Raw genomic sequence first — 57,671 nt, 5'->3', positions numbered from 1 at the left:
TACAGAATTAAATATTAGTAATGAAGAAGAATTATTAACGTTATTCGATGAAAATGGAAATGAAGTTTTATATCGAAAAATGCTAGAATTTTATCATCCAGAATTTAAAAAAGAGTATGTTATTTTAGCTGAAGAAGGTGCTCAATCTGATGATGATGACATGATTGAGCTCATTCCAATGATTAATGAACCAGATGAATCTGGTGATGGTGGTAAACTTGTTCCTATCGAAACAGATGAAGAATGGGATATGATTGAAGAAGTTGTAAATACAAATATGGAAGAATAAACAGTCTTTTGTTAATAATAAATCTCTAATCAATGTACTTTGGTTAGAGATTTTTAATATTTCAGACTTAAATTTAATTTAGAATTATGATAAAATATTTAAAGTTAAATTACTATAAGCATAAATTTTTAAATATACAGTCAGTTACTATATTTATACATTAAAATATAAAGTAAGTTTATTATTTTATTTTAAATAATGTAATATTAGTTGACTGATTTATTTTTATGCTTATTGATATTAAAAGGGAAGTTATAGAAGTGGAATCAAATCAATCCTATTTATTAAATCTTCATGAACAGTTAGATAATAATATTGAAGAGCTAAGATTTTATGCAGAAGAACACGCTGTTCCTATAGTAGATAAATTAACTTTAGACATGATAAAACAATTAATTAGAATTCATCATTCGAAAAATATTTTGGAAATTGGAACTGCTATTGGATATAGTTCGATGCAATTTGCTTCTGTTTCACCAGATATTTCTATTACTACTATTGAACGTAATGAGAATATGATAAAACAAGCAAAACTTAATTTTAAAAAATTTGAATACGAAAATCAAATTCGCCTTATAGAGGGCGATGCGCTATCACAGTACGATAAAGTGAGCAATCATTTATATGATATGATATTTATCGATGCAGCTAAAGCGCAATCTCAAAAATTTTTTGAATACTATACACCGTTATTAAAAAAAGGTGGCTTAGTTATTACTGATAACGTTTTGTATCATGGATTTGTATCTGATATAGATATTGTACGATCAAGAAACGTTAAGCAAATGGTAAAAAAGGTACAAAAATATAATACTTGGCTTATGAAACAAAAGAACTATAAAACAAATTTTTTAAATATGGATGATGGTTTAGCCATATCTATTAAAGGAGAATGAATATGACTGAATTACTTGTCACTCCAAAATCTTTAAATCATATGAAAACATTGATAGAACTCGGTGCTGATGCATTTGTGATTGGAGAACAAAAATTTGGATTGCGATTACCTGGAGAATTTAATCGTGAAGATGTTAGAAAAGCAGTTAATTTAGCACACGAACATGATAAAAAAGTATATGTGGCAGTTAATGGTATTTTTCATAATTATCATTTAAATGCCTTAGAAAACTATATTGAATTTTTACATGAAATAAGAGTGGATAGAATAATTTTTGGTGATCCTGCTGTCGTGATGTATGTTAAAAAACAAGATAATCCGATACCATTAAATTGGGATGCAGAAACAATTGTTACGAATTATTTCCAATGTAATTATTGGGGTGGAAAAGGCGCTAAAAGAGCTGTATTAGCACGTGAATTAAATCTAGATGAAATTTTAAATATCAAAAAACATGCAAATGTTGAAATTGAAGTTCAGGTTCACGGTATGACTTGTATGTTCCAATCTAAACGTATGTTATTGGGTAATTATTACACTTTTCAAGATAGACAAATGAAAATCCAACGTAGTGAAAATGATCAAGATTTATTATTGTACGATGAAGAAAGAGAAAATAAATATCCTGTTTTTGAAGATTACAATGGTACTCATATTATGTCTCCTAATGATATCTGTTTAATTGAAGAATTAGAGCCATTCTTTGAAGCAAATATCGATTCATTTAAAATTGATGGTATCTTACAAAGTGAAGCATACATTAATACTGTTACAGCACAATATAGAGAAGCCATTGACTTATATCATGAAGATCCAGAAGCTTATGAAGATGAAAAATTTATGTTAATTGATCCAATAGAAGAAATTCAACCTGAACATCGTCCGTTTGATGAAGGGTTCTTATATAAACAAACAGTATATTAAGGGAGGCGCCAGTATGAAGACGTTAAATGAAATTGAAGTAAATGCTAAAAGAAAAATAAAAAAACCTGAATTATTAGCGCCTGCTGGAAACTTAGAGAAGTTAAAGATTGCGGTTCACTATGGTGCTGATGCAGTATTTTTAGGTGGACAAGAATACGGGTTACGTTCTAACGCTGATAACTTTACAATGGAAGAAATTAAAGAAGGCGTTGAATTTGCAAACCGTTATGGTGCAAAAATTTATGTTACGACTAATATTATCGCTCATGATGAAAATATAGACGGTTTAGAAGATTATTTACGTCAATTAGAAGCTACAGGTGCAACAGGAATTATTGTAGCTGATCCACTTATTATTGAAACATGTAAGAAAGTAGCTCCTAAATTAGAAATTCATCTTTCAACACAACAATCTCTTTCTAATTACAAAGCTGTGGAATACTGGAAAGAAGAAGGACTTGATCGAGTAGTATTAGCTCGTGAAACAGGCGCTATGGAAATGAAAGAGATGAAAGACAATGTTGATATCGAAATAGAAGCCTTTATTCACGGTGCAATGTGCATTGCTTATTCAGGTAGATGTACTTTAAGTAATCACATGACAGCACGAGACTCTAACAGAGGTGGTTGTTGCCAAAGTTGTCGTTGGGATTATGATTTACTAGCTGTTGATGAAGAGGGAGAATTAGATTTATTTTATCAAGATGGCGACGTTGTGCCTTTTGCTATGAGTCCAAAAGATTTAAAATTAATTGAGTCTATTCCTCAAATGATGGATATTGGTATAGATTCTTTAAAAATTGAAGGACGAATGAAATCTATTCATTATATTGCTACGGTAGTATCAGTTTATCGTAAGGTTATTGATGCATATGCAGAAGATCCAGATAATTTTAAAATTAAACCAGAGTGGTTAATTGAATTAGACAAATGTGCTAATCGAGATACAGCACCTGCTTTCTTTGAAGGAACGCCTGGGTATGAAGAGCAAATGTTTGGTGTTCAACAAAATAAAAAGTCACCATATGATTTTTGTGGATTAGTTTTAGATTATGACGAAGCAACTCATATTGCTACAATACAACAAAGAAATCACTTTAAACCAGGCCAAGAAATTGAATTTTTTGGACCTGAAATTGAATCATTTAAACAGGTTATTGATGTCATTTATGATGAAGAAGGAAACCACCTTGATGCAGCACGTCATCCTCTTCAAATTGTTCAAATTAAAGTGGATCATCCTATTTATCCTAATAATATGATGAGAAAGGAAATTGGCTAATGACACAGACAACAATCATCGGAATCGCTGGCGGTTCAGGATCAGGAAAGACAACTGTTACAAATGAAATAATGAAAAACTTAGAAGGCCATAGTGTTGCTTTACTTGCTCAAGATTATTATTATAAAGATCAATCGCACTTAACATTTGAAGAACGTCTTGAAACTAACTATGATCATCCTTTTGCATTTGATAATGATTTACTGATTAGTAATTTAAAGGATTTACGTAATGGTCAAGCGGTGGAAGTTCCAACATATGATTATAAAAATCATACTAGAAGTGATGAAACAATTGCATTTGAACCTAAAGATGTTATTATCGTAGAGGGTATATTTGCTTTGGAAAATAAAACATTACGTGATATGATGGATGTTAAAATATACGTTGATACTGATGCTGATTTACGTATTTTAAGAAGACTTGTACGTGATACAAAAGAGCGAGGGCGCTCAATGGAATCAGTTATTAACCAATATTTAAATGTTGTCAGACCTATGCATAATCAATTTATAGAACCAACAAAAAAATATGCTGATATTATTATTCCAGAAGGTGGAAGTAATAAGGTAGCAATTGATATAATGACAACAAAAATACAAACGCTTGTTGGTAAGCATTAACGAATAATATGTATTTTTTCAGAATTAAATTAACTTGTTGAAAAGGAAGATGAACTTATGGAAAATCAAAAACAATATCCAATGACACAGGAAGGTTATGAAAAATTAGAACAAGAATTAGAAGAACTTAAAACAGTTAAACGTCCTGAAGTAGTAGAAAAAATCAAAGTTGCTAGATCTTTTGGTGACTTATCTGAGAACTCAGAATACGATGCTGCTAAAGATGAACAAGGTTTTATTGAGCAAGATATTCAACGTATTGAACACATGCTTAGATATGCTTTGATTATTGAAGACAACGGTGATAACAATGTTATTCAAATTGGTAAAACTGTTACGTTTGTCGAATTACCTGGCGATGAAGAAGAAAGCTATCAAATTGTTGGATCTGCAGAAGCAGATGCGTTTAAAGGAAAAATTTCGAATGAATCTCCAATGGCGAAAGCACTTATTGGTAAAAGTTTAAATGATGAAGTTCGTGTTCCACTTCCAAATGGTGGAGAAATGAAAGTTAAAATCGTTGATATTAAGTAACAAAAAATCCAAAAATCATTTTGATTTTTGGATTTTTTTATAGTTAAATATTTATAATTATTTAACTAGTAATTAGATATAAGCAAGTACATTCATTTAATTTTTAGAACTTTCACATGACAAAAATATAAATATATGCTTAAATAACAATGTAGACAAATTATATAAATATCTTGTACTGAAAGGGGGTAAGCGATTACATCGATGCATTACTCGCCTTCTTTTATTATTGTCTATTTGAAATACATATGAAACTACTATGAATACGTGGATATTTTATATTACTAATATATAGAATGAAATACGTTATTTATAATTGAAGGAGGACCATCATCTTTGGAAATAAAGATTATTAATGAACAATCAATTGCACTTTATTTTAAAGAAGAAATATCTGAAAGTAATTACAGAGATGTTGAATCCGTTACTAAACATATACACGCTAAAAGAATAGATGGTATCAAAGATGTGATACCGTCATATAGGGCAATTATGATAAGCTTTGATAATAAAAAGCTTAATTTTAATCAATTAATAGATATATTAGATTTAAAGCAGTTAAATGGTGAACATGCTAAAGATATTTCAGATAAAACGATCATACATATTCCAGTATTATATAATTCAGAAGTCGGACCTGATTTATCATATGTAGCTAAACATAACAAACTAACTACTGATGAAGTCATTGAAATCCATACTCAAAATGAATATCTCGTTTACATGTTAGGTTTTATGCCTGGCTTTCCATTTTTAGGCGGATTAGATTCTCGTTTACATACTCCACGTCGAGATGAACCTAGAGTCAACATTGACGCAGGGTCAGTAGGAATAGCAAATAATCAAACTGGTTTATATCCTTCTGATTCACCAGGTGGTTGGCAAATTATTGGAAGAACACCATTAAAAGTATTTGATATCAATGACAATGAAATGTCTTTATATCAAGCGGGGGATTATATCAAGTTTTATTCTATTGATGAAAATACATTTAACGACATCCAAAGTGAAATAGCAGAAAATCGATTTAATAAAGAAAAGTGGGTGTTAAATCATGTCGATTAGTATTATTCAACCTGGTATGTTCACAACTGTTCAAGATGAAGGAAGATTTGGTTTTCAACACCTTGGTTTTTCAAGTGCTGGAGCTATGGATTTATATAGTTATTTAATTGGTAAGTCTTTAATTGGTAATAATGGACCCAGCCTTGAATACACTATTATCGGTCCAACACTTCAATTCAATAAAGATAATACATTTATTTTGACAGGAGCACATGTAAACGCAAAATTAAATGAAGAGACAGTTGATATTAATACTGTGATTTATGCATGTAAAGGCGATATTTTGAAAGTTGGAGCAGTGACTGCAGGCTCCCGTGGTTATATTTTCTTTGGCCATCCTTTAGATATTCAACCAATAGCAGAAAGTTACTCGACACATACTAGAAGTAAAATTGGCGGTTACAAAGGAAGACCATTATCAAAAGGAGATTTGATATGCTTAAAAGAAAATCCATCTTTCAAACAAAACTTGGGTAAAACAACAGTTTATAATGCTATTCCCGAAGATAATATAATACATATTATTACTGGCCCACAAATCGAAGCATTTTCAAAGGAAAGTATAAATAAACTCGTTAATATGGAGTATAAAGTTTCTGAAAAATCTGATAGAATGGGATATCGTCTTAATGGTGAGCGTATTCCTCCTAAAACTGGAGCAGATATTATTTCAGAACCTGTTGCTTTAGGAAGCATTCAAGTCCCAAATGATGGTAATCCTATTATCTTATTAAATGATAAACAAACTATAGGTGGCTATACGAAAATTGCTACAGTTACTCAACTGGATTTAAATAAAATTGCTCAATTTAAGCCGGGAGATTTAATTCGATTTAAGTGGTCAACGATTGAAGAGGCTACAAAGGCTCAGGAACAATATCTAAATCACTTTAATCATTTAAAAACTGAAATTAACACGTCACCAACTTTTAATATGAGCGAAATGAGACCGACAGCAAAGAAATTGACTACAATCATTACAGAGGAGAGATAGTTATGGATATTAAAAAAATAGAAGAAGTCATTAAACTTGTAAAATCAAATGATGTAAAAAAATTTAAATATAAAGATAACAAAAACGAAATCGAATTAGATTTTACTGAACAAAGTAACAATCAAAATAATAGTACTCCAGTAATACAATCTGAAGGACATTCTCAAAATAAAAATATTTCAGAAAATAACCCTTCAAATGATTCAGCAAAAACAATTACTTCTCCTATGGTAGGCACATTTTTCTTACAAGATAGCAAGGAATTAACGGATCCTATAATTCAAGTAGGTGATAACATTAAATCTGGTGATGTTATCGGATATGTTGAAGCAATGAAAGTAATGAATGAAGTGACTAGTGATATAGATGGTGAGATTACCGACATTGTTATTGAACATGGTACAAACGTTGAATACGATCAAGTTCTAGTTAAAGTGAAGTAAAAGGGGGGACAGAAATATGTATCGTTGTTTAGTAGCGAATAGAGGAGAAATTGCGGTACGTATCATTCGAGCGTGTCGAGAAATGGGAATAGAAACTGTTGCAGTATACGCTAAAGGTGATGAAAAAAGTCTTCATGTAAGCTTGGCTGATCAAGCAGTTTGCATTGGAGAAGCAAATCCTTTAGATAGTTATTTAAATATAGAGCGTATTATTGGTGCAGCTGAAATCACAGGTTCTAATGCTATTCATCCTGGATACGGCTTTCTATCGGAGAGTACAACATTTGCCCAAAAAGTTGAAGAAAATGATATTCATTTTATTGGCCCTAACAAAAAAACAATGGAAATGATGGGTGATAAAATAACTGCTCGTCAAACTGTTCATTCAGCAGGAGTGCCAGTTATTCCTGGCTCAACAGATGCAGTAAATTCTGTAGAAGAAATTAAAGAATTAGCAAAAGACATAGGATATCCTTTAGTATTAAAAGCCGCAAGCGGTGGTGGCGGTAAAGGTATTCGAATTGTTAAAGAAGAAAATCAACTTGAAAAATCATTAAAAGAAGCTAAAAGTGAAGGTCAAAAATATTTTAATGATGATCGTGTGTATGTGGAAGCATTTATTCCTGTTGCAAAACACGTAGAGGTTCAAGTGATTGGTGACGGAAAAGAAAATTATGTTCATTTAGGTGAACGAGATTGTTCAGTCCAAAGAAAAAATCAAAAATTAATAGAAGAAGCACCATGTGCAGCATTATCTGAAGAACGACGTGAAAAAATATGTAATGATGCTGTCAAAGTTGCAAAAGCCTCTAATTATCGTAGTGCTGGTACTATTGAATTTTTAGTTACTGAAGATGCACATTACTTTATTGAAATGAACGCAAGAATACAAGTAGAACATACTGTTACTGAAATGCGTGCAGATAGAGATTTATTACAAGCACAATTATATTTGTTATTACATAATAAATTACCGTTTAGTCAAGAAGATATTGTATTCAATGGTCATGTAATAGAGGCACGTATCAACGCTGAAAATCCAGAAAAGAAATTCCAACCTACTCCAGGTAAAGTTAAACGTCTACACTTACCTCAAGGTTTTAATATTAGAGTAGATTCGTTATTATATGCTGGTTATCAAGTATCTCCTTACTATGATTCACTAGTTGCAAAAGTTATCGTAAAAGACTCTAATAGAACTTCTGCGATTAACAAATTAAAAGTGGCACTTGATGAAATGGTAATTGATGGTTTCACTACTACGGCTGATTTTCTATATGCAGTATTAAGTTACCCACCATATGCAAAAGGAAATGCAGAAGAAGTTGATATTAAATTCCTTGAAAAACATCAAATAGTTAAAGGAGTGAAATTATGATGAAAGTTGATTTAAACTGTGATCTAGGTGAAGCATTTGGTAACTATTCATTTGGAGGTGATAAAGATATCATTCCTTTAATTACATCTGCTAATATAGCCTGTGGTTTTCATGCGGGTGATGAAAATGTAATGAATCAAACAGTAAAATTAGCTAAAGAAAATCATGTGAGTATTGGCGCTCATCCCGGACTTCCAGATTTAAAAGGGTTTGGTCGTCGAAAGATGGATATTAGTCCTACCGAAGTATATAACCTAATAGTTTATCAGTTAGGTGCTTTAGAAGGATTTTGTAAAGTACACCAAACACGAATAAATCATGTTAAACCACACGGTGCACTGTATAATATGGGTGCTAAAAATAAAGCAATTGCAAAAGCAATTGCAAAAGCAGTATACGATTTTGATTCTACTATAGTGCTTGTAGGTTTATCTAATTCATTATTAATATCTGAAGCTCAAGCAATCGGATTGAAAACAGCTTCTGAAGTATTTGCTGATAGACGTTACGAAGATAATGGTCAATTAGTTAGTCGTAAAGAACCAGACGCAGTCATTACTGATTCTGACGAAGCATTAAAACAAGTTTTGAAAATGGTAACTGAAAACAAAGTGATAAGTCGCAATGGAAAAGAAATTGATTTGGAAACAGATACAATATGTGTTCACGGTGATGGTAAACATGCACTAGAATTTGTTGAACAAATAAGAAAAAAATTAACGAAAGAAGGCATTGATATTCAATCCTTATAAGGGGGTTTTCTAATGAAAGAAAATTTAAATCAAAAACAAGATAAAGACAATTTTAAATTTACAAAAAGTCATAGACGCTTACTTTATGGATCTGTATTTTTAATGGCTACATCAGCGATCGGTCCTGCATTTCTAACTCAAACTGCTGTGTTTACGGCAGAATTTTATGCAAGTTTCGCTTTTGCAATCTTAATATCTATATTAATTGATATTGGAGCTCAAATTAATATTTGGCGCGTATTAGTTGTAACAGGTTTACGTGGTCAAGAAGTATCAAATAAAGTGTTACCTGGATTAGGAACTTTAATTTCAATATTGATTGCTTTTGGAGGACTTGCTTTTAATATCGGGAACATAGCTGGTGCAGGTTTAGGATTGAATGCAATGTTTGGACTTGATGTTAAATGGGGAGCAGCTATTACAGCCATTTTTGCAATTTTAATATTTGTAAGTAAAAGTGGTCAAAAAATTATGGATATTGTTTCAATGATTTTAGGAGTAATAATGATATTAGTAGTAGCTTATGTCATGGTTGTATCTAACCCTCCCTATGGTGATGCACTTGTTCATACAGTTGCACCAGAACATCCTATTAAATTAATTTTACCAATCATTACTTTAGTTGGAGGAACAGTAGGTGGATACATCACATTTGCTGGTGCACATAGAATACTTGATTCTGGAATGAAAGGTAAAGAGTTTTTACCATTTGTGAATCGTTCAGCTATTGCAGGTATCTTAACTACAGGTATTATGAGAACATTATTATTCTTAGCAGTACTTGGAGTTGTAGTGACAGGTGTCACTTTAAATGCAGATAATCCGCCAGCATCAGTATTTGAACATGCTATTGGACCAATAGGAAAAAATATTTTTGGAGTTGTTATTTTCGCAGCCGCAATGTCATCAGTGATTGGTTCAGCATATACAAGTGCAACTTTCTTAAAAACATTACACAAATCATTATTTAATAAAAATAATTTGATTGTCATTGTCTTCATCGTGATTTCAACAATAATTTTCTTATTAATTGGAAAACCAATTAGTTTATTGATTATTGCAGGAGCAATAAATGGATGGATTTTACCGATTACTTTGGGTGCAATATTGATAGCGAGTAGAAAAAAATCAATTGTTGGAGATTATAAACATCCAATATGGATGTTAGTATTTGGCATTGTAGCAGTTATTGTTACAATTATAACAGGTGTATTGTCTCTACAAGATTTAGCTACTTTATGGAAAGGTTAACCATAAATAAATATGTAATTTAAAATTTAACTGTCGACAGTGTTTAACTGTATCGACAGTTTTTTTATTAAATATTTTTCAAGATGATTTAATGAAAAAAGTTAGTCGTGATGAACTAGAAATTATGTTAGAATAACATGTGCTAAGATTAAAGTTGAGGTGTAAATATGATTGGAATTATTGGAGCTATGGAAGAAGAAGTAGCGATTTTAAAACATAAATTAGTGAATTTAAATGAGATTGAAGTAGCACATGTAAAATTTTATCGTGGGCAACTAAATAATAAAGATGTTGTCTTAACACAAAGTGGAATTGGAAAAGTAAATGCTGCAATTTCGACAACACTATTAATTGAAAAATTTAAACCTACATTGATTATAAATACAGGTTCTGCTGGTGCTTTAGATGATAGTTTATCAGTTGGAGATATTTTAATTAGTAATAATGTGATGTACCATGATGCAGATGCAACTGCCTTTGGATACGACATCGGTCAAATACCTCAAATGCCAGCTCAATTTGAAGCTAACCAACAATTACTCCAATTAACTGAAAAAGTTGTAAAACAACAAAATTTAACCGCTAAAATTGGTCAAATTGTAAGTGGCGATAGTTTTATTGGCAGTAGTGAACAGCGATTAAAAATTAAACGTCAGTTTTCAAAAGCTATGGCAGTTGAAATGGAAGCAACGGCTATTGCTCAAACTTGTTATCAATTTAATTTACCTTTTATCGTTACTCGTGCTGTTTCTGATTTAGCAAATGGGGAAGCAGAGATGTCGTTTGAAGAGTTTCTTGGTAAAGCAGCTCAATCATCAAGTAAAATTGTTGAACAGTTGGTTAATGAAATATAAAAAATAAATAACTTAAAGGTGAAATGAATGGGATTAATTAAAACATATTTTATGCCTAATGATTATGTACAATCTGTATTTCAAATTGATATTGAAAAATTAGCAAATTCTGGTTTTAAAGGTATTATTACAGATTTAGATAATACATTAGTAGGTTGGGACGTTAAAACACCAACGAAAGAAATACAAGAATGGTTTAAAAAGGCAAATGATTTAGGTTTAACGATTACAATAGTATCAAATAATAATGAAAAACGTGTTTCCGGTTTTTCGAAAGACTTAGACGTTGATTTTATCTTTAAAGCTAGAAAACCTATGGGAAGAGCTTTTAAAAAAGCGATACAACACATGAATATTAAACCAGAAGAAACAATCGTTATAGGTGACCAAATGCTTACAGACGTACTTGGTGGCAATAATAACGGTCTATATACTATCATGGTAGTTCCTGTCAAAAAGACAGATGGATTTTTAACTAGACTAAATAGAATAATCGAACGTCGATTATTAAACTATTTTAAAAGAAAAGGTTATATTACATGGGAGGAAAATTGATTGGATGAAACTTTAAAATGTATCGGTTGTGGCGCTCCTTTACAATCTGAAGATAAAAACGCACCTGGGTATGTGCCAGAACATAATTTATTTAGAGATGATGTTATATGCCAACGTTGTTTTAGATTAAAAAATTATAATGAAATACAAGATGTAGGAATGGATAGTGAAGATTTTTTAAATTTATTAAATGGATTATCCGATAGACAAGGGATTATCGTTAACGTAGTTGATGTTTTTGACTTTGAAGGATCGTTTATTAATGCTTTAAAACGAATTGTAGGAAATAAGAAAATCATTTTGGCAGCGAATAAATTAGATCTTTTACCAAGACAAATTAACCAACGTCGTGTAAAAGAATGGTTAAAAAGAACAGCTAGAAAGTATGGATTAGAAGCTGAAGAGGTGGTATTAATATCAGCTCATAAAGGATGGGGTATTGATGCACTTTTAGAATCAATCAACCGTTTTAGAAATCATCAAGATGTTTATATCGTTGGTACTACAAATGTTGGTAAATCAACTTTAATCAATAAATTAATTGAGCAAAGTGTAGGTGAAAAAGATGTCGTTACAACATCAAGATTTCCAGGTACAACATTAGATATGATAGATATTCCTTTAGATGAGAAAACTTTTATGTATGACACACCTGGCATTATACAAGCGCATCAAATGACCCATTATGTTACTGAAAAAGAATTAAAAGTGATTATTCCTAAGAATGAAATTAAACAACGTGTATTTCAATTAAATGAGGGACAAACTTTATTCTTCGGTGGATTAGCTAGGATAGATTATGTTTCTGGTGGGAAACGACCACTTGTATGTTATTTTTCTAATGATTTAAATATTCATAGAACTAAAACTGAAAAGGCAAATGATTTATGGCGAAAGCAAATAGGACATTTATTAAGTCCACCTAGTAATCCAGAAAAATTTAATATAAGTGATATGAAAGCTGTACGTCTAGAAACAGGGAAAGAAAAACGTGACATTATGATTTCTGGATTGGGCTTTATTACAATCGAAGCAGGTGCAAAAGTGATTGTCCGAGTTCCTAAAAGTGTTGATGTTGTTTTAAGACAATCTATTATGTAGGGAGGATTCATAATGAAATTTGCAGTGATAGGAGATCCGATTTCACATTCATTATCACCAGTGATGCATAATACTAATTTTAAAGTTTTAGGTTTAAATGATACTTATGAAGCATTGCATATACCGGTTCAAGATTTCGATAATATTAAAGAAATAATAACTGAAAAAAATTTAAGTGGATTTAATGTTACTATTCCTCATAAAGAACGCATCATTCCATTCTTAGATGATATTGATGAACAAGCTAAAGCTGTAGGTGCAGTGAATACTGTGAAAATAGAGGGGAATAAATGGATTGGTTATAATACTGATGGTCTTGGATACGTAAAAGGATTAAAACAAGTATATCCTGACTTATCTAATGCATATATTTTAATTCTTGGAGCTGGGGGCGCAAGCAAAGGTATTGCAACTGCACTTTCACAATGTGTACAGCCTAAATTAACTATAGCGAATAGAACAATGAGTCGCTTTGATAATTGGAAATTAGATATTAATGCGATTACCCTACAACAAGCTGAACAATATCTTGATGAGTTTGATATTATTATTAATACAACATCAGCAGGATTAGATAATAATAAAGAGAGTGTAATTCGTCTCAATCAATTATCACCGAATACATTGGTAAGTGATATCATTTATATTCCCTATAAAACATCATTTTTACAACAAGCTGAAGAGAAGGGTAACCCTATTTATAATGGTCTAGATATGTTTGTATATCAAGGTGCTGAGAGCTTTAAAATATGGACTGGCAAAGATGCTGAAATTAAAGAAATGAAATTAGCAGTTTTAAATCAATTAAAAGGAGAATAATATGCTATGCTAACAGGTAAACAAAAAAGATATTTAAGAAGTTTGGCGCATAACATTGATCCAATTTTTCAAATAGGTAAAGCTGGAATTAATGATAATATGATTAGTCAAATAGATGAAACACTAGAAAATAGAGAATTAATTAAAATTCATATACTTCAAAATAATTTTGATGATAAAAACGATTTAGCCCAAACGCTAAGTCAAGCTACTAATAGTGAAGTGGTCCAAGTCATTGGATCAATGATAATCATTTATAGAGAATCTCAAGAAAATAAGGAAATTTCATTACCATAATTCTATGAAAAAAATTGTTTTATACGGCGGACAATTCAATCCTATTCATACTGCACATATGTTAGTAGCTAATGAAGTATTTCATAAAATTAAACCGGATGTTTTCTATTTTTTACCAAGTTATATGGCTCCACTTAAAGAACATAACGATTACTTAGATGCTCATTATCGCATCAAAATGATTAATATGGTAATCGAGCAGTTAGGTTTCGGAAATATTTGTTATGCAGAATTAGAAAGAAAAGGTCAAAGTTATACGTATGATACATTAAAAGCTTTAATTGACCAAAATCCTTACGATAAGTTTTATTTTGTAATAGGATCAGACCAATATGATCAACTTGATAAATGGTATAAAATAGATGAATTAAAGCAAATGATTATCTTTATAGTAGTAAATAGAGAAAAAAATATTCAAAAGGTTGATGAAAATATGATTTCCATATCTATTCCAAGAATGGATATTAGTTCATCAATGATTAGACAACGTGTAAAAGATAAAAAAACAATTGATATTTTAGTCCCTCGAAATGTTAGTAAATATATTAGAGAGGAAGGATTCTATGAACACTAAAGAAGCAAAAGAACTTATCGAAAATAAATTGCCCGAAAAGCGTTTTAAACATTCTCTTAGAGTAGCTGACACAGCAGTTAAGCTTGCTGAAATCTATGATGGAGATAAAAGTAAAGCAGAGTTAGCAGGCATTTTACATGATTATTGTAAATATGATGATTTAGGAAAAATGTATCAAGTCGTTCGCCAACATGATTTAGATAGCAATTTGTTAAGTTATGGAAGTGAAATTCTTCATGGACCTGTATGTGCAGCATTAATGAAGGCTGATTATGGCATCGAAGATGAAGAAACATTATTAGCCATTAAATATCACACTACTGGTCGTAAAGAAATGACAAAAACTGAAAAATTGGTATTTATTGCTGACTATATAGAACCTGGTAGAAAAACTCCAGGAGTTGAAGAAATTAGAGATATGGCATACAATCAAGGTAGCTTAGATAAAACAATTTATGAAATATCAAAGCGAACAGTGTTATTTTTAATTAGTAAAGATATTACTGTTTATGGTTCTACAATTGAATGTTTAAATTATTATAATTATAGTGATCAAAAGATAAAGGATGATTAAATGAATTCAGAAGAATTATTAAATATTGCTGTCACAGCGACAGAAGATAAAAAAGCAGAAGATATTGTTTCTCTTAATATGCAAGGTATTAGTGATATGACTGATTATTTTGTAGTGTGTCACGGTAACAATGAACGTCAAGTTCAATCAATTGCTAGAGCAGTAAAAGAAAAAGTGCATGAAAATAATATTGAAGTAAAGCGTATGGAAGGTTATCAAAGTGCAAGATGGGTCTTAATTGATTTAGCAGACGTAGTAGTTCATATTTTCCATAAAGATGAACGCAATTACTATAATATAGAGAAACTTTATCAAGATGCTCCAATAGAATCATATAATCAGGTAGCATATTAAAATGATGCAATACACCGAAATGAGTAAAGTTTATGATCAGCTTACTCAAGATCAACCTTATGAAGAATGGTTTAATATTGTAAAATATTATACAAGAACAATGTCTTCTAATGATTCAATAAATATTCTTGATATTGGTTGTGGCACTGGAAGTTTAACGCAATTACTTCCTTCTATTGGCACGGTTACGGGCATGGATTTAAGTACAGACATGTTATCTATTGCTGCAAATAAATCTAATCAAGTTACTTGGTTAGAAGGTGACATGACCGATTTTTCATTAAATACAACATATGATGTTGTAACAATATTTTGTGATTCCCTGAATTATTTACCTGATATTGATGATATCGTAAATACGTTTAATTGTGTATTTAATCATTTATCTGATTTAGGAATGTTTATATTCGATATTCATACGATATATAAAATGAACACAGCATTTAATAATCAATGTTATATTGATGATAATGATGATATATTTTTAGCGTGGGAAGCTATAAAGGGTGAAGAACCTTATAGTGTTTATCATGATATGAGTTTCTTTTTAAAACAGCATAATGGTAATTATCACCGTTTTAATGAATCACATTATCAAAGAACATTTGAAAAGGATTTCTATATTCGATTGTTAAAACAAACTGGATTTAATCGTATTGAAACTTTTGTAGACTTTGACATCAATAATCATAATGAAAAAGGTGACAGATTGTTTTTTGTTGCTTATAAATAAAATAAAGTAAACTCATCTTCTTATACGTTTATACATATAAGGAGATGAGTTTTTGTTTAAGTATAGAAATGAAATAATTCAATTGTTAACTAAGTGGAAGACTCATATCATCATTTTAATTGCAGTAGTGTTACTTTTTATAGTGATTCTCATGCTTATGAAAAATAATGAGCCTTCAGAATATATGACAACATCTAATGCTTACAATAGCCAATTTAATAATAATGAAAAATATAATAAAAATAAAAATGATAATAATTTATCCACTTCTTCTAAAGAAAATTCAACTATTTATGTAGATGTCAAAGGAGCGGTTAAATTACCAGATGTTTATAAAATGAAAAAGAACGATAGAGTTAAAGATGTACTAAAAAAAGCTAAAATTTCTGAAAATGCTGATATTACAAAAATCAATTTATCTGAAAAACTTACTGATCAAAAAATGATTTATATACCTAATAAAAATGAAACGAAACTAAATGCTACACTCACTAATCAAAGTAATTTAGATACTTCTGAAAGTATTAAAGTCAATCTTAACACAGCAAATGAAAGAGAATTGCTTAATGTTCCAGGTATAGGTCCAACTAAAGTGAAAGAGATTATTAAATACAGAGAGGAAAAGGGACAATTTAATAAGGTTGAAGACTTAAAACAAGTAAGAGGAATTGGAGGGAAAACTTTCGAGAAACTTAAAGATTACTTTACTACATAAATTAAATTGGAAGAATTTTTAATATAAATTATAATAGATATATATTTTTTAAGGAGTTGAACTTTATGGATAGAATAAAATGGGACGAATATTTTATGGCACAAAGCCATTTGCTTGCATTACGTTCTACATGTCAAAGACTATCAGTAGGCGCAACAATTGTAAAGGACAATAGAATAATTGCAGGAGGTTATAATGGCTCAGTAGCAGGAGAAGTTCACTGTATTGATGTAGGATGTTTAATAGAAGATGGTCATTGTATTAGAACCATTCACGCAGAAATGAATGCATTATTACAATGCGCAAAACAAGGTGTATCATCAGATAATGCAACGATATATGTCACACATTTTCCTTGTTTAAACTGTACTAAGTCTATTATTCAAGCAGGTATTAAGAAAATATACTATGCAAAAGATTATCATAATCATAAATATGCTATTAAATTATTAAATCAAGCAGGTATTGAGTATGAAAAAATACCATTTTCTGCTAATAAAATAGCTGAATTTTTAACTAAAGAATGTTAGTTGTTTTATATGCACTTTCTTTTTTAAGTGGTATATTATGGGTTCATCTTAAATTATTTTCAATTTTAATATTTGCTATTATATTAATTATTGTGTATCGAAAGAGTATTCCTTTATACCACTATTTATTAATTTTATCCTTTTTCTTTCTAGCTTTATTTCAAGTACACCATACTTTGAAAACAAATCATTTTATACTCCAAAATTTAAAAGTCCACAGTAATATAAATTCAAAAGTAACGTTTCAAAATGATATAAAACAATTCAATCAAATTATTAAAGGACAATTTCAATATAAACATAATAATTATCACTTTACTTTTAAAAGTCCACAATTGAAAGCTAAAGATTTAAAAAATCGAGAATGTAAAATTAATGGAAATATCACAAATAGTATTCATAATGAAGTCTATGTTTATATCGATCAAATAGATAATAAACATTGTACTAAAGTTAATCATATAAGTTTTATAGATAAACACCTAAATTATATTCAAAACAAGTTATACCATTCTTCGTTAAAATATCCAGAGAGAGTCTTAGCTTTAATTACTGGAGATACTAGTGCAATTGATACAGATTACTTAGATAAAGTTAAAGCGATAGGTATTTATCATTTACTTGCTGTCAGTGGATCACACGTTGCTACCATTATTTTTATCATTCAATATAGTTTGGTCAGGTTTAATATTCCAAAATTATTTATACGAGTTTTTATTATTATGATACTAATACTATTTATTTTTTATACAAATTTTGCACCGAGTGCTTTAAGAGCAGTTTTAACCGCTATTACTTTTTTTATTATCCCTAAGACTTTTAAAATTTCGTCTATAAGTGTATTATCGTTGGTCTTTTTATTTATGACAATTTGGAATATGAATTTTGCTTATGACATTGGATTTCAATTTTCTTTCATTATTTCTTTTTTTATACTATTTTCTAAGCCATTATTTAATAATCAATCAATTATAAAGAATTATATTTATATAACAATTATCGCTCAATTTTCATCCATGATTATTAGTATTTATCATTTTAATCAGTTTCAATGGATTGGTTTTATTTCTAATGTAATATTTGTCCCATTATATTCTTTCATTATTTTTCCACTTTCTATTGTTCTATTTACTTTCTATCATTTCTTTAGTGACTTGCGATGTATAAATATGGTTGCAAATCAATTATTTGAACTGCACGATAGAATAATGCAACCGTTCATTTTATTTAGAAATTACCAAATAAATATCGCTGATCAATCAAATTTAAGTCTACTCTACTGTTTCATTTTATTAACTCTACTAACTATATTTATATGTTATAAAAATTATAGAGCATTCTTAATTATAATTATCTTATTTATAATATTTATAAAATTAACTAATCAACCATTAGCGACGACGTTTACTGCTTTAAATGTTGGTCAAGGTGATAGTTTTCTTTTTCAAACAAAAAATAATGAAACTGTGATGGTAGATACTGGTGGTAAAGTAGTTCAAACGAAGATTAAAGATAATCATAATATTGCGAAATATCATATTATTCCTACTTTAAAATCTAGAGGAATATCAAAAATTGATCACTTAATTCTTACTCATCCACATAATGATCATATAGGCGAATTTCCTTATTTAGCACAAAATATAAGAATTAAAAATTTATATTTATATATAAAAAGTTATTCAGTAGATCAAATTAAAACTATACATACATTTTGTAGTATATATCATATAAAAGTTATTGATGTTTTAGAGACTAATAATATTCAGTTGAAAGAAGCTAAAATATCATTTTTAAATGCTTTTATTGATTCCAATGAAGACAAAAATGCACAAAGTATAATTTCATTAATAGAGTACAAAAATTACAAATTATTATTGATGGGCGACGCAATTGAAGAAAATGAAAATTTATTATTAAAGAAATATCATTTACCGTTAATTGATGTTCTAAAAGTTGGACACCATGGCAGTAAAACAAGTAGTTCAAAACATTTTTTAGAAATCATACAACCTAAAATTAGTATGATTTCAAGTGGAAAAAATAATACTTTTCATTTGCCTAATAACGAAACGATAGATAAATTAGAGAAAATTAATTCTCATATCTACAATACTCAAACTGATGGAGAAATTACTTTAAATCTCGATAATCAACTTATATCATCCTTTAATAGAAGTTAATGATAGAGAATAATAATTACACAATGCTATAATAAATTAATGGTATAATTTTGAAAGGGTGCAAGTTTACATGGCTAATAATATAATGGCTATATACGGAGAAGTGCCAGAACTAGTGGAGAAAAAAAGTAATGAAATCGTAGAAAGTTACTTAAATGAAAAAAAAGACGATTTTAACTATGTTAAATATAATCTTTATGATACAAGTTTTAATCAGATTATAGAAGAAGCATTAACAATGCCTTTTATTTCAGAGAAAAAAGCTATTGTTGTTAAAAATGCTTTTATTTTTACAGGTGAGAAAGTTTCAAAAGATATCCAACCGAACAACGAACAAGTAAACGAATTTTTAGAAAAATATGATGGAGAAAACTTTATCATTTTTGAAGTGTATCAAAATAAATTAGATGAAAGAAAGAAAATTACTAAGACTTTAAAAAAGACAAGCAAGCTAGCTAAAGTTGAACAGATGTCTGAACAAGAGATTAAAAATTGGATAAAAAATAAACTTCATGAAAATTTTAAAGATATTAAACAGGATGCATTAGATTTATTTATAGAATTAACTGGTATTAACTTTAATATAGTTTCGCAAGAATTAGAAAAAATTATTTTATTCTTAGGAGAGCGAACAACTATAAATAAAAAAGATGTTGAAGAGATTATTAATAGAAGTTTAGAACAAAATGTTTTTCTTTTAACTGAATATATACAAAAAGGGGAAAAATATAAAGCCATTCAACTTATTAAAGATTTAATAGTAATGAAAGAAGAACCTATTAAACTATTGGCATTAATAACAAGTAATTATCGATTATATTATCAATGTAAAATTTTAAGTCGAAAAGGATATAGCGGACAACAAATTGCTAAAACAATTAATGTGCACCCATACCGAGTTAAATTGGCTTTAAATCAAGTAAAACATTATCAATTAACTCATTTGCTAAATATTATTGATCAATGTGCAGAAACTGATTATAAGTTAAAATCCTCATATATGGATAAACAACTGATTTTAGAATTATTTATTCTTTCTTTATAAATAAAAAAAGTTCAAGCTAATCGCTTGAACTTTTTAAATGATTATTTGCTTGAAGACATTAATTGAGATTTAATGCGGTCAGCTTTATTTGAATGAATTAAGTTACTGTGTGCAGCTTTATCAACTGATTTAATTGCGAAGTTAACTAATTCAGCTTTATTATCAGCATTATTTTCAATTGCTGATTTAGCATTTTTCACTGCAGTACGCATAGCGTTTTTTTGTGAAATATTACGTGCTTCAGCAGTTTCAGTTGTTCTTACACGTTTAATAGCAGATTTAATATTTGGCATTACTGTCACCTCCTAAAAGTGATCTAAGCATATCAAATTTTATTTTGATTACAACAAGAAATATTTTATCAAAACATGAATATTTGTGCAATCATTTATTAACATTAAACCTATTTATTTACAAAAAGAACGATATTAACTATTGGAAACCTTTATACAACACTTTATAATTGTTATGTAGTTTAAGAAAAACCTTAAAATTAAAAGTAAATAAAGAATCTTCACATGATGATTCTTTTCTCTTAAATTTGCAAATAATGATTAAAAACGATATTATGTCAAAGATGTATACATATACGGGTAAATTTACGAAAGCGAGAATGATAAGTTATGGATATGCAAGAACGCTATAACCGAAGAGATAATATAAGAAACTTTTCTATAATTGCTCATATTGATCATGGTAAATCAACGTTAGCAGATAGAATTTTAGAAAATACTAAATCTGTAGAAACTAGAGAAATGCAAAATCAATTGCTTGATTCAATGGATCTTGAAAGAGAGCGCGGTATTACAATTAAATTAAATGCTGTTAGATTAAAATATGAATCTAAAGATGGACAGACTTATACGTTTCATTTAATCGATACTCCAGGGCACGTCGATTTCTCATATGAAGTTTCTCGTTCATTAGCTGCATGTGAAGGCGCTATTTTAGTAGTTGACGCTGCACAAGGCATCGAGGCTCAAACTCTTGCTAATGTTTACTTAGCACTAGATAATGATTTAGAACTCTTACCGGTAGTAAATAAAATAGATCTACCCGCTGCTGAACCAGAAAGAGTAAAACAAGAATTAGAAGATGTTATTGGCTTAGATAAAGATGAAGTTGTGTTAGCAAGTGCCAAATCAAATATTGGTATCGATGAAATCTTAGAAAAAATTGTTGAAGTTGTTCCTCCACCAGAAGGAGATCCTAGTGCACCGCTTAAAGCTCTTATTTTTGATTCAGAGTACGATCCTTATCGAGGCGTTATTTCTTCTATTCGAGTAATGGAAGGTGTTGTAAAAGCTGGAGATCGTATCAAAATGATGGCAACAGGAAAAGAGTTTGAAGTTACTGAGGTTGGGATTAATACTCCTAAACAACTACCAATTGAAGAACTTACAGTAGGCGATGTTGGATATATTATTGCAAGTATTAAAAATGTCGACGATTCACGTGTTGGGGATACTATCACTCATGTAGATAGACCAGCAGATGCTCCGTTAAAAGGGTATAAAAAGATGAATCCAATGGTTTATTGTGGATTGTTCCCAATTGATAATAAAGATTATAACGATTTAAGAGAAGCTCTTGAAAAACTTCAATTAAATGATGCATCATTAGAATTTGAACCAGAATCATCACAAGCACTGGGATTTGGATTTAGAACAGGATTCTTAGGTATGCTACATATGGAAATTATTCAAGAGAGAATTGAACGAGAATTTGGAATAGAATTAATTGCGACTGCACCTTCAGTTATATATAAATGTGAAATGAATGATGGTTCAGAAGTTACAGTTGATAATCCATCTCAAATGCCTGAACGTGATAGAATTAAAGCGATTTATGAACCATATGTAAAAGCGACAATGATGGTGCCAAATGACTATGTTGGAGCAGTTATGGAACTGTGTCAACGTAAACGTGGCCAATTTATAAATATGGATTACTTAGATGATATCCGTGTGAATATCGTTTATGAAATTCCATTATCAGAAGTTGTATTTGATTTCTTTGACCAATTAAAATCTAATACGAAAGGCTATGCTTCATTTGATTATGAATTTATTGAAAATAAAGAAAGTAATTTAGTTAAAATGGATATTTTATTAAATGGTGACAAAGTAGATGCACTTAGTTTTATCGTTCACAGAGATTTTGCATATGAACGAGGTAAAGCTCTTGTTGAAAAATTAAAAACACTTATTCCTAGACAACAATTCGAAGTTCCAGTTCAAGCTGCAATAGGTCAAAAAATTGTGGCCCGAACTAATATTAAATCTATGGGTAAAAACGTGTTATCTAAGTGTTATGGTGGAGATATCAGCCGTAAACGTAAATTACTTGAAAAACAAAAAGCTGGTAAAGCAAAAATGAAAGCTGTTGGTAACGTAGACATACCACAAGATGCTTTCTTAGCTGTTCTTAAAATGGATGATGAATAGGTTATTAATGCGAGGCTGGAACCCAGAATCATGTGTTCCAACCTCGTTTGTGTTTTAAAAACTTAAAAATGAGGGTGTAACGATGTCAATAAAAAGTGCATATATTCATATACCTTTTTGCGTTAGGATTTGTACATATTGTGATTTTAATAAGTACTTTATTAACAAACAACCAGTAGATGAGTATATTTCTGCATTAATTAAAGAAATGAAAACAAGTGAAATTAGAAATCTTGAAACAATGTACGTTGGAGGAGGTACGCCTACAGCTTTAAATCTCAAGCAACTTGAAAGACTTTTAAAAGCAATACAGTCAACTTTTTCAATTAAAGGTGAATATACATTTGAAGCAAATCCCGATGAATTAACCTTAGATAAAGTGAAATTACTACACTCATATGGTGTAAATAGAATTTCTATGGGCGTACAAACATTTAAACCAGAATTACTAAAAATTCTAGGTAGAACACATAAAACTCAAGATATATATAATGCTGTAGAGTATGCTAGAAAAGCAAATATTGAATCGATTAGTTTAGACCTAATGTATCATTTACCAACTCAAACATTAGAAGATTTTTCAGATAGTCTTAATAGAGCAATACAAATGGATATAGATCATATTTCAAGTTATGGATTAATTTTAGAACCTAAAACTCAATTTTATAATATGTATCGAAAAGGCAAATTAAAATTGCCAAACGAAGATCTAGGAGCTGAAATGTACCAATATTTAATGAATGTTTTAGGAGAAACCTCATTTAAACAATATGAAATCTCAAATTTCGCTAAGTCTCATCATGAATCAAGGCATAATAAGACTTACTGGCTAAATGAAGAATATTATGGTTTTGGAGCAGGAGCAAGTGGATATGTAAATGGGGAACGCTATTCGAATCTCAATCCTGTTAATCATTACATCAATGCTATTAATAATCATCAACGTCCTATTTTAACTTCCAATTTTCCTACTCAATCAGAAAGAATGGAAGAAGAAATGTTTTTAGGATTAAGAATGAATAAAGGTGTCGATAAAGTTAAATTTCTTTCAAAATTTGGTACCTCAATGGATAAAGTATTTGGTGAGACAATAAATAATCTGAAAAAGAAAAATTTACTTTATGAAAGAGATAACCATATTTCATTGACCAATAGGGGAAAAATCATTGGAAATGAAGTTTTTGAAGCATTTCTATTAAATTAATAAATTTTTTTGAAAAATAAGAGCTTTAACGTTGACTTACTTTGACCAATTTGTTAAATTATAATTAGCACTTGAGACAAAGGAGTGCTAATGAGGTGAAGACATGATTACAAATAGGCAATTAAGCATTTTAAATGCAATTGTTGAAGATTATGTTGATTTAGGACAACCGATAGGTTCTAAAACCTTAATTGATAGACATAACTTAAATGTAAGCCCAGCTACTATTAGAAATGAAATGAAGTATTTGGAAGAGTTGAATTTTTTAGAAAAAATACATTCATCTTCAGGGCGTGCACCTTCTGAACAAGGTTTTAGATTATACGTCAATCAATTGTTAAAACAAACATCTCATCAAAAACAAAATAAAGTTCAACGTTTAAATCAACTTTTGATTGAGAATCATTATGATATTTCTTCAGCTCTTAGTTATTTTGCTGATGAATTATCAATAAAATCTCAATATGCAACGTTGGTTGTTCGACCTAATCACAAAACAGATATTATAAATAATGTTCATTTGATTCGTGCAAATTCGTCTATAATTATAATGGTCATCATCTATAATTCTGGACATGTAGAACATTTACATTTAAGTGAATCAATGGAGTTTGACGATGAAAGGTTAACAAGGATTTCAAATTTTCTGACTGATAATTATTATAAAAGTCAATTTGATTTTAATAAGAAATTAAAACAATTTACAAATTCTATTGCGGAACAATCCTTTATAAATGAATTAACTATCATGCTAACTTCTCATCTCCATAAACAAAGTAATAGCATTTTTATGGGTGGAAAGGTTAAACTTATTGATGCACTGAACGAAACCAATGTTTCTTCTATTCAGCCAATTTTACAATATCTAGAATCAGAAAAAATTATCGAGTTACTAGAAGATATTTCCACTTCTGAAATTAATGTTAAAATTGGCCACGAAATAGATGAAGGGTTAAGTGATATTTCAATTATAACGAGCCAGTACCATTTTGATGATGCACTAAAAGGACAAATTGCGGTTATCGGACCAACTGCGATGCATTATCAAAATGTGATTCAATTACTTAATCAAATATGGTGAATCTAATTGTAATTATATTGGAGGGCATAAAATGACAGAAAAAGACGAATCAGTGAAAAATAACACTGAACATACTGAAGAAAATGAAAACGTTAAAAACGAAGCGTCGTCTTCAAATGATGTAGAAAATAATCCTTCTGAAGAAGAATTAAATAATGAATCTACATCTGAACATGATAATGAAGATAAAAATGATCAATCTAAAGACGAAGAAATTCAACAATTACAATTAAAAGCAAATGAAAATGAAGAAAAATATTTAAGATTATATGCTGAATTCGAAAATTATAAGCGTCGAATTCGAAATGAAAATGAAACAAATAAAAAATATCAAGCTCAACCCGTGCTTACTGATATTTTACCTACTATCGATAACATTGAACGTGCACTTCAAATTGAGGGTGATGACGAATCATTTAAATCTCTCAAAAAAGGCGTTCAAATGATTCATGAAAGCTTATTAAGAGCATTAAAAGACAATGGCTTAGAAGAAATTGAATCTGAAGGTCAAGAATTCGATCCAAACTTCCATCAAGCTGTTGTTCAAGATGACAATCCTGATTTCAATTCTGGTGAAATCACTCAAGAATTACAAAAAGGGTATAAATTAAAAGATAGAGTTTTAAGACCATCTATGGTCAAAGTTAATCAATAAGATTTAAATTTGAAAAATTTTTAAAATTGGAGGAATTTTATTATGAGTAAAGTAATAGGTATTGACTTAGGTACTACAAATTCTTGCGTATCTGTATTAGAAGGAGACGAACCTAAAGTAATTCAAAATCCTGAAGGTGCTAGAACAACTCCATCAGTTGTGGCATTTAAAAATGGAGAAACTCAAGTAGGTGAAGTTGCTAAACGTCAAGCAATTACAAACCCAAATACTGTACAATCAATTAAACGTCATATGGGTACAGATTATAAAGTAGATATTGACGGCAAATCATATACACCACAAGAACTTTCAGCAATGATTTTACAAAATTTAAAAAACACTGCTGAAAGTTATTTAGGAGATAAAGTGGATAAAGCAGTAATTACTGTACCTGCTTATTTCAATGATGCTGAACGTCAAGCTACTAAAGATGCTGGTAAAATTGCTGGTTTAGAAGTAGAACGTATCATTAACGAACCAACAGCTGCAGCATTAGCTTATGGTTTAGATAAAACTGAACAAGATCAAAAAGTTTTAGTATTTGACTTAGGCGGCGGTACTTTCGACGTTTCTATTCTTGAATTAGGCGATGGTGTATTCGAAGTATTATCAACTGCAGGGGATAACAAACTTGGAGGGGACGACTTTGACCAAGTAATCATCGACTATTTAGTATCAGAATTCAAAAAAGAAAATGGTGTTGACTTATCACAAGATAAAATGGCGTTACAACGTCTTAAAGACGCTGCAGAAAAAGCTAAAAAAGATTTATCTGGTGTATCTCAAACACAAATCTCATTACCATTCATTTCAGCTGGAGAAAATGGTCCATTACACTTAGAAATCAACTTAACTCGTTCTAAATTTGAAGAATTAGCTGATTCATTAATCAGAAGAACAATGGAACCAACTCGTCAAGCACTTAAAGATGCTGGCTTATCTACTTCTGAAATTGATGAAGTTATCCTAGTTGGTGGTTCAACTCGTATTCCTGCAGTACAAGAAGCAGTTAAAAAAGAAATTGGTAAAGAACCTCATAAAGGTGTAAACCCAGATGAAGTTGTTGCAATGGGTGCTGCTATCCAAGGTGGCGTAATTACTGGTGATGTTAAAGACGTTGTATTATTAGACGTAACTCCATTATCATTAGGTATCGAAATTATGGGTGGTCGTATGAATACGTTAATTGAACGTAATACAACAATTCCAACATCAAAATCTCAAGTATATTCAACAGCAGCTGACAATCAACCAGCAGTAGACATTCACGTATTACAAGGTGAACGTCCAATGGCTTCAGATAATAAAACATTAGGTAGATTCCAATTAACTGATATTCCACCAGCTCCACGTGGTGTACCTCAAATTGAAGTAACATTTGATATTGATAAAAACGGTATCGTAAACGTTACTGCAAAAGACTTAGGTACAAATAAAGAACAAAATATCACTATTCAATCAAGTTCTGCATTATCTGATGAAGAAATTGATCGTATGGTTAAAGATGCTGAAGAAAATGCTGAAGCAGATAAACAACGTCGTGAAGAAGTAGACTTAAGAAACGAAGCAGACAGCTTAGTATTCCAAGTTGAAAAAACAATTAAAGACTTAGGTGAAAATATCAGTGAAGAAGACAAATCAAATGCTGAAAGCAAAAAAGATGCGCTTAAATCAGCATTAGAAGGTCAAGATTTAGATGATATTAAAGCTAAAAAAGAAGAATTAGAACAAGTAATTCAAGAATTATCTGCTAAAGTATATCAACAAGCTCAACAAGCTCAACAACAAGCACAAGGTAGTTCACAACAATCAAATGATAGCAATGTTGAAGACGCTGAGTTCAAAGAAGTTAAAGACGACGAAGATAAAAAATAAAGCTAATCGTTTATAACGTTTACTATGTAAACATTTATAAATGTAAGCCAAAAAGTCAAAGTCAATTGAACATTGGCTTTGACTTTTTCTTTTATAGTTAAGATACTTGAGTATGTGTTTAAATTATAAAATTTAGAAAGGGAGAGATACTTGTGGCTAAAAGAGATTATTATGAAGTTCTTGGCGTAAGTAAAGATGCTTCAAAAGATGAAATAAAAAAAGCATATCGTAAATTATCAAAAAAATATCATCCGGACATCAATAAAGAAGAAGGCGCCGATGAAAAGTTTAAAGAAATTTCTGAAGCATACGAAGTTCTAAGTGATGACAATAAACGTGCAAATTATGATCAATTTGGACATAGCGGTGCCCAAGGTGGATTTGGTAGTCAAGGATTTGGTGGACAAGACTTCAGTGGCTTCGGTGGAGGCTTTGAAGATATATTTAGCTCATTCTTTGGTGGTTCACGTCAAAGAGATCCAAATGCACCTAGAAAAGGTGACGACTTACAATACACTATGACTTTAGAATTCGATGAAGCTGTTTTTGGTACTAAAAAAGAAATTTCTATTCGAAAAGATGTTACCTGTCATACATGTCATGGTGATGGTGCTAAACCAGGCACAAGTAAAAAAACATGTAGCTATTGTCATGGTTCAGGACATGTATCTGTTGAACAAAATACAATTTTAGGACGCGTAAGAACTGAGCAAACTTGTCCTAAGTGTGAGGGTAGTGGTCAAGAATTTGAAGAACCATGTCCAACTTGTCATGGTAAAGGGACTGAAAATAAAACAGTAAAATTAGAAGTAACTGTACCTGAAGGTGTAGACAATGAACAACAAATCCGTCTTGCTGGTGAAGGTGCACCTGGTGAAAATGGCGGTCCTCATGGTGATCTTTATGTAGTATTCCGTGTTAAACCTTCTGATAAATTTAGAAGAGATGGCGATGATTTATTCTATGAACTTAACATTAGCTTCCCACAAGCATCACTTGGCGATGAAATCAAAGTACCAACTCTAAACAGTAATGTTATGCTTACAATTCCTGCTGGTACTCAAACTGGTAAACAATTCCGTCTTAAAGAGAAAGGCGTTAAAAATGTTCATGGATATGGACATGGTGATTTATTTGTTAATATAAAAGTTGTCACACCAAATAAACTAACTGATAGACAAAAAGAATTAATGAGAGAATTTGCGGAAATCAGTGGTGAAAATCCGGAAGAACAACCTTCTAATTTTAAAGACAAAGCTCGTAAATTCTTTAGAGGTGAATAATCATGAACTGGACAGAATTTGCAGTCACTGTAAATCATGAAGTTGAACCTTTAGTCACTAACATATTAGAAAACTATGGTTCAAATGGAGTAGTTATAGAAGATTCAAATGATTTAATTAATCAACCTACTGATAAATTTGGTGAAATCTACGAATTAAAAAAAGAAGATTATCCTGAACAAGGTGTGAGATTAAAAGCATACTTTAACGAATTGAAATATAACACTCAATTTAAAAATAAATTAAAAAATGAAATATTAAATTTGGACCTTATAGATGATTCAGTAGTTGAGTTTTCAGCAAAGACTATTGCTGAAGTAGATTGGGCTAATGAATGGAAAAACTATTTTCATCCTTTTAGAGCTTCTGAGAGATTTACGATTGTTCCAAGTTGGGAAGATTATTCAAAAGAATCAGAAGATGAATTGTGTATAGAATTAGATCCCGGAATGGCTTTTGGTACTGGAGATCATCCAACAACAAGTATGTGTCTAAAAGCGATTGAAACTTATGTAACACCAGATTCTTCAGTTATTGATGTAGGTACAGGTTCTGGTATATTAAGTATCGCTAGTCACTTATTAGGTGTTAAAAGAATTAAAGCCTTAGATATAGACGAAATGGCTGTTGGTGTGGCTAAGGAGAATTTTAGAAAAAATCATTGCGAAAATGCTATTGAAGCAATTCCCGGTAATTTATTAAAAGAAGAAAATGAAAAATTTGATGTAGTTATCGCAAATATTTTAGCTCATATTATTGATGAAATGATTGAAGATGCTTATAATACACTAAATGAAGATGGTTATTTTATAACTTCAGGTATTATAGAAGAAAAACATGAAGATATACTGTCACATATGAAGCGTGTTGGATTTAATATTGTATCAATCAATCATGACAATGGATGGGTTTGCATTGTTGGTCAGAAAGTGAGTGAATAATTTGCAACGATACTTTATCAATCAAAACGCTGATGAGAATCAGCGTTTTTTTATTACCAATGAAGAAGATATACATCATATCAAAAATGTAATGAGAAATACGATTGGTAACAAAATTATAATTAATTTTAATGATAAAAAAGTATTTATTACTGAAATTACACATATAAGTTCTAATCAAATTGAAGTTTTACCAATAAACCAATTAGATATTGACACTGAATTACCAGTTGATGTAACGATTTGTAGTGGTTTAATAAAAGCTGATAAATATGAATGGTTGCTTCAAAAAAGTACAGAATTGGGTGCCAATCATTTTATTTCAGTGGGTATGGATCGATCTGTAGTTAAATTACAAGAGAACAAGGTACAAAAGAAAATAGATAGATGGCAAAAGATTGTAAAAGAAGCTGCTGAACAAAGTTATAGACTTGTTATTCCAGATGTTAAATTTCAGTCGAATTTAAAAGTAATTTATGATACCATAAATAATTATGACTATGTGTTAATAGCATATGAAGACGAAGCCAAGCATGGTGAAAAAAGTCGATTTAAAAATATTTTAAACAACTTTCAAACGAATGATCGTGTGTTAATCATATTTGGACCTGAAGGTGGTTTTTCCGATAAGGAAATTGATCTCTTTAGGGAGGTAAGCTTAAACATTGGTTTAGGCCCTAGAATATTAAGAGCAGAAACTGCGCCACTATATGCACTTAGTGCTATAAGTTTTGAGAAAGAATTGATGGGGTGAATTAAATGGCAACAGTAGCGTTTCATACTTTAGGTTGTAAAGTAAACCATTATGAAACTGAAGCAATATGGCAATTATTTAAAGATGCTAATTATGAAAGAGTAGATTTTGAAACTAATGCAGATGTATATGTCATTAATACTTGCACCGTGACTAATACAGGTGATAAAAAAAGTAGACAAGTCATTAGAAGAGCAATACGTCGTAATCCTGATGCAGTAGTATGTGTTACAGGTTGTTATGCACAAACATCTTCTGCTGAAATTATGGAGATTCCAGGCGTAGATGTCGTTGTTGGTACTCAAGACAGACATAAATTACTTAGTTATATTGATCAATTTAGAGAAGAACGTCAACCAATTAATGGTGTTGGAAATATTATGAAAAATCGTACATATGAAGAATTAGATGTACCTTATTTTACGGATAGAACTCGTGCATCTCTAAAAATCCAAGAAGGTTGTAATAACTTTTGTACGTTTTGTATTATTCCATGGGCACGTGGTTTAATGCGCTCTAGAGATCCTGAAAAAGTAGTTGAACAAGCAACACAATTAGTTCAATCTGGATATAAAGAAATTGTATTAACTGGTATTCATACCGGTGGATACGGTCAAGATTTAAAAAATTATAATTTAGCTCAATTACTCAGAGATCTTGAGGAAATTGATGGTTTAGAAAGAATTAGAATTTCTTCAATTGAAGCCAGTCAACTTACTGATGAAGTCATTGATGTTCTAAAAAATTCTAATAAAGTGGTTAGACATTTACATGTACCATTACAATCAGGTTCAGATACAGTATTAAAACGTATGCGCCGTAAATATACTATGGAACATTTTTCTGAAAGACTAACAAAGTTACATGATGCATTACCTGATTTAGCGGTTACAAGTGATGTTATAGTAGGTTTCCCAGGAGAAACTGCAGAAGAATTCCAAGAAACATATGATTTTATAGTTAAACATAAATTCTCAGAGTTACATGTTTTCCCGTATTCACAACGTATTGGTACACCTGCTGCACGTATGGATGATCAAATTGATGAGTCAATTAAAAATGAACGTGTACATAAACTTATTGCTTTAAGTGACCAACTTGCTAAAGAATACGCATCAAAATTTGAAAATGAAGTTTTAGAAGTGATTCCAGAAGAAGTAGGAGAAACAAAAGATACATTAGTAGGTTACGCAGATAATTATATGAAAGTTGAATTTGAGGGTAGTGAGGATTTAATCGGTGAGATTGTTAAAGTTAAAATTAATAAAGCTGATTATCCAATTAACATTGGTAGTGCAGTTAGAATCGTTAATCATGCTACTAATAAAACTGAAGAAGGCGTATTATTATAAATTTTTGAAATTATAAAGATTTATAATTGACCATAATTATTTCATATATTATACTAAATAAAGCATAGTTAATTATTTCTATGCAATTATTGACTTTAAGTTTCGTTGATATTTGGAGGGAGGGAAATACAGATGTCTAAAACAGTAGTACGTAAAAACGAATCACTAGAAGATGCATTACGTAGATTTAAACGTTCAGTATCTAAAAGTGGTACTATCCAAGAAGTACGTAAACGTGAATTTTACGAAAAACCAAGTGTAAGACGTAAGAAAAAATCAGAAGCTGCACGTAAACGTAAATTCAAATAATTAATAGCTCTGTTGACTCCCTCAACATGAATGTTAATTATATATATATTCTCTCAATTAGTTAAACTAATTGAGAGTTTTTTTATACAATTGTAATACTATAATATAGTATTTATTTCATGTATAATTTAATTGAGAGCGAGGTGAGATAATGATAAGTATAAATTTGATACATATCGAGAATACTTTTGCTTCATTGAATCATTCATGGTTGGGTGATATGTCAAATATCATTGTTAATCCTATTGTTTTATTAATTCTTACATGTATTATCTTTTTAGGTTTTTTATATCAACTTTATTCTAAAAGGATAAATATTTTAGGTATTTTAGCTTCTCTAGCGTTACTTATTCTATTTCTAGGGTTTTTAATTAATGGCGATGTCAATTTGATTTCAATTTTATTGTTTTTCATAGGTATCATCTTAGTAATAATAGAACTATTCATTGTTGGAGCAGTAATTGGAATTATAGGAATAGTGCTTATTATTGTTAGTATGATTATGTTAGGAGATAATATTTTAGTTATGCTCTTTAATGTTATTGTCGCTTTAATACTTTCTATTATAGAATGGGTGATTTTGGTGAAAGTGTTTAATCGTAAAATACCATTTTTTGATAAAGTGATATTGAATGATTCAACGAGTACAGAAGCTGGTTATAGATCTCATGATGATCGTTCTTACTTAGTGGGAAAAACTGCGTATACTACTACTGATTTAAGACCTGCTGGAATCATAACTTTAGATGACAAAAGAATTGATGCTGTTTCTGACGGTACATTTATCTTGAGAAATAAAAAAGTAAAAATTTTAGAGGTAGAAGGTAGTAGAGTAGTTGTAAGAGAAATAAAAATATAAAAGGAGTAAAGTCAATGTTAAATATTGGAATTATAATTATTGCGATTATTATAATAGTTGCTTTATTATTATTATTTTCATTTGTACCAGTCGGATTATGGATTTCCGCTATTGCTGCAGGTGTAAAAGTTAGTATTGCTACACTTGTAGGAATGCGACTTCGTAGAGTATCTCCTCGTAAAGTGATAGGTCCTCTTATTAAAGCTCATAAAGCAGGACTAAATTTAACAACAAATCAATTGGAATCTCATTATCTAGCTGGTGGTAATGTAGATAGAGTAGTGGATGCCAACATAGCAGCTCAACGTGCAGATATCAATTTACCTTTTGAAAGAGGTGCCGCAATAGACTTAGCAGGACGCGATGTCTTAGAAGCTGTTCAAATGTCTGTTAATCCCAAAGTAATCGAAACTCCCTTTATTGCCGGTGTTGCGATGAACGGTATCGAAGTTAAAGCTAAAGCTAGAATTACAGTAAGAGCTAATATTTCTAGACTTGTAGGTGGTTCTGGAGAAGAAACAATTATTGCACGAGTTGGTGAAGGTATTGTTTCCACAATTGGTTCTAGTGAACATCATACACAAGTACTAGAAAATCCTGATAATATTTCTAAAACAGTATTAAGTAAGGGATTGGATTCAGGAACAGCATTCGAAATTTTATCAATTGATATTGCAGATGTAGATATCGGTAAAAATATCGGCGCTGATTTACAAACGGAACAAGCACTCGCAGATAAAAATATTGCTCAAGCTAAAGCTGAGGAACGACGTGCTATGGCTGTTGCCTCTGAACAAGAAATGAAAGCACGTGTTCAAGAAATGCGTGCTAAGGTAGTAGAAGCTGAATCAGAAGTACCACTAGCGATGGCTGAAGCTTTACGTAAAGGTAATATTGGAGTAAAAGATTACTATAATTTAAAAAATGTAGAAGCAGATACAGGTATGAGAAACGCTATTAATAAACGTACTGAACAAAATGACGATGAATCACCAAATTAAATAGAGGGGTGATTAAATGAATATTGGAATTCTTATATTCGTTATTTCTGTGATTGTTACTGGTATTAGTGCAATGAGAGATAAAAGTCATGAACAACGAAAAAATCAAACGCCTCCACACAAAAATACACAAAGACCTACGCAAAACACACCAAGAAAAAAAGGTATTTTTGAACAGATAGAAGAAGCTTTTAATGAGATGGCATCAGAATTTGATGAAGAAGAACAAAATAAAAAAACATCATCACCAAAACCATCTTCTAAAAAAGAAACGGTTCACAGTGATAAAAATCTTAAAAAAGAAGTTAAGACTGAACATCCTCGTGGAGAATTAAAACGGTTTGAAACTAAACAATCTCATACCGAAAAAGTGCCTTCTAAAGATAGTGATTCAACTTCACGAGAGAGATCTCAAAGTGAAAAAGATATTAAAAAACAGTTAGAAGACTCGCTATCAAAAGAATTATTTAATGTGAGATCTGAAATTGACAAAGAAAAAGAAAAACAACTTTCTTTAATTGAAAAGAAAGCTAAAGAAATTATTAATGATAAGTACTTATCTGAAAAAACGAAACGTTATAAACTGAATCAATTACTCAATAGTAAATCTATTGAAAAAAATATGACACATCAAACGTTTCAATTTGACAATGACCCGATAGTTGATGGGATTATTTGGCAAGAAATACTAAATAAACCTAAAAAATTATAAGGGTTATAAATAAAAGAATAAGACAACATTTATTGTTTCATTCTGACCTTTACAAGAGACTTTCTACGTGGAAGTCTCTTTATTTATGCTCCTAATATGTTAAGATGCGCCTAAAACACATATTGTTCTTGGTACTTTTTATTATGTTATATTATCTTAGGTTAATTATTCATTCAAAACATTTAAATTTGTATACTTTATCATTGTTTAGTAAAATTTATATGAAAGATTAATTATTAATGAATATGTTTTATGTGAAAAGGAGCGCTTTTATGCCAGGAATAATTCAAATAGATAACATCAACCATTCTCAAGCTTTAATTGGTAATAATGATGAACATTTAAAATCGATTGAAGAAGCATTTGATGTTATCATACATGCTCGTGGGCAAGAAATTGCAGTAAAAGGTCAAGTATTAGAGCATGTTGAAAAAGCAGAATTAGTTCTTAAAAATTTATTAAAGGTAATTGAGTTAGGACATTCAATTACATTAAAAGATGTTGAGGCTGCCATAAAGATGGCTAAAAATGACACTATTCAATATCTATTGGATTTATATGATGAAGAGATTACTAAAGATGCCTTTGGTAAAACAATTCGTGCAAAAACAATGGGGCAACGTCTTTATATTAATGCTATGAAACGTAATGATTTAGTGTTTGGTATAGGTCCTGCTGGAACAGGTAAAACTTTCCTTGCAGTTGTTTATGCTGCAAAACAATTAAGAAAAGGAACAGTAAAAAGAATTGTTTTAACAAGACCAGCTGTAGAAGCTGGTGAATCATTAGGTTTCTTACCAGGAGACTTAAAAGAAAAAGTTGATCCATATTTAAGACCTCTTTATGATGGTTTAAATACTGTCCTAGGTAGAGAACAAACAGCACGTTTTATTGAACGAGGTACAATTGAAATTGCTCCCTTAGCGTATATGAGGGGTAGAACTCTAGATGATGCATTTGTCATTTTAGATGAAGCTCAAAATACAACACATGCACAAATGAAAATGTTTTTAACTCGTCTAGGATTTGGTTCAAAAATGGTTGTAACTGGAGACCAAACTCAAATTGACTTACCAAAAGGTGTTAAAAGTGGATTAAAAGAAGCTATTAAGAACCTTCGTGGTGTTAAAGGAATAAATATAATGGAACTAGATCAAAGTGATGTAGTACGACACCCATTAGTAAGTAAAATTATCGAACGTTATGAAGGAGACAATTAAATGTTTACGATTGATTTCAATGATCATACAAACTTAGTTAAAGATGAATGGTATCATCAAATCGAAGACTTAATTAACTTTGCTAAAGAAAAAGAAAACATTCATGAAGATGCTGAATTGTCAGTTACTTTTGTAGATAAAGATGAAATTCAAGAAATAAATAAAAATTATCGAGATAAAGATAGAGTGACTGATGTTATTTCTTTTGCACTTGAAGAAGATGAACCAGATATTATTGGTTTAGATATTCCTAGAGTGTTAGGAGATATTATTATTTGTACTGATGTAGCTAAGGAACAAGCTGAATCTTATAATCATTCATTTGAAAGAGAACTTGGTTTTTTAGCTTTACATGGTTTTTTACACTTATTAGGATATGATCATATGAATGAAGAAGATGAAAAAGAAATGTTTGGACGCCAAAAAGAAATTTTAAACGCATATGGATTGACTAGAGATTAAATTTTTAAAACGATTTAAATACACTTTTGATGGTTTAAAAACACTTCTTCAAAAAGATCACAATTATCTAATACACTTAATATTCGCATTCATAGCTATCATTTTAGGAATTATCGTAAGACTTTCAACTGTAGAATGGTTGTTTATTTTGTTAAGCATCACTTTGGTACTTACGCTTGAGGCTGTGAATACAGCTATAGAATGCGTCGTAGATTTAGTTACTTCTGACTATCACGAATTAGCTAAACAAGCTAAAGATATTGCCGCCTTTAGTGTTATGGTTGTTTCAATCTTTGCACTAATTATGGGTTTAATGATTTTTATACCTCACATCTTTTTTTAAAGGGGACAATAAAATGAGTTATCAATCACATTATTTTCAAGAAGTTAGAAAAGCTCAACAACGTGCTTATGTACCGTATAGTCATTTTAAAGTAGGTGCATATTTAAAAACAAAAGACGGTCGCCATTTTTATGGAGCAAATGTTGAAAATGCAGCTTATCCAGCAACGATTTGTGCAGAACGATCTAGTTTAGTAGCTGCAATTTCAGAAGGCTATCGACCAGGAGATTTTGAATCAATAACAGTTACCGTTGACGCTGAACATCCGTCATCACCTTGTGGAACATGTCGTCAAGTATTAAAAGAACTCTGTGATGACGACATGCCTGTGTATATGACAAATCATAAAGGTGAGATGATTAAGTCAACTGTAGCAGAACTATTACCTCACGGCTTTTCGGGAAAGGATTTAGAATAAATGACAGAACACAAATCAGGATTTGTATCTATTATAGGGAGACCGAATGTGGGAAAATCCACGTTTATGAATAGAGTCATTGGACATAAAATTGCAATTATGTCAGATAAAGCTCAAACAACAAGAAATAAAATTCAGGGAGTAATGACAAGAGAAGATGCTCAAATCATTTTCTTAGATACACCAGGTATTCATAAACCTAAGCATAAATTAGGAGATTATATGATGCGTGTAGCTAAAAATACACTATCAGAAATTGATGCTATTATGTTTATGGTAAATGTAAATGAAGATATTGGTCGTGGTGACGAATATATAATGGAAATGCTAAAAAATGTTAAAACACCAGTATTTCTAGTGTTAAATAAAATTGATTTAGTTCATCCAGATGCACTTATGCCTAAGATTGAAAAATATAAAACCTATATGGATTTTACTGAAATTGTGCCAATTTCGGCACTTGAAGGATTGAATGTGGATCACTTTATCGATGTACTTAAAGATTATTTACCTGAAGGTCCAAAATATTACCCTGATGATCAAATATCGGATCATCCAGAACAATTTGTAGTAGGCGAAATTATTAGAGAAAAAATCTTACATCTAACAAGTGAAGAAATCCCCCATGCAATAGGGGTAAATGTAGATAGAATGATTAAGGAAAGTGAAGAAAGAGTAAGAATTGAAGCAACTATTTTTGTTGAACGTGATTCTCAAAAAGGAATTGTTATAGGTAAGGGTGGGAAAAAACTTAAAGAAGTCGGTAAAAGAGCTCGACGTGATATTGAAATGCTTCTCGGATCAAAAGTTTACCTCGAATTATGGGTAAAAGTTCAGAAAGATTGGAGAAATAAAGTAAACTTTATTCGTCAAATGGGATATGTTGAAGATCAAGATTAACGTTTAAATTAATAGGAAAGCCGGTGAGATGCATTGTTAGAAAAACAAAAAGGAATTATCATAAAATCAGTAGATTATGGTGAATCCGATAAAATTATTACAATATTAAACGAGCATGGTGCTAAAATTCCTATTATGGTAAGACGTGCTAAGAAATCTAAAACCGGCTTGCAAGCTCATACACAACTCTTTGTGTATGGCTTATTTATTTATAATAAATGGAAAGGTATGGGAACGCTCAGTTCTATTGATGTCATAAACCAATATTATCAATTACGATTAGATATTTTTGATAGTAGTTATGCGACTTTATGCGTCGAAGCAATAGATCGATCATTAGAACCAAATGAAGTTTCTTTATATCATTATAAGTTATTAGAATTTGTACTCAATAAAATTTCAGAAGGTAATTCTGCTCAATTAATGTCGATTATCGTATTATTGAAATGTATGAATAAATTTGGTTTTGGCGCATTTTTCGATTATTGTGCAATTACTGGTGATACTGATCAATCTAAGCTTATTGCTTACAGTTTTAAATATGATGGGACCATCTCAGAAACTGTATTAAATAATGATCCTTATGCCTTAAAGCTATCCAATAAAACATTTTATTTATTGGATATTTTACAAAAGTTGCCAATTGATAAAATGAATCATTTTAATATTAACCAAGCTTTATTAGATGAAATGTCAGAATTAATGATAATGCTGTATAGAGAATATGCTGGCATGTACTTTAAAGGTCAAAAATTAATTAATCAACTTAAGCGATTAGAATAATATAAAATGTTTAAATTAATTAAAAGAACCCACTTATTACTCATAGTAAGTAATAAGTGGGTTCTTGTTATATTAAAACTTAACTTTTTCAGCTAAGAATGTTTCTAATTCTGAGATTGGCATACGAACTTGTTCCATAGAATCTCTATCACGTACTGTAACTTGATTATCTTCTAATGAATCAAAATCAAATGTAATACAGTAAGGAGTACCGATCTCATCTTGACGACGATAACGCTTACCAATTGATTGTGATTCATCAAAATCAACAGAAAACTTAGAACTTAATTGTTCAAAGATTTTAATTGCTTCTTCAGATAATTTTTTACTTAATGGTAAAACAGCAGCTTTATATGGCGCTAAAGCAGGGTGGAAATGCATTACTGTACGAGCATCTTTACTACCTTCAACGCCTTCTTCATCATAAGCATCACATAAGAAAGCTAATGTAACACGATCTGCCCCTAAAGAAGGTTCAATACAATATGGAATATATTTCTCATTTGTTTCTGGATCATGATATCTGAAATCTTCACCAGAATGTTCACTGTGCTTTTTCAAGTCAAAATCAGTACGGCTTGCAATACCCCATAATTCGCCCCAACCAAATGGGAATTTATATTCAATATCTGTAGTCGCATTAGAATAGTGAGATAATTCTTCTTCATCATGATCGCGTAATCTCATATTTTCTTCATTGATGTTTAAATCTTTTAACCATTGACTTGCAAATGTTTTCCAGTAATTTTGCCATTCAATTTCTTCACCAGGTTTACAGAAGAATTCTAATTCCATTTGTTCAAATTCTCTTGTTCTAAAAATAAAGTTACCAGGCGTGATTTCATTACGGAATGATTTACCGATTTGACCAATACCAAATGGTAATTTTTTACGCATTGAACGTTGAACATTTTTATAATTTACGAAAATACCTTGAGCAGTTTCTGGACGTAAAAATAGTTCATTAGTAGAGTCCTCAGTAACACCTTGGAATGTTTTAAACATTAAGTTAAATTGACGAATATCTGTCCAATTAGCAGTCCCACTTACAGGACATACAATGCCTTCATCATCGATAATACGTTTCATTTCCTCAAAACTTAAGCCATCAGCAATGAAATTTTCGTCACCTTTTTCATTTTGCATATAGTCTTCGATTAATTTATCTGCACGATAGCGAATTTTACTATCTTTATTATCAATCATTGGGTCGTTAAAATTACCTAAATGACCAGATGCTTCCCAAGTTTTTGGATTCATTAAAATGGCAGCATCAATCCCAACATTGTATGGTGATTGAGTAATGAATTTTTGCCACCATGCTTTTTTAATATTATTTTTTAATTCAACACCTAATGGACCATAATCCCATGTATTAGATAAACCACCGTAAATATCACTGCCTGGGAATACAAATCCTCTATGCTTAGCTAGTGATACAATAGTATCCATATCTTTAACCATAATATCTCTCCTTTTAAAATAAAAACGTCCCAAGACAATAAATAAATATAAAATAATACTTATTATTATCTTGGGACGAGTTAATAATTCATCTATATAAATATATAGTGTTAACAAAATAACCCGCGGTTCCACCCAAATTAGTGTAGACACTCGCTTTTATGTAATGATATTGATAAGCCAATTTTTGAAATGTTAAGCTTCCACCGACCTTAACTCGCTTAATCATATTTTAATTCATAGAAAATTTAATAGCAAGGATTTATATGTATTTGTAGGTATATATATAAATAGGTATAATAAAAATGAAATTAAAAGGGGTGAAGACCTATAGAATTAAGTAAAAGACAAGAACAAATAATTGAAATAGTTAAAGATGGTGGCCCAATAACAGGTGAACATATAGCAGATAAACTTAATTTAACTCGTGCTACTTTACGTCCTGATTTAGCTATTTTAACTATGTCTGGTTTTATTGAAGCTAGACCACGTGTGGGTTATTATTATTCAGGTAAATCTAAGAATAAATTAGTCAGTGATCAGTTACGTCAATATATAATAAAAGATCATATGTCTCTACCTGTTATCGTTAAAGAAGATATGACAATTTATGATGCTATATGTACTATATTTTTAGAAGATACAGGAACATTATTTATTACTAATCAAAAAGATGAATTGATTGGTGTGAGCTCGCGAAAAGATTTGTTACGTGCCTCTATGATTGGGCAAGATATTCATACTATGCCTATAAGTGTCATTATGTCACGTATGCCTAATATTGTTTATTTAGAAGAAGAAGACCTCGTCATCTATGCAGCAAGTCAAATGATAGATAAGGAAATTGATTCAATTCCCGTTGTTAGAAAAAAAGAAAATAGTAAATATAAAGTTGTAGGTAGAATATCTAAAACAACAATAACAAAATTATTTGTTTCATTATTTAAAGAATAGGTGATAAACAATGGAAAATATAAAGATAATCATTGCATCTGATTCAATAGGAGATACAGCTGAGTTGGTTGCTAGTGCTTGCGTCGCTCAATTTAATCCTAAAGCTTGTAAACATGGTTTTTTGAGATATCCTTATATAGAAACCTTTAAGGATATAGATGAAGTTATACAGGTCGCTATAGATAAAAATGCAATTATTGTATATACGTTAGTAGAACCAAAAATCAAAGCATATATGAAGAAAAAAGTAGACGCTTTCTCCTTAAAAGCTGTTGATATAATGGGTCCTCTAATGACACTACTTAATCAAACGCACGATGAGGAGCCGTATAATCAGCCAGGCAGAGTTCATAAATTAGACGATGCCTATTTCAAAAAAATAGATGCAATTGAATTTGCGGTAAAATATGATGATGGCAAAGATGCGAAAGGATTACCTAAGGCAGATATTGTTTTAATTGGCATTTCAAGAACTTCTAAGACACCTCTATCTCAGTATTTAGCGCATAAAAGCTATAAAGTAATGAACATTCCTCTAGTTCCAGAGGTAACGCCACCAGACGAATTGTTTAAAATTAATCCAAATAAATGTATAGCATTAAAGATTAGTGAAGATAAACTTAATTTAATAAGAAAACAACGACTTAAACAATTAGGATTAGGTGAGCATGCTAGATATGCGACTGAAGATAGAATTAAAGAAGAAATTCAATATTTTGAAAAAATTGTCGAAAAAATAGGATGTCCTGTTATTGATGTATCTGATAAGGCTATTGAAGAAACAGCAAATGATGTTATACAAATCATTGAAAGTAAAGCATAAATATTTAAAAACCTTCTATAAAAGTGTATAATACTATGACTACTATTTAATAGGTGATATATATTGCGTATAGAACAGTCTGTAATCAACGAAATAAAGGAAAAAACAGATATTTTAGATTTAGTAAGTGAATATGTGAAATTAGAAAAAAGAGGACGCAATTACATTGGTTTGTGTCCTTTTCATGATGAAAAAACACCTTCGTTTACAGTTTCTGAAGATAAACAAATATGCCATTGCTTTGGTTGTAAAAAAGGTGGAAATGTTTTTCAATTTATTCAAGACATTAAGGACATTTCATTCGTAGAAGCAGTACAAGAACTTGGAGAACGCGTTAATATAAAAGTAGATATTGGTCATTCTAATCCATCTACAACGCAGATAGCATCTGAAGACTTAAAAATGATTGAAATGCATGAATTAATTAATGAATATTATATGTATGCATTAATGAAATCCGTAGAAGGTGAAGAAGCTTTAAATTATCTTGTAAATCGTGGTTTCACTGAAGAATTAATAAAATCTCGTGGAATTGGGTATGCCCCTAATAACGCTCACTTTTGTCATGACTTTTTAAAACAAAAAGGATATGACATAGAACTAGCTTATGAAGCTGGTTTGTTATCACGTAACGAAGAAAATTTTAGTTACTACGATCGTTTTAGAGATCGCATCATGTTTCCTTTAAAAAATGCTCAAGGAAGAATTGTCGGTTTTTCTGGTAGAACTTATAACAATCAAGAACCTAAGTATTTAAATAGTCCTGAGACACCGATTTTTCAAAAAAGACGATTACTTTATAATCTTGATAACGCAAGAAAATCAATTAGAAAAAATGATGAAGTAATGTTGTTAGAAGGATTTATGGATGTAATTAAAGCTGATTACGCTGGATTAAAAACAGTGGTAGCAAGTATGGGTACAGCATTATCAGAAGATCACATGACAGTTTTAAAAAAATTAACCTCTAATATAACTTTAATGTTTGATGGAGACTTTGCTGGTCAAGAGGCTACTTTAAAAACTGGAGAACATTTACTGAAACATGGATTAAATGTATTTGTAGTACAATTACCAAAAAACATGGATCCCGATGAATATATAGTTAAATTCGGTAAAGAAAAATTTATAGAATTTTTAAATAATGAGAAGAAATCGTTTATTATTTACAAAGTTCAATTCTATCGAGATGAAATTGAAAATAATGATCTAGCTTATGAGCGTCACTTTAAAGAGATTACTGAAGATATTTCATTTGTCAGATCTTCAATATTAAAAAATAAAATTGTGAATGACGTAGCTGACATTTTCAATATTGATGCCAATACTATTATGTCCAATGTACATCAACAACCTGAATTTATCTCATATGAAGAAGACTATATTGGAAATACCAATGATAACTCGAATTCAAATTCTCAAAATTTAAACATTGTTTTTACACATTTAAACAAAAGTGAAAAAGCACAAAGAGCTTTATTAAAACATTTTATGATGGATAAAGATGTATTTCTAAATTATAACCGACAACTTGAAGCAAATGATTTTACGAATAAATATTTCCAAAGTATTTTTAAAGCGCTAACCGATTATTATTCTGAAAATGATTACTATTCGATAAGTGATTTAATATTATACATTGAAGATAAAGATATTAGAGAAGCAATCATACAGCTTGATGATTATGAATTAAATCGAGAACCTTATGATTTAGAAATTGAAGAATATATCTCAACTTTAAATGAAAACAAATATGAAGATTCTATTGAAGAACTTAATCATAAATTAAAAGAAGCACTTAGAATTGGTGACGTAGAATCTCAAAAGTATTATTTACAAATGATAGTTAATAAAAATAAGCAACGCATGTAGATGAATATTTAAATTAAAGAAATATAAACAAATATTAAACTTTTAATATAGTATTTATATTTAATAACCATTACTGTATAATGGTTATTATGCTTTTTTAAAGGGTAGACAAATAGTAAGTTAAATATTTATGAAATAAGGATATCATTTTTATTACCTATAGAATGATAATATTTCATGTTTATTATAAAATATACTTTTCTTATTATAATAATTTATTATATAATTAAATATCTTAATTGAAAGCTTAAAATACGATTGGGAGGCCTTTTCATGTCTGATAAACAAGTTAAAATCAAAAAACAAACAATTGATCCGACTTTAACATTAGAAGATGTTAAAAAACAATTAATTGAAAAAGGTAAAAAGGAAGGTCATCTAAGTCATGAAGAAATTGCTGAAAAGCTGCAAAATTTTGACATGGATTCCGACCAAATGGATGATTTCTTTGACCAACTAAATGATAACGATATTAGTTTAGTAAACGAAAAAGATAGTTCAGATACAGATGAAAAATTAAATCCAAATGACTTAAGTGCGCCTCCAGGTGTTAAAATTAATGATCCTGTAAGAATGTACTTAAAAGAAATTGGACGTGTAAATCTTCTTAGTGCACAAGAAGAAATTGAATTAGCTAAACGTATTGAACAAGGTGATGAAGTAGCAAAATCTCGCCTTGCAGAAGCCAACTTGCGATTAGTTGTGAGTATTGCAAAACGGTATGTTGGTCGTGGTATGCTTTTCTTAGACTTAATTCAAGAGGGGAATATGGGTCTTATCAAAGCAGTAGAAAAGTTCGATTTTAGTAAAGGATTTAAATTTTCTACTTATGCTACGTGGTGGATTAGACAAGCCATTACACGTGCTATTGCTGACCAAGCTCGTACCATCCGTATTCCTGTGCATATGGTTGAAACTATTAATAAGCTTATTCGCGTACAAAGACAATTATTACAAGACTTAGGTCGTGATCCTGCTCCTGAAGAAATTGGTGAAGAAATGGATTTACCACCTGAAAAAGTTCGCGAAATACTTAAAATAGCTCAAGAGCCAGTATCCTTAGAAACGCCAATAGGTGAAGAAGATGACAGTCACTTAGGAGACTTTATTGAAGATCAAGAAGCACAAAGCCCTTCTGACCATGCTGCTTATGAGTTATTGAAAGAACAATTAGAAGACGTTTTAGATACACTTACTGATAGAGAAGAAAATGTTTTACGTTTAAGATTTGGCCTTGATGACGGACGAACTAGAACATTAGAAGAAGTGGGTAAAGTGTTCGGTGTTACAAGAGAACGTATTCGTCAAATCGAAGCTAAAGCGCTTAGAAAATTAAGACATCCAAGTCGTAGCAAGCGTCTTAAAGATTTTATGGACTAAGATTAATGGTGAATCTGAGTTAACGATAGATGTTATGTATAAAGAAACTTGAGGCTAAGACAATACTATGTCCTAGCCTCTTTTTATAATAAAGGAGATAACAATGATATCATTAAATCATCGATTAAAAGTTGTAAGCCAATACTTATTAAGTAATTCATTAGCTGATATCGGTTCTGATCACGCTTATTTACCTATTTATGCATTACAACATCATCTATGCGATGATGCTATTGCTGGCGAAGTAATCAAAGGACCTTATACAGCTGCTAAAAAGAATGTAGCACAGCATCAACTTACTCAACATATCGATGTTCGATTAGGTGATGGTCTTAGTATACTAACCGAGAAAGATAAAGTAGATAATATCACAATTTGTGGAATGGGTGGACCTTTAATAGCGAAAATATTAGATGAAGGTAAAGATAAACTTGCACATCATCCACGTCTAATTTTGCAAAGTAATATTCAAACTGAAACCTTACGCAAGACACTTCAACATCTTAATTATGATATTATCGCTGAAGAAATTTTAGAAGAAAAAGGACATATCTATGAAATTGTAGTTAGTGAATGGAAAGAAAATCTTAATCTTCTTAATAAAAAATCACTTAAATTTGGTCCTATTCTTTTAAATAATAAAAACGGTATTTTTATAAAAAAGTGGGAAAGAGAGTTAGCAGCTTTAGAGCATATTCGTAATCAATTGAATCCAATACAACATCGTGAGAGACTAGAAGAGATTGAAGAAGAGATATCAATGATAAGAGAGGTACTCTATAATGAAAATTAAAGAACTAATGTCAATTATTGACCAACACGTTCCCCTTAAAACTGCTGAAAGCTGGGATAATGTGGGTTTATTAATTGGAGATGACACTAAAGAGATAACAGGTATTTTGACAGCATTAGATTGCACAATGGAAGTAATAGAAGAGGCAATTAGCAAAGGATACAATACAATTATTGCCCATCACCCTTTAATTTTTAAAGGTATTAAATCATTAGTTAATGATGGATATGGTAAATTAATACACTTGCTTATTCAAAATGATATTCAACTTATTGCTTTGCACACCAATTTAGATAATCACATTGATGGTGTCAATGAGATGCTAGCAAAAAAATTAAATTTAACTAATATTAGATTTTTAAATGAAGAAGAATCATTTTACTATAAAGTACAAACTTACATTCCCGAAGAAAATCTAGAATCATTTAAATATCATATTAATAATATTGGTTTAGCAAAAGAAGGGAATTATGAATATTGTTTCTTTGAGTCTAAAGGTAAAGGTCAATTCAAACCAGTTGGAGAGGCTCGCCCTCATATTGGAGAACTAAATCGAATTGAATATGTAAATGAAGTGAAGCTAGAATTTATGATTCGTAAAGATCAATTAAATATTGCTAAAAATGCAATTATTAATTACCATCCTTATGAAACACCTGTATATGATTTTATTAAGATGACGACATCTGCTAATTATGGTCTTGGAAAAATAGGCGAACTAAATGAGCCGTTAAATTTAGAAGATTTTGCTAAATATGCTAAAGCACATTTAAATATTCCTACCGTTCGTTATACAGGTCCTTCAGAAGCGTTAATTAAAACAGTTGCTATTATCGGAGGTGCTGGTATCGGTTTTGAAACTAGTGCTTTTAAAAAGGGAGCAGATGTTTTCGTTACTGGAGACATAAAACATCATGATGCACTTGATGCTAAAACTAATGGCATTCATTTATTAGATATCAATCATTATAGTGAGTACGTTATGAAAGAAGGACTTAAAGGCTTACTAGGACAATGGTTATTTAGTAATGAGAGTAAGCAGTTTAATATAGAAGCTTCAGAAATAAATACAGATCCATTTAATTATATTTAAAACTATACAAAGGAGGCCAGATGAATGGCTAATCATCCATTTGAAATATTTAATTTAAATACAAATCTTATTGATGCAGTTAAAGATTTAAATTTTAATAAACCTACTGAAATTCAAAATAGAATTATTCCACGTATAAAAAAAGGAACCAATTTAATTGGTCAATCACAAACCGGTACTGGCAAATCACACGCCTTTTTATTACCTTTAATAGATTTAATTAATACTGACATTAAGGAACCTCAAAGTATTGTTGTTGCACCAACTCGTGAATTAGCACAACAATTGTATAAAGTGGCTAGTCATCTAGCTAGTTTTCAATCAGATATTAAAGTAAGTTTATTTATTGGTGGTACTGACATAGAGAAAGATAAACAACGAACAAATCAACAACCTCAATTAGTGATTGGTACACCAACACGAATCAATGATTTAGCTCAGAGTGGACATTTGCATATTCATAAGGCATCATATTTAATTATCGATGAAGCAGATTTACTCATTGATTTAGGCTTAATAGAAGATGTTGACTATATTGCTGCTCGTTTAGATGAAAATGCTAATATTGCAGTCTTTAGTGCAACAATTCCAAAATCATTAGAACCGTTTTTAAATAAGTATCTTAGTCACCCTGAATATGTTGTAGTTGATAACAAATCCCAAAATAAAAAAAATATTGAATTTTATTTGATTCCTACTAAAGGAACTGAAAAAGTTGATAAAACTTTGCAATTAATTGATATACTAAATCCATATCTATGTATTATTTTTTGTAACAGTAGAGAAAATGCAAATGAACTTGCTCAATCTCTTAATGAGTCTGGCATTAAAGTTGGTATGATTCATGGTGGTTTAACACCAAGAGAACGTAAACAACAAATGAAACGTATTCGGAATTTAGATTTCCAATATGTTATTGCAAGTGATTTAGCTTCAAGAGGAATTGATATTGAAGGCGTTAGTCATGTAGTGAATTTTGATGTTCCTAATGATATTGATTTCTTTACTCATAGAGTGGGTAGAACAGGACGTGGAAATTATAAAGGCGTGGCTCTAACATTATATAGCCCAGATGAAGAACATAATATTTCTCTTATTGAAGATAAAGGCTACCACTTTGATAATGTTGATATTAAAAATGGAGAACTTAAGCCAATCAAAGCGCACAATACACGTCATAAACGCGAACGTAAAGATGATCATTTAACAAATCAAGTAAAACATAAAGTAAGAAGTAAATCTAAAAATAAAGTTAAACCAGGTTATAAAAAGAAATTTAAACAAGAAGTAGAAAGAATGAAACGACAAGAAAGAAAGCAATACAGTAAACAACGTAGTAGACAACAACGAAAAAACAATAAAAAAGGTTAGGTGAAACAAATGTTAATTGGCTCACATGTATCAATGAGTGGTAAAAAAATGTTAGAAGGATCGGCCGAAGAAGCACATCAATTTGGTGAATCAACATTTATGATTTATACAGGTGCACCTCAAAATACAAGAAGAAAAAGTATAAACGATTTAAATATTGAAAAAGGGCATAAAGTTATGGAACAATATGGTTTATCAAATATTGTTGTACACGCTCCTTACATAATAAACATAGGAAATACAACGAAACCTGAAGTTTATGAATTAGGTGTTAATTTCCTTCAAAATGAGATTGAACGTACGCAAGCTTTAGGAGCGAAAGATATTGTCTTACATCCAGGTGCACATGTAGGTGCTGGTGCAGATAAAGGAATTAATCAGATTATTAAAGGATTAAATGAAGTGTTAACACATGATCATGATGTACGAATTGCGCTTGAAACAATGGCTGGAAAAGGAACAGAAATTGGACGTAGTTTTGAAGAACTTGCTCGCATTATTGATGGTGTGACACATAACGATCGGTTATCTATTTGCTTCGATACCTGTCATACACATGATGCTGGTTATAATATCAAAAATGATTTTGATGGCGTTTTGAATGAGTTTGATAAAATCATTGGAATAGACCGTATTAAAGTTGTTCATGTAAATGATAGTAAAAATGAACAAGGTGCACATAAAGACCGACATGAAAATATTGGATTTGGATATATTGGTTTTGATGCTTTGAATAATGTGGTACATCATGAAGCTTTTAAAGACATTCCTAAAATCCTTGAAACTCCTTATGTAGGAGAAGATAAGAAAAATAAAAAGCCGCCTTATCGCTTTGAAATTGAAATGTTAAAATCTCAAATTTTTGATCCTAAATTAAAAGAAAAAATATTGAATCAATAATTAAAATAAGAGTAAGATAGCATAATCTACAAAGAGCCTATCTTACTCTTGTTTTAATTCGTAAACATTACTATTTACAAAAAACATATATAATTGTATAGTATTTAGCGAGGTGAAAAGATGAATCAACCTGTTTTTGAATTAAAAAATATTGATTATTATTTTGATAATAAACAAGTATTAGAAAACATTAATATCCGAATTAATAAAGGTGACTTTCTTGCAATTGTTGGCCCTAATGGAGCCGGGAAATCTACTCTTTTAAAGGTTATTCTTGGCTTGTTACCATTACAACACGGTGAAATATACATTGACGGGAAATCTTATAAAAAAAATACTCAATCTGCATTAAAAATTAGTTATGTGTCTCAAAAAGCCAATGCTTTTACTGCTGGATTTCCTGCTAGTGTGAAAGAAGTCGTTTTAAGTGGTTTAACTAAAACGAAAAGAATTTTTCAGTGGTTTAATAAAAATGATGAACAACAAGTAGATAATGTCTTACATCGTTTAAATATTCATCATCTAAAGAATAAAAATATTGCAGAATTATCAGGTGGACAACAACAACGTGTACTAATTGCACGCGCTTTAATTTCAAATCCATCTGTCTTAGTATTAGACGAACCGACAAATGGGATTGATGCAAAACATGTGAATGAATTTTATGCCACCTTGCAACATTTAAAAGAAGAAGGTATAACGATTATTTTAGTTACTCATGATATAGGCGTTGTGGTAGACACAGCTACAAAAGTCGCTTGCTTAAATAAACATCTTCATTTCCACGGTTCTACTGAAGAATTTAAGTCTCTTGATGAAGTTGAAATTTCAAAAATATATGGTCATCCAATTAAATTTGTTGATCATCAACATAATCGTTCATGCTGTGAAGCATAATTTTAAATAGGAGTTAATTATGATAAGTATATGGATTGAATTAAGAGGTGAATATCATGATTGAAGCATTGTTAAACTTTGATTTTATGAGATATTCACTTTTAAGTGGGATATTGATTGGTTTTATTGCACCTTTAATTGGTGCATTTATAGTGGTAAGGCGATTATCATTAATTGCTGATGCTTTAAGTCACGTCACACTAGGCGGTATTTCGTTTGGAATGTTTATTATTACCTTATCACCAGCATTAGCATTTATAAATCCTATGTGGTTTGGTATAATCTTTGCAATAGTTGGAGCTTTACTTATAGAAAAATTAAGAACTTCGTATTCAAACTATCAAGAAATTGCAATTCCAATTATAATGAGTGCTGGAATTGCATTAAGCGCAATTTTTATTTCTCTAGCTGATGGGTTCAATCAAGAAATTGTTGGATTATTATTCGGATCAATTAGTGCTGTAAATTTAAGTGACTTAGTCACAATTACGATCATTTCAATCGTCGTATTATTATTCATTCTTTTATTATACAAAGAATTATTTATTTTATCTTTTGATGAGGAATATAGTAAGGTTATTAATATTCCAAAATGGATTCAGTTTTTATTTATAACGATTGTTGCTATGGTTATTTCTGCATCAATGAGAGTAGTAGGAATTTTACTCGTGAGTGCATTAATTACATTACCTGTGGCTATAGCAATGCGATTAACTAAAGGATTTAAACAGTTGATTATCTTAAGTATTATTATAGGTGAATGTTCTGTCATTCTAGGACTTACCTTAGCATTTTATATTAATATATCTCCTGGTGGTGTCATCGTGGTATTATTAGTTCTGATTTTAGGAATAACGATGTTACTACAGAAAACTAAACGAACTGCCAAAAAGGAGCATTAAATTATGAATACAAACGACGCTATTAAAATTTTAAAAGACAATGGGTTAAAATATACTAAGAAAAGAGAAGATATGATTAATATCTTTGTTAATGAAGATAAATATATTAATGCTAAATTTATACAACAACAATTAGACAATGATTATCCAGGTATATCTTTTGATACTATTTATCGTAATCTTCATCTTTTTAAAGATTTAAATATTATTGAAAGTACAGAATTAGATGGAGAAATGAAATTTAGAATCGCTTGTACTAATCACCATCATCATCATTTTATATGTGAAAATTGTGGAGATACAAAAGTAATAGATTTTTGTCCAATTGAGCAAGTTAAGCAATTTCTACCTAATGTAGATATTCATACTCATAAATTAGAAGTATATGGTATATGTGAAACTTGCCATAATAAAGGTATAAATTAAAATGAGATATGTTCTGAGACGTAAATAAGCGTCTCAGTTTTTTTATAGGTCAAAAGTCTGAATTTTTACTAATATTGAAATATAATGTTTAAAAACTACTAAAATGAGATATAAAAAGAGTATAATAAGAAATATGACAACTATGTGAATAATATTTAAAGCAAATGATTTGTTGCACATCATATAGCTTGTTATGATTTATGTGAAAATAATTTAGGAGGATGATTATTTATGGCTTTTGAATTACCAAATTTACCATATGCAGCAGATGCATTAGAACCACATATCGACAAAGAAACAATGGAAATTCATCATGACAAACATCATAACACTTATGTTACAAAATTAAACTCTGCAGTTGAAGGTACTGATTTAGAATCTAAATCAATTGAAGAAATTGTTGCAAATTTAGATAGTGTACCTGAAAATATTCAAACAGCAGTACGTAATAATGGTGGAGGTCATTTAAATCACTCATTATTCTGGGAATTATTAACTCCTAATTCTGAAGAAAAAGGTACTGTAGTTGATAAAATTAAAGAACAATGGGGTTCTTTAGATGAGTTTAAAAAAGAATTCGCTGATAAAGCTGCAGCACGTTTTGGTTCAGGTTGGGCTTGGTTAGTAGTAAATAATGGAAAATTAGAAATTGTTACTACTCCAAATCAAGATAACCCTATTACTGAAGGAAAAACTCCAATTTTAGGCTTAGATGTTTGGGAACATGCTTATTATCTTAAATATCAAAATAAACGTCCAGATTATATCAGTGCTTTCTGGAATGTTGTAAATTGGGAAAAAGTAGACGAGTTATACAACGCTGCTACAAAATAATAAATAAAAAAAGTATTTATTAGTGATCTCTTTTTGGGAGATCACTTTTTTTTATGAAAAATATAGAAAAATTATACAATTTCATATATCATTTATAAGTATACATGATTAATAATTGAGGTCGGTTGTCTTGCTTAAAAGATTAAAAGAAAAATCAAATGATGAAAAAATAAAACATACGATGAATAAACGAATTCGTTTTATATTTGGTGCAATTGTTTTGATTTTCGTATTAATTGTCCTAAGACTAGGATATTTACAAATTGCACAAGGTGCACATTATAGTCAATTAGTGAAAAATGATGAGAATATTACTGTCAATGAGTCCGTACCACGAGGAAGAATACTAGATAGAAATGGCAAGATTTTAGTTGATAATGCTTCGAAATTAGCAATTACCTACACGCGTTCTAGAAAAACAAGTCAACAAGACATGTTAAATACCGCTAAAAAATTAGCTAAACTCATTACAATGAATACTGATAAGATTACAAAGCAAGATAAACAAGACTTTTGGATACAAAATCATCCAAAAGATGTTAATAAATTAATGAAAAAAGAAACAACTATGCTTAACAATGGTAGCATAAGTCAAGAACAGTATGATAAACAATTACATAGTAAAATTAAAAATACTCAATTAAATAGTTTATCTAAGCATGATTTACAAGTGTTAGCTATATATAGAGAAATGTCATCTGGATCTACACTTGATCCGCAAATGATAAAAAATGAAGATGTTAGTGAAAAGGAATATGCTGCTGTTTCTCAACAATTGGATAATTTACCTGGTGTCAATACTTCAATGGACTGGGATCGAAAATATCCATATGGTGAAACTTTAAGAAGTATATTTGGTAGTGTTTCTACACCTTCTGAGGGTATTCCTAAAGAATTAACTGAACAGTATTTAGCAAAAGGATATTCTAGAAATGACAGGGTAGGGAAAGCTTATCTAGAGTATCAATATGAAGACATTCTACGTGGTAAAAAGAAACAGCTGAAATACACTACGGATAAATCTGGTAAAGTTATTAGTTCTAAAGTGATTAACCCTGGGTCACGTGGAAATGATTTACAACTAACAATTGACATTGATTTACAAAAAAAAGTTGAGTCTCTGTTAGAAAACGAAATAAAGACACTGCGTAGTCAAGGAGCAACCAACATGGACAATGCGCTTGTAGTTGTTCAAAATCCTAAAAATGGTGATATTCTTGCAATGGCTGGAAGACAAATTGATAAAAATGGTGAATTGCTAGATTATGATTTAGGTAACTTTACTGGCCAATTTGCAGTCGGTTCTTCTGTTAAAGGAGCAACCTTATTAACTGGTTATCAAAATCATACTATCAAAGTCGGTGAAGAAATGATTGATGAACCTTTACACTTTAGAGGCGGACTAACTAAACGTTCTTACTTTAACCAAAATGGCAAAGTCCTAATTAACGACAAAGAAGCATTAATGCATTCTTCAAACGTATATATGTTTAAAACTGCTTTAAGACTAGCTGGTGATCCTTACTCAAGTGGTATGAGTTTACCTAATAATATTGAAGAAGCTGGTCAAAAACTAAGAAAAGGTCTAAATCAAGTAGGATTAGGTGTTAAAACAGGTATCGATTTACCTAATGAAACAATTGGTCAAATTGAACCATTAACTAATAATCCAGGCAATTATTTAGATTTATCAATAGGTCAGTATGATACTTATACACCTATTCAACTTTCACAATATATATCTACAATTGCAAATAATGGTTACAGAGTACAACCGCACATTGGTTTAGCTATACATGACGCAACAAATAGTGATCAAGTAGGACCGGTTAAAGATAAAATTAAAGGTAATATACTAAATAAAGTTAATAATTCTCAAGATGAGATAGATGAAGTAAAACAAGGATTCAAGATGGCTTTCAATGAAAAAGATGGTACAGGCTATGCAAGCTTCCATAAAACTGTTGTTCCATCAGCTGGTAAAACTGGTACTGCTGAAGTTTATCAAAACGGACAATCTAGAGTTAACTCAACATATATAGGTTATGCGCCTATTAAAGATCCTAAATTAGCTTTTTCTATCGTATATACTAATCAACCTGTTCCACCACCATGGTTAAATGGGGGAGATTTAGGAAGAGATATCATTAATTACTACTTTAAAAATGAAAAATAATTTTAATAACCGTTGATAAGATGCTTTTCTACTTAATACTAGTAAAAATTAATACTTTTCAATTAATCGTCTAAGTGGTATGATAATAAAGTCGTATTTAGAAAAGGTAAGGAGGTATAATCATGCGCGTAAACGTAACATTAGCTTGTACTGAATGTGGTGACAGAAACTACATTACTACTAAAAATAAAAGAAACAATCCTGAACGTATTGAAATGAAAAAATATTGTTCACGTGATAACAAACAAACTCTACATCGTGAAACTAAATAATATTAAAAGTAAAAAGGTTGGAACAAAATTGTTCCAACCTTTTTTACTTTAGTAGCTCATTCAACTATTAATAATCCTAAATATATAATCAACAACTATATTTATTTTATATAAATTAATATAATTTTTTAACTTAAAATAATTTGAATTATCACAAATGACATCACTATATAATAACGTTATAATATATATTAAAGGATGGGAGAAAGAATGGGTAAAAAACAAATTAGAAAAAATATCTTATCACAAATGAAAGACTTTGATAAAAAAAGTAAGCATAAAGCTGATATTTGGTTAATGAAACAATTAATTGAAAACGAAAAATTCAAAAATGCACATCGTATCGGTATATTTTTGTCTATGCCACACGAGATTAATACATACAATATTATTAATTTCGCTTTAGATAATGGAAAACAAATTTTTGTGCCCAATACAGATTACAGAAGTCGTAATATGAACTTTAAACAACTATTAGATTTGTCATCAATAGCTACCGATGATAAAGGCATTAATTATGTTAATGAAGATACATCTATTAGTAATGACATGGATTTACTTATTGTACCTGGAGTAGCTTTTCAAACAAATGGTTTTCGTATAGGGTATGGAGGAGGTTACTATGATAAATTTCTAAATCAACACGATATTAACTCAATTAGTCTTATATATGACTTCCAAATATCAGATTTCGATGTGGAAAAACATGATCAACCTGTAGATAATTTAATTATATGTAACACTAAATTTGGGAGGAATTAATGAATATTGATAAACTATATTGGAAATCAATTTATTATTGGATCAAATATTTTAACTATAAATTAGAACACACAGATAAAAATACAAATGAAATTTGGTTATTCAATAAGAAAAAAGAAGAACTTATTGTATTTAGAAAAGAAGTGAGTTCAACTCAAGAGATACGCTTCGACAAATCTAAAATAAATGATCATAAAGAGAATTTACAAAAAAAGTTAGGATTTAAAATTAAAAAAGTTGAGTTCTTCTACTTTATAGAAACATCGATGAATATTGATAATTTCGATGAAACGCATCCTACTAAGTTGATTTATCATAGTATCACTAATGAAAAAGACTTAGAAAATACAATGCCTAATTTTATTTTAAAAAAACGCGTTAATAAAAAAGATAAAAAATCATCGTTAGATTATAAAAAGCGTGTACTTAATACGAACCTTGTTGATAAGTATATGATGATATTTTCACCAATGACTTATACACTTATAGCTATAAATGTCCTAGTATGGTTATATATGAAGATTTATCTAAATCATTTTTCAGATATTAAGCTACTAGATGTTGGGGGATTAGTACACTTCAATGTAGTGCACGGAGAGTGGTACCGTCTTATTACCTCGATGTTTTTACATTTTAATTTTGAACATATTTTAATGAATATGCTATCTTTATTCATTTTTGGTAAAATTGTAGAGACGATCGTTGGTCCATATAAAATGTTAGGTATCTATTTAATTTCTGGATTATTTGGAAACTTTGCTTCGTTATCCTTTAATATAAGTACAATATCTGTTGGTGCAAGTGGAGCCATTTTTGGTCTTATAGGGGCTATTTTAACGATGATGTACTTAAGTAAGACTTTTAATAAGAAAATGATAATACAATTGTTAGTTGTTGTATTAATATTGATTTTTGTCTCGCTATTTATGTCGAATATTAATTTAATGGCTCATTTAGGTGGTTTCATAGGTGGTATCCTTATTACATTAATAGGCTATTATTTTCATGAAAATCGTAATTTATTTTGGTTATTTTTAATTTTATTATTAGTACTTTTTGTTTTATTACAAATTAGAATATTTTCAATTAAAGAAGAAAATATTTACGATAAACTTATTAAAGACGAAATGATATCCTATAATTATGATGATGCTTTATCAATTGTTGAACATACAATCAATAAAGGATACGATGATGATGAAACATATTACTTAAAAGGTTTAATAACTGCTACTAAAAGTTCTAAAGCAGAGGCAATGGCTGATTGGGAAAGAGGCCTAAGAAGTCATCCTAACTCTGCATTATTAAACTATGAATTATCCATAGCTAATAGAGCATTAAATGATAACGATAAATCTTTAAAATATATAAAAAAAGCTTTGAAAA

62 protein-coding genes (2 of these 62 cut by a window edge) are annotated in these 57,671 nt (G+C 30.1%); 60 read left to right on the top strand and 2 right to left on the bottom strand.

Going from position 1 to position 57,671, the window contains the following annotated elements; all coding sequences use genetic code 11:
* The 25 genes from HMPREF2629_RS07250 to holA form a co-directional block, all read left to right on the top strand.
* Nucleotides 1-289, top strand: partial view of a DUF1292 domain-containing protein gene (locus tag HMPREF2629_RS07250; protein ID WP_017176180.1) — the 3' portion only. 26 nt of this gene lie to the left of the window's left edge; 289 of the gene's 315 nt are visible here — the last part of the coding sequence; the start codon falls outside the window, past its left edge; the stop codon is at nucleotides 287-289.
* 260 nt (nucleotides 290-549) lie between these two features.
* Complete coding sequence (locus HMPREF2629_RS07245) at nucleotides 550-1,185, top strand: O-methyltransferase (RefSeq protein ID WP_017176181.1); 636 nt, start codon at nucleotides 550-552, stop codon at nucleotides 1,183-1,185.
* Nucleotides 1,186-1,187: 2 nt separating this feature from the next.
* A complete protein-coding gene (locus HMPREF2629_RS07240) occupies nucleotides 1,188-2,111 on the top strand; it encodes a peptidase U32 family protein (RefSeq protein ID WP_017176182.1) in 924 nt (307 codons plus the stop codon).
* Between the two features lie 13 nt (nucleotides 2,112-2,124).
* On the top strand, nucleotides 2,125-3,393 hold the full coding sequence (locus HMPREF2629_RS07235; RefSeq protein ID WP_017176183.1) for a peptidase U32 family protein: 1,269 nt from the start codon (nucleotides 2,125-2,127) through the stop codon (nucleotides 3,391-3,393).
* Nucleotides 3,393-4,016 carry a uridine kinase gene (gene udk / locus HMPREF2629_RS07230; protein ID WP_017176184.1) on the top strand — a complete coding sequence of 208 codons (624 nt, stop codon included), beginning with the start codon at nucleotides 3,393-3,395 and terminating at the stop codon, nucleotides 4,014-4,016. The genes HMPREF2629_RS07235 and udk overlap by 1 nt, the downstream gene beginning before the upstream one ends.
* Before the next feature lie 57 nt (nucleotides 4,017-4,073).
* The gene (greA, locus tag HMPREF2629_RS07225; protein WP_017176185.1) at nucleotides 4,074-4,550 is read left to right on the top strand and encodes a transcription elongation factor GreA; all 477 of its coding nucleotides are present in this window, start codon (nucleotides 4,074-4,076) and stop codon (nucleotides 4,548-4,550) included.
* A 336-nt stretch (nucleotides 4,551-4,886) separates the two neighbouring features.
* The gene (gene pxpB / locus HMPREF2629_RS07220) at nucleotides 4,887-5,615 is read left to right on the top strand and encodes a 5-oxoprolinase subunit PxpB (RefSeq protein WP_048680284.1); all 729 of its coding nucleotides are present in this window, start codon (nucleotides 4,887-4,889) and stop codon (nucleotides 5,613-5,615) included.
* The gene (locus HMPREF2629_RS07215) at nucleotides 5,605-6,609 is read left to right on the top strand and encodes a 5-oxoprolinase subunit C family protein (protein WP_061544554.1); all 1,005 of its coding nucleotides are present in this window, start codon (nucleotides 5,605-5,607) and stop codon (nucleotides 6,607-6,609) included. Before pxpB ends, HMPREF2629_RS07215 begins: the two co-directional genes overlap by 11 nt.
* A gap of 2 nt (nucleotides 6,610-6,611) precedes the next feature.
* Nucleotides 6,612-7,052 carry an acetyl-CoA carboxylase biotin carboxyl carrier protein gene (locus tag HMPREF2629_RS07210; RefSeq protein ID WP_019834850.1) on the top strand — a complete coding sequence of 147 codons (441 nt, stop codon included), beginning with the start codon at nucleotides 6,612-6,614 and terminating at the stop codon, nucleotides 7,050-7,052.
* Between the two features lie 16 nt (nucleotides 7,053-7,068).
* Nucleotides 7,069-8,430, top strand: a complete 1,362-nt coding sequence (locus HMPREF2629_RS07205) for an acetyl-CoA carboxylase biotin carboxylase subunit (RefSeq protein ID WP_017176189.1) — start codon at nucleotides 7,069-7,071, stop codon at nucleotides 8,428-8,430.
* Nucleotides 8,430-9,182 (top strand): 5-oxoprolinase subunit PxpA, encoded by a 753-nt coding sequence (gene pxpA / locus HMPREF2629_RS07200; RefSeq protein WP_048761614.1) that lies wholly within the window; start codon nucleotides 8,430-8,432, stop codon nucleotides 9,180-9,182. The genes HMPREF2629_RS07205 and pxpA overlap by 1 nt, the downstream gene beginning before the upstream one ends.
* Before the next feature lie 12 nt (nucleotides 9,183-9,194).
* On the top strand, nucleotides 9,195-10,433 hold the full coding sequence (locus tag HMPREF2629_RS07195) for an NRAMP family divalent metal transporter (RefSeq protein WP_017176191.1): 1,239 nt from the start codon (nucleotides 9,195-9,197) through the stop codon (nucleotides 10,431-10,433).
* A 167-nt stretch (nucleotides 10,434-10,600) separates the two neighbouring features.
* Nucleotides 10,601-11,287, top strand: a complete 687-nt coding sequence (locus tag HMPREF2629_RS07190) for a 5'-methylthioadenosine/adenosylhomocysteine nucleosidase (protein WP_017176192.1) — start codon at nucleotides 10,601-10,603, stop codon at nucleotides 11,285-11,287.
* A gap of 27 nt (nucleotides 11,288-11,314) precedes the next feature.
* Nucleotides 11,315-11,842, top strand: coding sequence for a YqeG family HAD IIIA-type phosphatase (locus HMPREF2629_RS07185; protein ID WP_017176193.1), 528 nt, complete (start codon nucleotides 11,315-11,317; stop codon nucleotides 11,840-11,842).
* Nucleotides 11,843-12,943 (top strand): ribosome biogenesis GTPase YqeH, encoded by a 1,101-nt coding sequence (gene yqeH / locus HMPREF2629_RS07180; protein WP_037541052.1) that lies wholly within the window; start codon nucleotides 11,843-11,845, stop codon nucleotides 12,941-12,943. It abuts the gene before it with no gap.
* Between the two features lie 12 nt (nucleotides 12,944-12,955).
* The gene (gene aroE, locus HMPREF2629_RS07175; RefSeq protein WP_019834855.1) at nucleotides 12,956-13,762 is read left to right on the top strand and encodes a shikimate dehydrogenase; all 807 of its coding nucleotides are present in this window, start codon (nucleotides 12,956-12,958) and stop codon (nucleotides 13,760-13,762) included.
* 6 nt (nucleotides 13,763-13,768) lie between these two features.
* Nucleotides 13,769-14,059: a ribosome assembly RNA-binding protein YhbY gene (yhbY, locus tag HMPREF2629_RS07170; RefSeq protein ID WP_017176196.1), complete on the top strand. Its 291-nt coding sequence runs from the start codon at nucleotides 13,769-13,771 to the stop codon at nucleotides 14,057-14,059.
* 4 nt (nucleotides 14,060-14,063) lie between these two features.
* Nucleotides 14,064-14,633 carry a nicotinate-nucleotide adenylyltransferase gene (locus HMPREF2629_RS07165; RefSeq protein WP_002449696.1) on the top strand — a complete coding sequence of 190 codons (570 nt, stop codon included), beginning with the start codon at nucleotides 14,064-14,066 and terminating at the stop codon, nucleotides 14,631-14,633.
* The gene (gene yqeK, locus HMPREF2629_RS07160; RefSeq protein WP_048761576.1) at nucleotides 14,623-15,207 is read left to right on the top strand and encodes a bis(5'-nucleosyl)-tetraphosphatase (symmetrical) YqeK; all 585 of its coding nucleotides are present in this window, start codon (nucleotides 14,623-14,625) and stop codon (nucleotides 15,205-15,207) included. The genes HMPREF2629_RS07165 and yqeK overlap by 11 nt, the downstream gene beginning before the upstream one ends.
* Entirely contained in the window at nucleotides 15,208-15,561 is a 354-nt protein-coding gene (gene rsfS, locus HMPREF2629_RS07155) for a ribosome silencing factor (protein WP_002449779.1), read from the top strand.
* 1 nt (nucleotide 15,562) lies between these two features.
* Nucleotides 15,563-16,294, top strand: a complete 732-nt coding sequence (locus HMPREF2629_RS07150) for a class I SAM-dependent DNA methyltransferase (protein ID WP_017176198.1) — start codon at nucleotides 15,563-15,565, stop codon at nucleotides 16,292-16,294.
* Nucleotides 16,295-16,346: 52 nt separating this feature from the next.
* Nucleotides 16,347-17,009, top strand: a complete 663-nt coding sequence (locus HMPREF2629_RS07145) for a helix-hairpin-helix domain-containing protein (protein WP_048761580.1) — start codon at nucleotides 16,347-16,349, stop codon at nucleotides 17,007-17,009.
* Between the two features lie 65 nt (nucleotides 17,010-17,074).
* Entirely contained in the window at nucleotides 17,075-17,539 is a 465-nt protein-coding gene (locus HMPREF2629_RS07140; RefSeq protein WP_017176200.1) for a ComE operon protein 2, read from the top strand.
* A gap of 176 nt (nucleotides 17,540-17,715) precedes the next feature.
* Nucleotides 17,716-19,722, top strand: coding sequence for a DNA internalization-related competence protein ComEC/Rec2 (locus HMPREF2629_RS07135; protein ID WP_235428931.1), 2,007 nt, complete (start codon nucleotides 17,716-17,718; stop codon nucleotides 19,720-19,722).
* Between the two features lie 70 nt (nucleotides 19,723-19,792).
* Complete coding sequence (gene holA, locus HMPREF2629_RS07130) at nucleotides 19,793-20,767, top strand: DNA polymerase III subunit delta (RefSeq protein WP_017176202.1); 975 nt, start codon at nucleotides 19,793-19,795, stop codon at nucleotides 20,765-20,767.
* A 41-nt stretch (nucleotides 20,768-20,808) separates the two neighbouring features.
* Here holA and rpsT read toward each other — a convergent pair whose 3' ends face one another.
* The gene (rpsT, locus tag HMPREF2629_RS07125; RefSeq protein ID WP_017176203.1) at nucleotides 20,809-21,060 is read right to left on the bottom strand and encodes a 30S ribosomal protein S20; all 252 of its coding nucleotides are present in this window, start codon (nucleotides 21,058-21,060) and stop codon (nucleotides 20,809-20,811) included.
* A 330-nt stretch (nucleotides 21,061-21,390) separates the two neighbouring features.
* Here rpsT and lepA point away from each other — a divergent pair, with 330 nt between their 5' ends.
* From lepA to recO, 19 genes are all read left to right on the top strand, one after another.
* Entirely contained in the window at nucleotides 21,391-23,214 is a 1,824-nt protein-coding gene (gene lepA, locus HMPREF2629_RS07120; RefSeq protein WP_017176204.1) for a translation elongation factor 4, read from the top strand.
* A gap of 82 nt (nucleotides 23,215-23,296) precedes the next feature.
* Nucleotides 23,297-24,418, top strand: coding sequence for a radical SAM family heme chaperone HemW (gene hemW / locus HMPREF2629_RS07115; protein ID WP_048681919.1), 1,122 nt, complete (start codon nucleotides 23,297-23,299; stop codon nucleotides 24,416-24,418).
* A 103-nt stretch (nucleotides 24,419-24,521) separates the two neighbouring features.
* Nucleotides 24,522-25,499, top strand: coding sequence for a heat-inducible transcriptional repressor HrcA (gene hrcA, locus HMPREF2629_RS07110; protein WP_048761586.1), 978 nt, complete (start codon nucleotides 24,522-24,524; stop codon nucleotides 25,497-25,499).
* Nucleotides 25,500-25,530: 31 nt separating this feature from the next.
* Complete coding sequence (grpE, locus tag HMPREF2629_RS07105; protein WP_019834861.1) at nucleotides 25,531-26,154, top strand: nucleotide exchange factor GrpE; 624 nt, start codon at nucleotides 25,531-25,533, stop codon at nucleotides 26,152-26,154.
* A gap of 42 nt (nucleotides 26,155-26,196) precedes the next feature.
* Nucleotides 26,197-28,029 carry a molecular chaperone DnaK gene (gene dnaK / locus HMPREF2629_RS07100; RefSeq protein WP_017176208.1) on the top strand — a complete coding sequence of 611 codons (1,833 nt, stop codon included), beginning with the start codon at nucleotides 26,197-26,199 and terminating at the stop codon, nucleotides 28,027-28,029.
* Nucleotides 28,030-28,181: 152 nt separating this feature from the next.
* Nucleotides 28,182-29,312, top strand: coding sequence for a molecular chaperone DnaJ (dnaJ, locus tag HMPREF2629_RS07095; protein ID WP_017176209.1), 1,131 nt, complete (start codon nucleotides 28,182-28,184; stop codon nucleotides 29,310-29,312).
* 2 nt (nucleotides 29,313-29,314) lie between these two features.
* A complete protein-coding gene (gene prmA / locus HMPREF2629_RS07090; RefSeq protein WP_017176210.1) occupies nucleotides 29,315-30,253 on the top strand; it encodes a 50S ribosomal protein L11 methyltransferase in 939 nt (312 codons plus the stop codon).
* 1 nt (nucleotide 30,254) lies between these two features.
* Nucleotides 30,255-31,007, top strand: coding sequence for a 16S rRNA (uracil(1498)-N(3))-methyltransferase (locus HMPREF2629_RS07085; RefSeq protein ID WP_048681515.1), 753 nt, complete (start codon nucleotides 30,255-30,257; stop codon nucleotides 31,005-31,007).
* 5 nt (nucleotides 31,008-31,012) lie between these two features.
* Nucleotides 31,013-32,359, top strand: a complete 1,347-nt coding sequence (gene mtaB, locus HMPREF2629_RS07080) for a tRNA (N(6)-L-threonylcarbamoyladenosine(37)-C(2))-methylthiotransferase MtaB (RefSeq protein ID WP_017176212.1) — start codon at nucleotides 31,013-31,015, stop codon at nucleotides 32,357-32,359.
* A gap of 132 nt (nucleotides 32,360-32,491) precedes the next feature.
* Nucleotides 32,492-32,668 carry a 30S ribosomal protein S21 gene (rpsU, locus tag HMPREF2629_RS07075; protein WP_002449867.1) on the top strand — a complete coding sequence of 59 codons (177 nt, stop codon included), beginning with the start codon at nucleotides 32,492-32,494 and terminating at the stop codon, nucleotides 32,666-32,668.
* Nucleotides 32,669-32,819: 151 nt separating this feature from the next.
* Nucleotides 32,820-33,527 (top strand): NfeD family protein, encoded by a 708-nt coding sequence (locus HMPREF2629_RS07070; protein ID WP_017176213.1) that lies wholly within the window; start codon nucleotides 32,820-32,822, stop codon nucleotides 33,525-33,527.
* A 14-nt stretch (nucleotides 33,528-33,541) separates the two neighbouring features.
* Nucleotides 33,542-34,528 carry a flotillin-like protein FloA gene (gene floA / locus HMPREF2629_RS07065; RefSeq protein WP_017176214.1) on the top strand — a complete coding sequence of 329 codons (987 nt, stop codon included), beginning with the start codon at nucleotides 33,542-33,544 and terminating at the stop codon, nucleotides 34,526-34,528.
* 16 nt (nucleotides 34,529-34,544) lie between these two features.
* A complete protein-coding gene (locus HMPREF2629_RS07060) occupies nucleotides 34,545-35,240 on the top strand; it encodes a hypothetical protein (protein ID WP_048682790.1) in 696 nt (231 codons plus the stop codon).
* Between the two features lie 272 nt (nucleotides 35,241-35,512).
* On the top strand, nucleotides 35,513-36,460 hold the full coding sequence (locus HMPREF2629_RS07055; RefSeq protein WP_002449734.1) for a PhoH family protein: 948 nt from the start codon (nucleotides 35,513-35,515) through the stop codon (nucleotides 36,458-36,460).
* On the top strand, nucleotides 36,461-36,922 hold the full coding sequence (gene ybeY, locus HMPREF2629_RS07050; RefSeq protein ID WP_017176216.1) for an rRNA maturation RNase YbeY: 462 nt from the start codon (nucleotides 36,461-36,463) through the stop codon (nucleotides 36,920-36,922). It begins immediately after the preceding gene.
* Complete coding sequence (locus HMPREF2629_RS07045; protein ID WP_029376821.1) at nucleotides 36,918-37,265, top strand: diacylglycerol kinase family protein; 348 nt, start codon at nucleotides 36,918-36,920, stop codon at nucleotides 37,263-37,265. The genes ybeY and HMPREF2629_RS07045 overlap by 5 nt, the downstream gene beginning before the upstream one ends.
* A gap of 13 nt (nucleotides 37,266-37,278) precedes the next feature.
* On the top strand, nucleotides 37,279-37,683 hold the full coding sequence (gene cdd, locus HMPREF2629_RS07040) for a cytidine deaminase (protein WP_002455278.1): 405 nt from the start codon (nucleotides 37,279-37,281) through the stop codon (nucleotides 37,681-37,683).
* On the top strand, nucleotides 37,684-38,583 hold the full coding sequence (gene era, locus HMPREF2629_RS07035; RefSeq protein ID WP_002449851.1) for a GTPase Era: 900 nt from the start codon (nucleotides 37,684-37,686) through the stop codon (nucleotides 38,581-38,583).
* 33 nt (nucleotides 38,584-38,616) lie between these two features.
* Entirely contained in the window at nucleotides 38,617-39,366 is a 750-nt protein-coding gene (gene recO, locus HMPREF2629_RS07030) for a DNA repair protein RecO (RefSeq protein WP_017176218.1), read from the top strand.
* A gap of 72 nt (nucleotides 39,367-39,438) precedes the next feature.
* On the opposite strand, the gene HMPREF2629_RS07025 is transcribed toward recO, so the two are convergent.
* Nucleotides 39,439-40,830 carry a glycine--tRNA ligase gene (locus HMPREF2629_RS07025; RefSeq protein ID WP_017176219.1) on the bottom strand — a complete coding sequence of 464 codons (1,392 nt, stop codon included), beginning with the start codon at nucleotides 40,828-40,830 and terminating at the stop codon, nucleotides 39,439-39,441.
* Nucleotides 40,831-41,160: 330 nt separating this feature from the next.
* On the opposite strand from HMPREF2629_RS07025, the gene HMPREF2629_RS07020 reads away from it, so the two are divergent.
* The 16 genes from HMPREF2629_RS07020 to HMPREF2629_RS06945 all read left to right on the top strand — a co-directional run.
* Nucleotides 41,161-41,784: a transcriptional regulator CcpN gene (locus HMPREF2629_RS07020; RefSeq protein ID WP_071560954.1), complete on the top strand. Its 624-nt coding sequence runs from the start codon at nucleotides 41,161-41,163 to the stop codon at nucleotides 41,782-41,784.
* 10 nt (nucleotides 41,785-41,794) lie between these two features.
* Entirely contained in the window at nucleotides 41,795-42,607 is an 813-nt protein-coding gene (locus tag HMPREF2629_RS07015) for a pyruvate, water dikinase regulatory protein (protein ID WP_017176221.1), read from the top strand.
* Between the two features lie 63 nt (nucleotides 42,608-42,670).
* The gene (gene dnaG / locus HMPREF2629_RS07010; RefSeq protein WP_070813246.1) at nucleotides 42,671-44,479 is read left to right on the top strand and encodes a DNA primase; all 1,809 of its coding nucleotides are present in this window, start codon (nucleotides 42,671-42,673) and stop codon (nucleotides 44,477-44,479) included.
* 273 nt (nucleotides 44,480-44,752) lie between these two features.
* Nucleotides 44,753-45,859, top strand: a complete 1,107-nt coding sequence (rpoD, locus tag HMPREF2629_RS07005; protein ID WP_070813245.1) for an RNA polymerase sigma factor RpoD — start codon at nucleotides 44,753-44,755, stop codon at nucleotides 45,857-45,859.
* A gap of 103 nt (nucleotides 45,860-45,962) precedes the next feature.
* Nucleotides 45,963-46,652, top strand: coding sequence for a tRNA (adenine(22)-N(1))-methyltransferase (locus HMPREF2629_RS07000; RefSeq protein ID WP_002449878.1), 690 nt, complete (start codon nucleotides 45,963-45,965; stop codon nucleotides 46,650-46,652).
* Nucleotides 46,642-47,745 carry a Nif3-like dinuclear metal center hexameric protein gene (locus HMPREF2629_RS06995; protein WP_070813244.1) on the top strand — a complete coding sequence of 368 codons (1,104 nt, stop codon included), beginning with the start codon at nucleotides 46,642-46,644 and terminating at the stop codon, nucleotides 47,743-47,745. Before HMPREF2629_RS07000 ends, HMPREF2629_RS06995 begins: the two co-directional genes overlap by 11 nt.
* A gap of 24 nt (nucleotides 47,746-47,769) precedes the next feature.
* Complete coding sequence (locus tag HMPREF2629_RS06990; protein WP_002449896.1) at nucleotides 47,770-49,116, top strand: DEAD/DEAH box helicase; 1,347 nt, start codon at nucleotides 47,770-47,772, stop codon at nucleotides 49,114-49,116.
* Between the two features lie 9 nt (nucleotides 49,117-49,125).
* On the top strand, nucleotides 49,126-50,016 hold the full coding sequence (locus tag HMPREF2629_RS06985) for a deoxyribonuclease IV (protein WP_002449740.1): 891 nt from the start codon (nucleotides 49,126-49,128) through the stop codon (nucleotides 50,014-50,016).
* 120 nt (nucleotides 50,017-50,136) lie between these two features.
* The gene (locus tag HMPREF2629_RS06980) at nucleotides 50,137-50,913 is read left to right on the top strand and encodes a metal ABC transporter ATP-binding protein (protein WP_070813243.1); all 777 of its coding nucleotides are present in this window, start codon (nucleotides 50,137-50,139) and stop codon (nucleotides 50,911-50,913) included.
* 56 nt (nucleotides 50,914-50,969) lie between these two features.
* On the top strand, nucleotides 50,970-51,815 hold the full coding sequence (locus HMPREF2629_RS06975) for a metal ABC transporter permease (protein ID WP_070813242.1): 846 nt from the start codon (nucleotides 50,970-50,972) through the stop codon (nucleotides 51,813-51,815).
* 3 nt (nucleotides 51,816-51,818) lie between these two features.
* Entirely contained in the window at nucleotides 51,819-52,241 is a 423-nt protein-coding gene (locus HMPREF2629_RS06970; RefSeq protein ID WP_070813241.1) for a Fur family transcriptional regulator, read from the top strand.
* 231 nt (nucleotides 52,242-52,472) lie between these two features.
* Nucleotides 52,473-53,075 (top strand): superoxide dismutase, encoded by a 603-nt coding sequence (locus tag HMPREF2629_RS06965; RefSeq protein WP_002449767.1) that lies wholly within the window; start codon nucleotides 52,473-52,475, stop codon nucleotides 53,073-53,075.
* 130 nt (nucleotides 53,076-53,205) lie between these two features.
* Nucleotides 53,206-55,251, top strand: a complete 2,046-nt coding sequence (locus HMPREF2629_RS06960) for a peptidoglycan D,D-transpeptidase FtsI family protein (protein WP_070813240.1) — start codon at nucleotides 53,206-53,208, stop codon at nucleotides 55,249-55,251.
* 122 nt (nucleotides 55,252-55,373) lie between these two features.
* The gene (rpmG, locus tag HMPREF2629_RS06955; RefSeq protein WP_002449881.1) at nucleotides 55,374-55,523 is read left to right on the top strand and encodes a 50S ribosomal protein L33; all 150 of its coding nucleotides are present in this window, start codon (nucleotides 55,374-55,376) and stop codon (nucleotides 55,521-55,523) included.
* Nucleotides 55,524-55,733: 210 nt separating this feature from the next.
* Entirely contained in the window at nucleotides 55,734-56,285 is a 552-nt protein-coding gene (locus tag HMPREF2629_RS06950; RefSeq protein ID WP_017176231.1) for a 5-formyltetrahydrofolate cyclo-ligase, read from the top strand.
* Nucleotides 56,285-57,671, top strand: the 5' portion of a protein-coding gene (locus tag HMPREF2629_RS06945) for a rhomboid family protein (protein ID WP_070813239.1). The gene runs 71 nt beyond the window's last position; the window shows 1,387 of its 1,458 coding nt (coding positions 1-1,387); its start codon is at nucleotides 56,285-56,287; its stop codon lies off the right edge, out of view. The genes HMPREF2629_RS06950 and HMPREF2629_RS06945 overlap by 1 nt, the downstream gene beginning before the upstream one ends.

Origin of the sequence: Staphylococcus sp. HMSC034C12 (assembly GCF_001835895.1) — a bacterium.
Taxonomy (GTDB): Bacteria; Bacillota; Bacilli; order Staphylococcales; family Staphylococcaceae; genus Staphylococcus; species Staphylococcus hominis.
The sequence above is the reverse complement of the archived record's forward strand: the minus strand, read 5'-3'. Positions and strand labels throughout refer to the sequence as shown.

Coding starts and splice junctions, on each gene's coding strand:
- HMPREF2629_RS07240 (WP_017176182.1), top strand. CDS start 1,188: ATGACTGAATTACTTGTCACTCCAAAATCTTTAAATCATATGAAAACA.
- HMPREF2629_RS07235 (WP_017176183.1), top strand. CDS start 2,125: ATGAAGACGTTAAATGAAATTGAAGTAAATGCTAAAAGAAAAATAAAA.
- udk (WP_017176184.1), top strand. CDS start 3,393: ATGACACAGACAACAATCATCGGAATCGCTGGCGGTTCAGGATCAGGA.
- greA (WP_017176185.1), top strand. CDS start 4,074: ATGGAAAATCAAAAACAATATCCAATGACACAGGAAGGTTATGAAAAA.
- HMPREF2629_RS07215 (WP_061544554.1), top strand. CDS start 5,605: ATGTCGATTAGTATTATTCAACCTGGTATGTTCACAACTGTTCAAGAT.
- HMPREF2629_RS07210 (WP_019834850.1), top strand. CDS start 6,612: ATGGATATTAAAAAAATAGAAGAAGTCATTAAACTTGTAAAATCAAAT.
- HMPREF2629_RS07205 (WP_017176189.1), top strand. CDS start 7,069: ATGTATCGTTGTTTAGTAGCGAATAGAGGAGAAATTGCGGTACGTATC.
- pxpA (WP_048761614.1), top strand. CDS start 8,430: ATGAAAGTTGATTTAAACTGTGATCTAGGTGAAGCATTTGGTAACTAT.
- HMPREF2629_RS07195 (WP_017176191.1), top strand. CDS start 9,195: ATGAAAGAAAATTTAAATCAAAAACAAGATAAAGACAATTTTAAATTT.
- HMPREF2629_RS07190 (WP_017176192.1), top strand. CDS start 10,601: ATGATTGGAATTATTGGAGCTATGGAAGAAGAAGTAGCGATTTTAAAA.
- HMPREF2629_RS07185 (WP_017176193.1), top strand. CDS start 11,315: ATGGGATTAATTAAAACATATTTTATGCCTAATGATTATGTACAATCT.
- aroE (WP_019834855.1), top strand. CDS start 12,956: ATGAAATTTGCAGTGATAGGAGATCCGATTTCACATTCATTATCACCA.
- yhbY (WP_017176196.1), top strand. CDS start 13,769: ATGCTAACAGGTAAACAAAAAAGATATTTAAGAAGTTTGGCGCATAAC.
- HMPREF2629_RS07165 (WP_002449696.1), top strand. CDS start 14,064: ATGAAAAAAATTGTTTTATACGGCGGACAATTCAATCCTATTCATACT.
- yqeK (WP_048761576.1), top strand. CDS start 14,623: ATGAACACTAAAGAAGCAAAAGAACTTATCGAAAATAAATTGCCCGAA.
- rsfS (WP_002449779.1), top strand. CDS start 15,208: ATGAATTCAGAAGAATTATTAAATATTGCTGTCACAGCGACAGAAGAT.
- HMPREF2629_RS07150 (WP_017176198.1), top strand. CDS start 15,563: ATGATGCAATACACCGAAATGAGTAAAGTTTATGATCAGCTTACTCAA.
- HMPREF2629_RS07140 (WP_017176200.1), top strand. CDS start 17,075: ATGGATAGAATAAAATGGGACGAATATTTTATGGCACAAAGCCATTTG.
- holA (WP_017176202.1), top strand. CDS start 19,793: ATGGCTAATAATATAATGGCTATATACGGAGAAGTGCCAGAACTAGTG.
- rpsT (WP_017176203.1), bottom strand. CDS start 21,060: ATGCCAAATATTAAATCTGCTATTAAACGTGTAAGAACAACTGAAACT.
- lepA (WP_017176204.1), top strand. CDS start 21,391: ATGGATATGCAAGAACGCTATAACCGAAGAGATAATATAAGAAACTTT.
- hemW (WP_048681919.1), top strand. CDS start 23,297: ATGTCAATAAAAAGTGCATATATTCATATACCTTTTTGCGTTAGGATT.
- hrcA (WP_048761586.1), top strand. CDS start 24,522: ATGATTACAAATAGGCAATTAAGCATTTTAAATGCAATTGTTGAAGAT.
- grpE (WP_019834861.1), top strand. CDS start 25,531: ATGACAGAAAAAGACGAATCAGTGAAAAATAACACTGAACATACTGAA.
- dnaK (WP_017176208.1), top strand. CDS start 26,197: ATGAGTAAAGTAATAGGTATTGACTTAGGTACTACAAATTCTTGCGTA.
- prmA (WP_017176210.1), top strand. CDS start 29,315: ATGAACTGGACAGAATTTGCAGTCACTGTAAATCATGAAGTTGAACCT.
- mtaB (WP_017176212.1), top strand. CDS start 31,013: ATGGCAACAGTAGCGTTTCATACTTTAGGTTGTAAAGTAAACCATTAT.
- rpsU (WP_002449867.1), top strand. CDS start 32,492: ATGTCTAAAACAGTAGTACGTAAAAACGAATCACTAGAAGATGCATTA.
- HMPREF2629_RS07070 (WP_017176213.1), top strand. CDS start 32,820: ATGATAAGTATAAATTTGATACATATCGAGAATACTTTTGCTTCATTG.
- floA (WP_017176214.1), top strand. CDS start 33,542: ATGTTAAATATTGGAATTATAATTATTGCGATTATTATAATAGTTGCT.
- HMPREF2629_RS07060 (WP_048682790.1), top strand. CDS start 34,545: ATGAATATTGGAATTCTTATATTCGTTATTTCTGTGATTGTTACTGGT.
- HMPREF2629_RS07055 (WP_002449734.1), top strand. CDS start 35,513: ATGCCAGGAATAATTCAAATAGATAACATCAACCATTCTCAAGCTTTA.
- ybeY (WP_017176216.1), top strand. CDS start 36,461: ATGTTTACGATTGATTTCAATGATCATACAAACTTAGTTAAAGATGAA.
- cdd (WP_002455278.1), top strand. CDS start 37,279: ATGAGTTATCAATCACATTATTTTCAAGAAGTTAGAAAAGCTCAACAA.
- era (WP_002449851.1), top strand. CDS start 37,684: ATGACAGAACACAAATCAGGATTTGTATCTATTATAGGGAGACCGAAT.
- HMPREF2629_RS07025 (WP_017176219.1), bottom strand. CDS start 40,830: ATGGTTAAAGATATGGATACTATTGTATCACTAGCTAAGCATAGAGGA.
- HMPREF2629_RS07015 (WP_017176221.1), top strand. CDS start 41,795: ATGGAAAATATAAAGATAATCATTGCATCTGATTCAATAGGAGATACA.
- rpoD (WP_070813245.1), top strand. CDS start 44,753: ATGTCTGATAAACAAGTTAAAATCAAAAAACAAACAATTGATCCGACT.
- HMPREF2629_RS07000 (WP_002449878.1), top strand. CDS start 45,963: ATGATATCATTAAATCATCGATTAAAAGTTGTAAGCCAATACTTATTA.
- HMPREF2629_RS06995 (WP_070813244.1), top strand. CDS start 46,642: ATGAAAATTAAAGAACTAATGTCAATTATTGACCAACACGTTCCCCTT.
- HMPREF2629_RS06990 (WP_002449896.1), top strand. CDS start 47,770: ATGGCTAATCATCCATTTGAAATATTTAATTTAAATACAAATCTTATT.
- HMPREF2629_RS06985 (WP_002449740.1), top strand. CDS start 49,126: ATGTTAATTGGCTCACATGTATCAATGAGTGGTAAAAAAATGTTAGAA.
- HMPREF2629_RS06980 (WP_070813243.1), top strand. CDS start 50,137: ATGAATCAACCTGTTTTTGAATTAAAAAATATTGATTATTATTTTGAT.
- HMPREF2629_RS06975 (WP_070813242.1), top strand. CDS start 50,970: ATGATTGAAGCATTGTTAAACTTTGATTTTATGAGATATTCACTTTTA.
- HMPREF2629_RS06970 (WP_070813241.1), top strand. CDS start 51,819: ATGAATACAAACGACGCTATTAAAATTTTAAAAGACAATGGGTTAAAA.
- HMPREF2629_RS06965 (WP_002449767.1), top strand. CDS start 52,473: ATGGCTTTTGAATTACCAAATTTACCATATGCAGCAGATGCATTAGAA.
- rpmG (WP_002449881.1), top strand. CDS start 55,374: ATGCGCGTAAACGTAACATTAGCTTGTACTGAATGTGGTGACAGAAAC.
- HMPREF2629_RS06950 (WP_017176231.1), top strand. CDS start 55,734: ATGGGTAAAAAACAAATTAGAAAAAATATCTTATCACAAATGAAAGAC.